57 protein-coding genes (2 of these 57 running past the window's edge) are annotated in these 55546 nt (G+C 72.4%); 38 read left to right on the top strand and 19 right to left on the bottom strand.

Annotation, left to right across the window (positions count from 1 at the left end; all coding sequences use genetic code 11):
* Positions 1-214 carry the 3' portion of a metal-sensitive transcriptional regulator gene (locus tag ABZW30_RS14360; RefSeq protein WP_355671388.1) on the top strand. Its footprint begins 179 nt before the window's first position, so the window shows 214 of its 393 coding nt (coding positions 180-393); its start codon lies off the left edge, out of view; its stop codon occupies positions 212-214.
* Between the two features lie 16 nt (positions 215-230).
* Here the strand turns inward: ABZW30_RS14360 and ABZW30_RS14355 are convergent, their stop codons facing one another.
* The gene (locus ABZW30_RS14355; RefSeq protein ID WP_355671387.1) at positions 231-416 is read right to left on the bottom strand and encodes a hypothetical protein; all 186 of its coding nucleotides are present in this window, start codon (positions 414-416) and stop codon (positions 231-233) included.
* A 374-nt stretch (positions 417-790) separates the two neighbouring features.
* Positions 791-1690, bottom strand: coding sequence for a hypothetical protein (locus tag ABZW30_RS14350; protein ID WP_355671386.1), 900 nt, complete (start codon positions 1688-1690; stop codon positions 791-793).
* 163 nt (positions 1691-1853) lie between these two features.
* Here ABZW30_RS14350 and ABZW30_RS14345 point away from each other — a divergent pair, with 163 nt between their 5' ends.
* A complete protein-coding gene (locus tag ABZW30_RS14345; protein ID WP_355671385.1) occupies positions 1854-2048 on the top strand; it encodes a hypothetical protein in 195 nt (64 codons plus the stop codon).
* Positions 2049-2078: 30 nt separating this feature from the next.
* Here ABZW30_RS14345 and ABZW30_RS14340 read toward each other — a convergent pair whose 3' ends face one another.
* Positions 2079-2798 (bottom strand): phosphatase PAP2 family protein, encoded by a 720-nt coding sequence (locus tag ABZW30_RS14340; RefSeq protein WP_355671384.1) that lies wholly within the window; start codon positions 2796-2798, stop codon positions 2079-2081.
* A 179-nt stretch (positions 2799-2977) separates the two neighbouring features.
* Positions 2978-4138 carry a bifunctional lytic transglycosylase/C40 family peptidase gene (locus tag ABZW30_RS14335; RefSeq protein ID WP_355671409.1) on the bottom strand — a complete coding sequence of 387 codons (1161 nt, stop codon included), beginning with the start codon at positions 4136-4138 and terminating at the stop codon, positions 2978-2980.
* 248 nt (positions 4139-4386) lie between these two features.
* Between ABZW30_RS14335 and ABZW30_RS14330 the strand changes: the two genes are divergently transcribed.
* From ABZW30_RS14330 to ABZW30_RS14305, 6 genes are all read left to right on the top strand, one after another.
* On the top strand, positions 4387-4737 hold the full coding sequence (locus tag ABZW30_RS14330; RefSeq protein ID WP_355671383.1) for a hypothetical protein: 351 nt from the start codon (positions 4387-4389) through the stop codon (positions 4735-4737).
* A 170-nt stretch (positions 4738-4907) separates the two neighbouring features.
* The gene (locus ABZW30_RS14325) at positions 4908-5723 is read left to right on the top strand and encodes a hypothetical protein (protein WP_355671382.1); all 816 of its coding nucleotides are present in this window, start codon (positions 4908-4910) and stop codon (positions 5721-5723) included.
* 76 nt (positions 5724-5799) lie between these two features.
* The gene (locus ABZW30_RS14320) at positions 5800-7005 is read left to right on the top strand and encodes a hypothetical protein (protein ID WP_355671408.1); all 1206 of its coding nucleotides are present in this window, start codon (positions 5800-5802) and stop codon (positions 7003-7005) included.
* Between the two features lie 7 nt (positions 7006-7012).
* Complete coding sequence (locus ABZW30_RS14315; protein ID WP_355671381.1) at positions 7013-8587, top strand: SCO6880 family protein; 1575 nt, start codon at positions 7013-7015, stop codon at positions 8585-8587.
* Between the two features lie 79 nt (positions 8588-8666).
* Positions 8667-10016, top strand: a complete 1350-nt coding sequence (locus ABZW30_RS14310; RefSeq protein ID WP_355671380.1) for an ATP-binding protein — start codon at positions 8667-8669, stop codon at positions 10014-10016.
* A gap of 205 nt (positions 10017-10221) precedes the next feature.
* Positions 10222-12021 carry a bifunctional metallophosphatase/5'-nucleotidase gene (locus ABZW30_RS14305; RefSeq protein ID WP_355671379.1) on the top strand — a complete coding sequence of 600 codons (1800 nt, stop codon included), beginning with the start codon at positions 10222-10224 and terminating at the stop codon, positions 12019-12021.
* Positions 12022-12084: 63 nt separating this feature from the next.
* Here the strand turns inward: ABZW30_RS14305 and ABZW30_RS14300 are convergent, their stop codons facing one another.
* The 5 genes from ABZW30_RS14300 to ABZW30_RS14280 all read right to left on the bottom strand — a co-directional run bounded on the left by ABZW30_RS14300 (position 12085) and on the right by ABZW30_RS14280 (position 17747).
* Positions 12085-13566, bottom strand: coding sequence for a HAMP domain-containing sensor histidine kinase (locus ABZW30_RS14300; RefSeq protein ID WP_355671378.1), 1482 nt, complete (start codon positions 13564-13566; stop codon positions 12085-12087).
* A 64-nt stretch (positions 13567-13630) separates the two neighbouring features.
* Positions 13631-14401, bottom strand: a complete 771-nt coding sequence (locus ABZW30_RS14295; RefSeq protein WP_355671377.1) for a response regulator transcription factor — start codon at positions 14399-14401, stop codon at positions 13631-13633.
* Between the two features lie 88 nt (positions 14402-14489).
* Positions 14490-15659: a trypsin-like peptidase domain-containing protein gene (locus tag ABZW30_RS14290; RefSeq protein ID WP_355671376.1), complete on the bottom strand. Its 1170-nt coding sequence runs from the start codon at positions 15657-15659 to the stop codon at positions 14490-14492.
* Between the two features lie 115 nt (positions 15660-15774).
* On the bottom strand, positions 15775-16833 hold the full coding sequence (locus ABZW30_RS14285) for a LacI family DNA-binding transcriptional regulator (RefSeq protein ID WP_355671375.1): 1059 nt from the start codon (positions 16831-16833) through the stop codon (positions 15775-15777).
* Positions 16834-17015: 182 nt separating this feature from the next.
* Positions 17016-17747 carry a response regulator transcription factor gene (locus ABZW30_RS14280; protein ID WP_355671374.1) on the bottom strand — a complete coding sequence of 244 codons (732 nt, stop codon included), beginning with the start codon at positions 17745-17747 and terminating at the stop codon, positions 17016-17018.
* A 719-nt stretch (positions 17748-18466) separates the two neighbouring features.
* Here ABZW30_RS14280 and ABZW30_RS14275 point away from each other — a divergent pair.
* From ABZW30_RS14275 to ABZW30_RS14245, 7 genes are all read left to right on the top strand, one after another.
* Complete coding sequence (locus ABZW30_RS14275; RefSeq protein ID WP_355671373.1) at positions 18467-18760, top strand: MoaD/ThiS family protein; 294 nt, start codon at positions 18467-18469, stop codon at positions 18758-18760.
* Positions 18761-18765: 5 nt separating this feature from the next.
* Entirely contained in the window at positions 18766-20034 is a 1269-nt protein-coding gene (locus ABZW30_RS14270; protein ID WP_355671372.1) for a hypothetical protein, read from the top strand.
* 147 nt (positions 20035-20181) lie between these two features.
* Positions 20182-20904 carry a DUF2993 domain-containing protein gene (locus ABZW30_RS14265; protein ID WP_355671371.1) on the top strand — a complete coding sequence of 241 codons (723 nt, stop codon included), beginning with the start codon at positions 20182-20184 and terminating at the stop codon, positions 20902-20904.
* A 235-nt stretch (positions 20905-21139) separates the two neighbouring features.
* A complete protein-coding gene (locus ABZW30_RS14260) occupies positions 21140-21220 on the top strand; it encodes an Ms5788A family Cys-rich leader peptide (RefSeq protein ID WP_350517234.1) in 81 nt (26 codons plus the stop codon).
* Positions 21221-21453: 233 nt separating this feature from the next.
* Positions 21454-22290 (top strand): sulfurtransferase, encoded by an 837-nt coding sequence (locus ABZW30_RS14255; RefSeq protein ID WP_355671370.1) that lies wholly within the window; start codon positions 21454-21456, stop codon positions 22288-22290.
* A 39-nt stretch (positions 22291-22329) separates the two neighbouring features.
* The gene (locus ABZW30_RS14250; protein WP_030059605.1) at positions 22330-22620 is read left to right on the top strand and encodes a DUF1416 domain-containing protein; all 291 of its coding nucleotides are present in this window, start codon (positions 22330-22332) and stop codon (positions 22618-22620) included.
* Between the two features lie 63 nt (positions 22621-22683).
* Entirely contained in the window at positions 22684-22974 is a 291-nt protein-coding gene (locus tag ABZW30_RS14245; RefSeq protein ID WP_355671369.1) for a DUF3099 domain-containing protein, read from the top strand.
* 19 nt (positions 22975-22993) lie between these two features.
* Here ABZW30_RS14245 and ABZW30_RS14240 read toward each other — a convergent pair whose 3' ends face one another.
* Positions 22994-23356: a DsrE family protein gene (locus tag ABZW30_RS14240; RefSeq protein WP_355671368.1), complete on the bottom strand. Its 363-nt coding sequence runs from the start codon at positions 23354-23356 to the stop codon at positions 22994-22996.
* A gap of 350 nt (positions 23357-23706) precedes the next feature.
* Here ABZW30_RS14240 and ABZW30_RS14235 point away from each other — a divergent pair, with 350 nt between their 5' ends.
* From ABZW30_RS14235 to ABZW30_RS14225, 3 genes are all read left to right on the top strand, one after another.
* A complete protein-coding gene (locus tag ABZW30_RS14235) occupies positions 23707-24309 on the top strand; it encodes an FABP family protein (RefSeq protein ID WP_355671367.1) in 603 nt (200 codons plus the stop codon).
* A 112-nt stretch (positions 24310-24421) separates the two neighbouring features.
* Positions 24422-24886, top strand: coding sequence for a Fur family transcriptional regulator (locus ABZW30_RS14230; protein WP_355671366.1), 465 nt, complete (start codon positions 24422-24424; stop codon positions 24884-24886).
* Positions 24887-24905: 19 nt separating this feature from the next.
* A complete protein-coding gene (locus ABZW30_RS14225) occupies positions 24906-25868 on the top strand; it encodes a folate-binding protein (protein ID WP_355671407.1) in 963 nt (320 codons plus the stop codon).
* Between the two features lie 9 nt (positions 25869-25877).
* Here the strand turns inward: ABZW30_RS14225 and ABZW30_RS14220 are convergent, their stop codons facing one another.
* A complete protein-coding gene (locus tag ABZW30_RS14220) occupies positions 25878-26444 on the bottom strand; it encodes a D-aminoacyl-tRNA deacylase (protein WP_355671365.1) in 567 nt (188 codons plus the stop codon).
* Positions 26445-26918: 474 nt separating this feature from the next.
* On the opposite strand from ABZW30_RS14220, the gene ABZW30_RS14215 reads away from it, so the two are divergent.
* The 3 genes from ABZW30_RS14215 to ABZW30_RS14205 all read left to right on the top strand — a co-directional run bounded on the left by ABZW30_RS14215 (position 26919) and on the right by ABZW30_RS14205 (position 28875).
* Complete coding sequence (locus tag ABZW30_RS14215) at positions 26919-27536, top strand: ABC transporter substrate-binding protein (protein WP_355671364.1); 618 nt, start codon at positions 26919-26921, stop codon at positions 27534-27536.
* Positions 27537-27608: 72 nt separating this feature from the next.
* Positions 27609-28568: an asparaginase gene (locus ABZW30_RS14210; protein WP_355671363.1), complete on the top strand. Its 960-nt coding sequence runs from the start codon at positions 27609-27611 to the stop codon at positions 28566-28568.
* Between the two features lie 97 nt (positions 28569-28665).
* A complete protein-coding gene (locus ABZW30_RS14205) occupies positions 28666-28875 on the top strand; it encodes a dodecin (RefSeq protein ID WP_355671362.1) in 210 nt (69 codons plus the stop codon).
* Positions 28876-29083: 208 nt separating this feature from the next.
* On the opposite strand, the gene ABZW30_RS14200 is transcribed toward ABZW30_RS14205, so the two are convergent.
* The gene (locus ABZW30_RS14200; RefSeq protein WP_030059594.1) at positions 29084-29575 is read right to left on the bottom strand and encodes an inorganic diphosphatase; all 492 of its coding nucleotides are present in this window, start codon (positions 29573-29575) and stop codon (positions 29084-29086) included.
* 76 nt (positions 29576-29651) lie between these two features.
* Between ABZW30_RS14200 and dacB the strand changes: the two genes are divergently transcribed.
* From dacB to folE, 6 genes are all read left to right on the top strand, one after another.
* Positions 29652-31271: a D-alanyl-D-alanine carboxypeptidase/D-alanyl-D-alanine-endopeptidase gene (gene dacB, locus ABZW30_RS14195; RefSeq protein WP_355671361.1), complete on the top strand. Its 1620-nt coding sequence runs from the start codon at positions 29652-29654 to the stop codon at positions 31269-31271.
* A gap of 254 nt (positions 31272-31525) precedes the next feature.
* Positions 31526-32710, top strand: coding sequence for a zinc-dependent metalloprotease (locus ABZW30_RS14190; protein ID WP_355671360.1), 1185 nt, complete (start codon positions 31526-31528; stop codon positions 32708-32710).
* A gap of 293 nt (positions 32711-33003) precedes the next feature.
* Positions 33004-34131, top strand: coding sequence for a tRNA lysidine(34) synthetase TilS (gene tilS / locus ABZW30_RS14185; protein ID WP_355671406.1), 1128 nt, complete (start codon positions 33004-33006; stop codon positions 34129-34131).
* Between the two features lie 70 nt (positions 34132-34201).
* Entirely contained in the window at positions 34202-34756 is a 555-nt protein-coding gene (gene hpt, locus ABZW30_RS14180; RefSeq protein WP_030059589.1) for a hypoxanthine phosphoribosyltransferase, read from the top strand.
* A gap of 227 nt (positions 34757-34983) precedes the next feature.
* Positions 34984-37038 (top strand): ATP-dependent zinc metalloprotease FtsH, encoded by a 2055-nt coding sequence (ftsH, locus tag ABZW30_RS14175; protein ID WP_355671359.1) that lies wholly within the window; start codon positions 34984-34986, stop codon positions 37036-37038.
* 106 nt (positions 37039-37144) lie between these two features.
* Positions 37145-37750, top strand: coding sequence for a GTP cyclohydrolase I FolE (folE, locus tag ABZW30_RS14170; RefSeq protein WP_329883966.1), 606 nt, complete (start codon positions 37145-37147; stop codon positions 37748-37750).
* Positions 37751-37783: 33 nt separating this feature from the next.
* On the opposite strand, the gene ABZW30_RS14165 is transcribed toward folE, so the two are convergent.
* The gene (locus ABZW30_RS14165) at positions 37784-38572 is read right to left on the bottom strand and encodes a ferritin-like domain-containing protein (RefSeq protein WP_355671358.1); all 789 of its coding nucleotides are present in this window, start codon (positions 38570-38572) and stop codon (positions 37784-37786) included.
* Between the two features lie 127 nt (positions 38573-38699).
* Entirely contained in the window at positions 38700-39854 is a 1155-nt protein-coding gene (locus tag ABZW30_RS14160) for an alpha/beta hydrolase-fold protein (protein WP_355671357.1), read from the bottom strand.
* 388 nt (positions 39855-40242) lie between these two features.
* On the opposite strand from ABZW30_RS14160, the gene ABZW30_RS14155 reads away from it, so the two are divergent.
* From ABZW30_RS14155 to ABZW30_RS14125, 7 genes are all read left to right on the top strand, one after another.
* Positions 40243-42084 carry a phosphatidylglycerol lysyltransferase domain-containing protein gene (locus tag ABZW30_RS14155; protein WP_355671356.1) on the top strand — a complete coding sequence of 614 codons (1842 nt, stop codon included), beginning with the start codon at positions 40243-40245 and terminating at the stop codon, positions 42082-42084.
* A 173-nt stretch (positions 42085-42257) separates the two neighbouring features.
* On the top strand, positions 42258-43130 hold the full coding sequence (folP, locus tag ABZW30_RS14150; protein ID WP_355671355.1) for a dihydropteroate synthase: 873 nt from the start codon (positions 42258-42260) through the stop codon (positions 43128-43130).
* Positions 43131-43158: 28 nt separating this feature from the next.
* Positions 43159-43638, top strand: a complete 480-nt coding sequence (locus tag ABZW30_RS14145; RefSeq protein ID WP_355671354.1) for a nuclear transport factor 2 family protein — start codon at positions 43159-43161, stop codon at positions 43636-43638.
* 247 nt (positions 43639-43885) lie between these two features.
* Positions 43886-44245, top strand: coding sequence for a dihydroneopterin aldolase (gene folB, locus ABZW30_RS14140; RefSeq protein ID WP_218204599.1), 360 nt, complete (start codon positions 43886-43888; stop codon positions 44243-44245).
* Positions 44246-44288: 43 nt separating this feature from the next.
* Positions 44289-44888 carry a 2-amino-4-hydroxy-6-hydroxymethyldihydropteridine diphosphokinase gene (gene folK, locus ABZW30_RS14135; RefSeq protein WP_355671353.1) on the top strand — a complete coding sequence of 200 codons (600 nt, stop codon included), beginning with the start codon at positions 44289-44291 and terminating at the stop codon, positions 44886-44888.
* Positions 44889-45063: 175 nt separating this feature from the next.
* Complete coding sequence (locus ABZW30_RS14130) at positions 45064-45552, top strand: DUF3180 domain-containing protein (RefSeq protein ID WP_355671352.1); 489 nt, start codon at positions 45064-45066, stop codon at positions 45550-45552.
* Between the two features lie 177 nt (positions 45553-45729).
* On the top strand, positions 45730-46920 hold the full coding sequence (locus tag ABZW30_RS14125) for a hypothetical protein (RefSeq protein WP_355671351.1): 1191 nt from the start codon (positions 45730-45732) through the stop codon (positions 46918-46920).
* Between the two features lie 97 nt (positions 46921-47017).
* Here ABZW30_RS14125 and ABZW30_RS14120 read toward each other — a convergent pair whose 3' ends face one another.
* Both ABZW30_RS14120 and ABZW30_RS14115 read right to left on the bottom strand, forming a co-directional pair.
* A complete protein-coding gene (locus ABZW30_RS14120; RefSeq protein WP_355671350.1) occupies positions 47018-47593 on the bottom strand; it encodes a TerD family protein in 576 nt (191 codons plus the stop codon).
* A 150-nt stretch (positions 47594-47743) separates the two neighbouring features.
* Positions 47744-48232 carry a hypothetical protein gene (locus ABZW30_RS14115; protein WP_355671349.1) on the bottom strand — a complete coding sequence of 163 codons (489 nt, stop codon included), beginning with the start codon at positions 48230-48232 and terminating at the stop codon, positions 47744-47746.
* Positions 48233-48340: 108 nt separating this feature from the next.
* On the opposite strand from ABZW30_RS14115, the gene arfB reads away from it, so the two are divergent.
* A complete protein-coding gene (gene arfB / locus ABZW30_RS14110; protein WP_355671348.1) occupies positions 48341-48772 on the top strand; it encodes an alternative ribosome rescue aminoacyl-tRNA hydrolase ArfB in 432 nt (143 codons plus the stop codon).
* Positions 48773-48823: 51 nt separating this feature from the next.
* On the opposite strand, the gene ABZW30_RS14105 is transcribed toward arfB, so the two are convergent.
* Positions 48824-49351 (bottom strand): flavin reductase family protein, encoded by a 528-nt coding sequence (locus ABZW30_RS14105; RefSeq protein WP_355671347.1) that lies wholly within the window; start codon positions 49349-49351, stop codon positions 48824-48826.
* 368 nt (positions 49352-49719) lie between these two features.
* Between ABZW30_RS14105 and ABZW30_RS14100 the strand changes: the two genes are divergently transcribed.
* Together ABZW30_RS14100 and ABZW30_RS14095 are read left to right on the top strand one after the other, a co-directional pair.
* The gene (locus ABZW30_RS14100) at positions 49720-51513 is read left to right on the top strand and encodes a diguanylate cyclase (RefSeq protein WP_355671346.1); all 1794 of its coding nucleotides are present in this window, start codon (positions 49720-49722) and stop codon (positions 51511-51513) included.
* Between the two features lie 200 nt (positions 51514-51713).
* Positions 51714-52718: a hypothetical protein gene (locus tag ABZW30_RS14095; RefSeq protein WP_355671345.1), complete on the top strand. Its 1005-nt coding sequence runs from the start codon at positions 51714-51716 to the stop codon at positions 52716-52718.
* A 91-nt stretch (positions 52719-52809) separates the two neighbouring features.
* On the opposite strand, the gene nagA is transcribed toward ABZW30_RS14095, so the two are convergent.
* Positions 52810-53991 (bottom strand): N-acetylglucosamine-6-phosphate deacetylase, encoded by a 1182-nt coding sequence (gene nagA, locus ABZW30_RS14090; RefSeq protein WP_355671344.1) that lies wholly within the window; start codon positions 53989-53991, stop codon positions 52810-52812.
* Positions 53988-54935: an ROK family protein gene (locus ABZW30_RS14085; protein WP_355671343.1), complete on the bottom strand. Its 948-nt coding sequence runs from the start codon at positions 54933-54935 to the stop codon at positions 53988-53990. Before ABZW30_RS14085 ends, nagA begins: the two co-directional genes overlap by 4 nt.
* 336 nt (positions 54936-55271) lie before the next feature.
* Between ABZW30_RS14085 and ABZW30_RS14080 the strand changes: the two genes are divergently transcribed.
* Positions 55272-55546: the 5' end (the start) of an extracellular solute-binding protein gene (locus ABZW30_RS14080; RefSeq protein WP_355671342.1), read on the top strand. Its footprint extends 964 nt past the window's final position; only the first 275 of its 1239 coding nucleotides appear in the window; its start codon is at positions 55272-55274; its stop codon lies beyond the right edge, outside the window.

Genomic DNA, 55546 nt, shown 5'->3' with positions numbered 1-55546 from the left:
CGGCCTCCAGCGCATGGTCGACGAGGACGTCTACTGCATCGACGTGCTCACCCAGGTCTCGGCCAGTACCAAGGCCCTGCAGTCCTTCGCGCTCTCGCTGTTGGAGGAGCACCTGCGGCACTGCGTCGCCGCGGCCGCCGAGCAGGGCGGCGTCGAGCTGGACGCCAAGGTCGCGGAGGCCTCGGCCGCGATCGGTCGACTGCTGCGCAGCTGAGCCCCCGGGCCGTCCGCTAGTCGCCCTCCCGCTGACCCTGGCCCGGGTCCACCCGGTCCAGCAGCACCTCGTCGATCCGCTCGGTCGGCAGTCGGTCACCGCTGCTGGCCGTCGCGGCGATCATCAGCTCGCCGGCCAGCTCGATCTCGTCGAGGGCCGCGTCGTCGTGGCCGCCGCTGCGGTCGCCCGTGGACGACACCACCTGCACCACCCCTTCAGTGCCTCGCCAGCCCGGGCGGCAGCCACCCGACCTCCAGCCTAGGCACTCCGGGGCCCGTCCACATGGCACGGACGGGCCATCTCGGCGCCGCCGAAACGGGTGGCCGTCGCTCCCCGGACGGTCACCCGCTCCGGCGGCGCCCCGTCTCGCCCCGGCGCCGGAGCACTGCCCCGACGGACCCAGGGCGTGTCTGACGATTCCCGCCGGGCGCGCGACGTCGGGGCACGCACCTCGCCGCGTTGTCGTCGGTCGCCGGCGGCGCCCAGCCTTCGGCCGGGAGGTGCCCCCGTCCTCCGCCTTGCGATGCCCGTACCCCAACGCCGCACGCCGATCCGACGCGAATTGTCGGAAACACCCTATTTCGGGCTCTCCGAGGGCTTCATCTGGTAGATGTCCGAGGTCGACGGCTCGGCCGCCTCGACCGGCTTGCCGAAGTCCGACAGCGAGGTCGTCGAGGTCACCTTCACCTGGTCCTTGGCCTCCTTCGACCCGGCGACCCCGGCGAAGGTGAACACCTCGACCACCTTGTGCAGCCGGCCCTGGTCGTCCAGCCAGGCGTCGTACGGGACCTCCTTCACGGTGAAGGTCTGACCGCCCGTCCGCAGGCCGTCCCCGCCCCGACCGCCGGTCGCGTCGGCCGCCTTGGCCAGGTCCAGGGTGCCGCGGTAGTGGTGCAGCGAGGCGCCGCCGACGGTCTCGGTGCCGACCAGGTCGGCCTTCTGAACCCCGCGCAGCGCCCCCGCCGCCGAGGCCGGGTCGGTGGCGCCGCTGCTGACCAGGTTGCCGTCCGGCAGCTGGCGCACGTCCAGCTTGACCCACTTGCCCGCGGGCACCTTCGCGCCGCTGTTCTGCAGGTAGACGGTGCCCGGCAGGACCACCTCGACGATTTTCCCGGTGGTCGCCGCCCCCGGCGGCACCTGGACCTCCAGCCGGCCGATCCGTTTCACGTAGTCGTAGCCTCCGGTCCCGGTGAAGGATGCCTTCTTCTCCGCGGACTCGGTGACCAACTCCGTGGCGGTGTGCGCGGCGCCGGTGCGGCCGGTGATGTCGGCGGCGTTGCGCACCGCCGTCAGCGGGTCGCCGGCCAGCTGGTCCGGGACGCCCGCCCCCCGGTCGGAGGAGCCGCCGCCGGAGTGGCCCGAACACCCGGCGGCTCCCACGGCCAGGACGGCGGCGAGCAGGGCGGCCCAGGCCGCCGAGCGCGGGTGCGGCCCCGGACGGCGCGCCGGCCGCCCGGTTCGCTGCTGGTCGGTCATCTTCATCCTCGCGACAACCCCCTCGGGCCCGACTGCCCTGCCGGGACACCACCGGGTGGGCAGAGCTCTTTCCGGGCAAACGAGTTGAGCGGCGAACGGTTACGGGGTCCGGAAAACCGGGGGGCGTCGCGCGCGGGGCATCCGGGGCGTTACGGTGAACGACGTGCGCAGTGAGCTGCCGGTGGCCCCCGGCACCACCCGGATGCCCGAGCACCGTGTCGCGATCAGCGAACGCGGTTCCTTCGCCTTCGCGACCTGCAGCTGCGGCTGGTACTCCGCGGCCCGCCGCTCGCGCGACCTGGCCCGCCGTGAGGGAGCCGGGCACCTCGCCGAGTACGGCGCCGGCGAGTCGGACTAGACCTCTCCCCGGAACCGATTCCTGCGGCCCTCAGGCCGCCAGGTCGGACTCCGGCGGCTGCTCCTCGGAACGCACCGCCCCACGCCCGCGCCGACGGCCGCGCGGGGCCGCGCCGCGGGCCGTGCCGCCGCGCTCCGGCGCCCGGATCAGCGGGGCGACGGCCGTCCGGCTCAGCGCGTGGCAGAACGGGACCAGCACCGCCATCGCGATCGGTGCCAGCAGCAGCACCACGGCGACGGCCAGCGCGAAGCCGCCGATCACGTCGGTCGGGTAGTGGACGCCCATGAACATCCGGCAGAAGCCCTGCAGCAGGGCCAGGCCCCCGGCGATCCAGCCCAGCTTCCGGTTCACCAGGAACAGCGCCACCGCGACGGCCATCGTCATGGTCGAGTGGTCGCTGACGAAGGAGTGGGTGCCGGCCTTGCCGTCCACCAGCACCAGCAGCCCGGGGTGGTCGACGAAGGGCCGCGGCCGGTCCACGATCGCGGCGATCGGCAGGTTGGCCAACTCGGCGACGGCGGTCGAGAGCGGCACCCAGAGCAGCCCGGCGATCGCCACCGGCGCGTCCGGACGGCGTCTCGCCTGCAGCCAGGCCACCAGCCCGAGCATGGCGAGGCCGATCAGGATGCCGTACTCGCCCACCCAGGAGACCAGGTGGTCGAGCCACCGCGGGGAACTCTTGGCCAGGCCGTTGACGGCGTACAGCAGGCCGAGGTCGGGGTTGGTCGTGTCGGCAAGCGGCGTCGACACGCCGCACCTCCTTCTGGTCCGCAGCACCTGTTCGTTCCGGCCGGGGCCCGCCCGGCGCGGAAAGCTGACGAGGGGCCACCGGACCCAACGTCATCGCCGGGGCACAGCGTTCCACGGAAACGCGCGGTTATGGAAACTTGACTCAGCGTCCACAGGGCGCACACAGGTCGACGGCCGGCTCAGCCGCCCCCGACCGGGAGGCCGGGCCCGGTCGGAGCGGGCGGGGCGGCCACGGCGGGACGGGCGGGGGAGGGCTGGCCCGTGGCGTCCGCCGGGGCGGCCGTGGGCGCGGCGGGGGCCGTGCTGCCAGGGCGGCTCGGGGCGTTGACCGCGCCGTTGTCGTTGCGGGTCGGCAGCGCCTGGGCACCGTCCGAGGTGACCCGGGTCGCGCCGATGTACTCCCGGGTGTCGATCTTGTCGTAGCGGATCACCGCCCCGGTGTGCGGCGCGTTGATCATGTAGCCGCCGCCCACGTAGATCCCGACGTGGTGGATGCTGCGCGGATCGCTCAGGTCCGTCGCGAAGAACACCAGGTCCCCCGGTCGCAGCTGATCGCGCGACGGGTGCGGGCCGGCGTACCACTGGTCGTTGGCCACTCGGGGCAGGTTGATGCCCACGGTCTCGTATGCGGCCTTGCTGAGCCCGGAACAGTCGAACCGCCCGTTCTGCGAGGGCAGGCCGTCACCGCCCCACAGGTACGGCGTACCGAGCTTGGTCTGCGCGAAGTAGATCGCGGCGGCCGACTGCGCGGACACCTCCAGCGGGGCGGTCGGCGCGGTGAAACTGCGCGCCATCGCCTGGATGTTCCGCACGTAGCCCTGGGTCTCCTTGTACGGCGGGATGCCCCTGTTCTTCGTCACCGCGTACGGGCCGGCGTTGTAGGCGGCCAGCATGTTGGCCTGCGGGTCGCCCGGTACGCCGGCGACGTCCTTGGCGAGCGCACAGTCGTAGACCGCCGCCGAGGCGATCGCGTCGTACGGGTTCCAGACGTCCTTCTTGCCGTCCCCGTCACCGTCCGTGGCGTACATCGGCCAGGTGTCCGGCATGAACTGCGCCATTCCCTGCGCCCCGACGCCGGATTGGGCCTTCGGGTCGAAACCGCTTTCCTGGTACAGCTGCGCCGCGAGCATCGGCGGGGAGATCTCCGGGCAGAGCGATCCCCACTTCTGGATCGCGTCCTGGTAAGCGGCCGGAACGGTTCCCGGAGAGAGGGTGGAACGATTCGCCGACTGCTGCGGCGTCCCACTTGCCGCATACGTCCCCATCGTCACCAGGCCGATGAACCCGAACGCGACAACTCCCGCGGCGACGGCGGCCGTACCGGCCCTCCGGAGTACCATCAGCACCATCCCGACGAATCGTCAGTCGAAGTGTCCCGGAAGGCGTTGCTCACCGCAATCATCAGAGATACAAGGAGTGAGCGCTATCCTTCGTACGGTGGACATCCTCGCGTACGTGTCCGATGCCTCACGACCAATCCGCGAGAAGTAGCCAAGTCGACATCAGATCCGGCCAAGAATAGGTTCCGACCCTTCGCGCGGGCGGGGTCCGGGCCCTTGAATTTGCCTGATCGGGCGGTGAGATGGAAATGAACCTGAGCAGCGTGCACACCTATGCGGTCGGCCACCTGGCCGATGACCCACCCAAGAAGCCGAACATCGACACCATCATCGGCGGAATCGCCCCGGACTGGGGGCCGTTCGCGAGCCTCGGCTCGGAGGCCCGGGTGATGGTCGAGGTCATCATGGCCGTCGCCATCCTCGTCTGCCTCGGCCTCGCGGTCTGGGGTGCCGCCAAACAGCGGATCGGTGCGACCGCGATGCGCGACAGCTTCGGCGCCGAACAGGGCAAGGGGCTGATCATTGCCGGGCTGACCGGCGTGTTCATCATTGGATCACTCGGCACTCTGTTCACCATTGTCTACGGCATGGCGATCTGACGATCGGACAGCAGTGACCCGGCCCGCCTGAGGACAGGTCCCCGCCCGTACCTTCCCAGTGGCCGACCCGCCCAGGAGTCCACCCCCCCGTTCCCACCCTCCGTCCGCGCCCGCCCCCGGGCGGAGGGCCCCCGGAGCCGCCCGCGGCTCCCCGCACCAGGAGGGCCGCCGTGCCGTTGTCCGACGACCAGCCGCACACCCGTACGCGGCTGCCGATCGGCGAACAGCCCTCCTCCCCGCCGACCCTCGGTCAGTCGCGCCCGCTGCGCGCACTGCTGACCGTTCTCGTGGTCGTCACCCTGCTCGTGGTCGCCATCTCCATCGCCAACCGCGGCAGACCCGACCCCGGCAGCGGCGGCAGCTCCGCCGACCGCGCCGCCCCCAGCGCCTCCTCGGGCGCCGGCCCGGCCGCCAGCGGCGACCAGCCCGTCGGCACCACAGCCAACGGCATCGCGTCCGGCTTCCCGCACACCGAGCAGGGCGCCCAGTCCGCCGCCACCAACTACGCGGTGGCGATCGGCTCCGCGGACATGTTCCGCGCCGACAGCCGCCACACCATCGTCGCGACCATCGCCGACCCGGGCGCGGTGGGCGCGCTGCAGGGACGGCTGGACCAGGGCTTCGGCGGCGACACCGCCGCCCGCTACGGCCTCGACGCCCAGGGCCGGGCCCCCAAGGGCCTCACCTTCGTCAGCCGCACCGTCCCGGTCGGCACCAAGTCGACGGGTTACAACGACGGGGACGCCAAGGTCGAGGTGTGGTGCACCGGCCTCACCGGCCTCGCCGGCGAACGTTCCGTCCAGCCGGTGACCGCGAACTGGTTCACCCTCACGCTCTCGCTCCACTGGGCGGGCAGCGACTGGAAGCTCACCGACTTCACCAGCAGGCAGGGCCCCGCGCCGATGCCGGGGGACCAGCAGGCCGCCACCGCCGAGGAGATCACCGGCGCCGTCCAGCAGTTCGGGGGGTTCCGCTATGCCCGTTGACCAGACCTCACGCCGGTCCACCGCACGCCGCGCAGGCACTGTGGCCGGTGTGTTGGCCACGCTTCAGGTGGCGGCGATGCTGGCGGCCCAGCGGGTGTTCGCCGAGCCGTCGCCGACGCCGACACCCACCGGTACGGCGAACCCCAACTGCCCTGACCTGCCGATCTCGGGGAACGGTATCCTCTGCGTCGACAAGCCCGGCGGCGGCTCGCTGCCCGGCGGCGGCACCGTCAACAACGTGACCGATCCGCTCGGCTCGCTCGCCAAGGGTTGTGCCCAGGCGGCGGCGTGGGTGGTGCGGAAGCTGTCGGGGGCGATCGACGGGACGACGCAGGTGGACTTCACCAATGCGTCGTTCCTGCAGCAGTACGCCGTGGTGTTCGCGGTGTCGACGGTGATCACGCTGGTGCTGTGGCTGCTGGCGGTGACCAAGCGGGCGGTGCGCGGGGCACCGTTGACGACGGCGATCTCGGAGGCGATCGGCTTCCTGTGGCTGACCGTGGTGGCCTCCGCGTTCACGCCGCTGATCCTGTACACCGTGGTGAGCGTGACGGACGGGCTGACCAAGGCGATCGCGGTCGGCACGAAGTCGGACACCGGGACGTACCTGGGCGGGTTCGCCGACACCCTGGAGAAGGGGGACGTCGGCGGCGGCCCGCTGATCCTGGTGATCGTGTCGCTGGTCGCGGTGCTGGCGGCGGCGGTGCTCTGGATCGAGCTGGTGATCCGGGCGGCCATGCTGTACGTGGGCGCGCTGCTGGGGACGGCGGTGTACGCGGGGCTGGTGGACCGGCAGCTGTGGAAGCACGTGCGCCGGTGGGCGGGGATGATGCTGGCGGTGGATCTGGCGAAGCCGATCATCGTGATCATCCTGGGTCTGGCGGGTGCGGTGGCGACCGGCGCCGGGGCCAACGACGACTTCTCCCGGGTGCTGTCCGGGCTGGCGATCCTGTTCCTGTCGATCTTCGCGAGCGCCGCGGTGTACCGCTTCGTCCCGACCTTCGGCGACGAGATGCTGAACATGCGTCGGGCCCGGGCCAGTGCCGTGCAGGCCGGCTCGGCGATGATCAACGGCACCGCGAACCTGATGAAGCAGGGCATCACCACCCACGGCGACCGCGGTCCGCAGGCGGCCGGCGCGGGTGGCGGCGGTGCGGGCGGCGGTTCGGTCGCGCCGGGCATCGCCGCGCACGCCGGCCGGACGCCGACGCCACCCGCGCAGGCCGGGCCGCCGCAGGCTCCGGTTCCGATCCGCGACAGCAATCCAGCGAAGGGAGGGTGACGGGTAAGTGAGCAGCGAACCGCTCGGCCAGTACGGTGCCCAGTACGCCCAGCCGTACGTGCACCAGCGCCGCACCTACCTGATCGGCAAGGCCCGCCCGAACGCGCCGATCGGCCGGAACCGGGAGTCCGGCGAGATCCTGCTGATCATCTTCGGGGCGTTCCTCGGCATGCTCTGGGGTCTGCTGATGCCGATCCTGGGGCTGCGGATCGCCGGTCTGATCGGCCTGCCCACGCTGGCCATCGCGGCGGTCTACGTGCCGTACCGCAAGCGGACGTTCTACAAGTGGGTGGAGATCAACCGCACCTACCGCCGGACGGTCCGCAGCGGGCGCGCGGTGTGGCGGTCGGACGCGATGGACGCGGGCACCCGGATGGACGGCCGTGAGGTGGAGATCGGCCCGCCGCCCGGAGTGGGGCGGCTGCGCTGGCTGACCGCGCCGTTCGGGCCGGACGAGGTCGGGGTGCTGATGCACCTGGAGCGGCGGACGGTGACGGCCGCGATCGAGATCGAGGGCCCGGGTGTGGGCCTGCGCGACTCGGAGGACCAGGAGGCGCTGGTCGACCGCTTCGGCACGCTGCTGAAGCACGTCGCCAACGGCGACGGCTTCGTGACCCGGCTGCAGATCCTGGCCCGCACCCTGCCGGCCGACCCTGACGCGCACGCCAAGGACGTCGAGCGGCGCGGCGACCACGACGCCCCGCGCTGGCTGAAGGAGTCGTACGACCAGCTGCAGTCGATGGTGTCGACCTCCTCGGAGCAGCACCGGGCGTACCTGGTGGCCTGCATGCACTACACCCGTGACCTGGCCGCCGAGGCGCACGCGATGGGACGCACCGCCACCGGCGGGCGGGCCCGGGACGACGACGGGCTGGCGGCCGTGATGGCCCGCGAGCTGACCGACATCTGCGCCCGGCTGGCCGAGGCGGACATCCGGGTGCGCCAGCCGCTGGGCCAGGCCCGGCTCTCCTCGCTGCTGCACTCGATGTACGACCCGGACCACCCGATCGACCACATCCAGGCGATGTCCCGGCGCAACGCCTGGCCGGCCGAGCTGGACGCGACCCACCCGCAGTACCTGAGCGCGAAGACCCGCGAGTCGGCGACCCGGGAGCCGTGGTGCCACGCCACCGCGTGGATCAAGGAGTGGCCGCTCACCCCGGTGGGCGTCAACTTCCTGGCGCCGCTGCTGGTGCACACCCCGGATGTGATCCGCACGGTCGCGGTGACGATGGACCTGGAGCCCACCGACGTCGCGATCGAGCGGATGCTGACCGAGAAGACCAACGACGAGGCGGAGGCCAGCCGCGCGGCCAAGATGAACCGCACGGTCGACCCGCGCGACCTGGCCCACACCGGCCGGGTGGACCAGCGCGGTGACGACCTGGCCTCCGGCGCGGCCGGGGTGAACCTGGTCGGCTACATCACGGTCTCCTCGCGCAACCCGGACGCGCTGGCCCGCGACAAGCGGACCATCCGGGCCTCGGCCGGCAAGAGCTACCTCAAGCTGGAGTGGTGCGACCGCGAGCACCACCGGGCCTTCGTCAACACCCTGCCGTTCGCCACCGGCATCCGCCGCTGACCGCCACGCTCGTCCACCCACTGCGCCGTTCCACCCACCGCGCTCGTCCACCCCTACCGCTGGCACCAGGAGGCCGCCCATGGCGCTCGGCAACCTCACCGACGCGTTCACCAGCCTGATGTTCGGCAAGGTGGAGACCACCCGGCTGCCGGTGCGCACCTCCACCGGCCAGGCGCAGGCCGTCTACCTGCCCACGGCCGCACCGGGGTTGGGTGATTCGGGCGTGATCATCGGGCGTGAGGTGTACAGCGGCAAGGGGTACGTGTACGACCCCTTCCAGCTGTACGGGCAGCAGCTGCCGGCCCCGCACTGGCTGGTGCTGGGCGAGTCCGGCAACGGCAAGTCGGCGCTGGAGAAGACGTACGTGCTGCGGCAGTTGAGGTTCCGCGACCGCCAGGTCGTGGTGCTCGACGCGCAGGGTGAGGACGGCGTCGGCGAGTGGAACCTGATCGCCAACGCGCTGGGCATAAAGCCGATCCGGCTGGACCCGATGGCGGCCCGGGACGGCGGGGTGAAGCTCAACCCGCTGGACCCGGCGATCACCCAGACCGGTCAGCTGTCGCTGCTGCGCACCATCGTCGAGGTGGCGATGGGGCGCGGCCTGGAGGAGCGGGCCGGGTTCGCGCTGAAGGCCGCGCACGCCCATGTGGCGGCCTCGGTGAAGGATCGTCAGCCGGTGCTGGACGACATCATCGACACCCTGCGCAACCCCGACCTGTCCTCGGTGGAGTCGCTGGGCGTGGCGGTGGACGAGGTGCAGTCCTGGGGCCTGGACGTGGCGCTGGTGCTGGACCGGCTGGTCGACGGCGACCTGCGCGGCATGTTCGACGGGCCGACCACCGAGGGCATCGACCTGGACGCGCCGCTGATCGTCTTCGACCTCTCGCACATCGACCGCAACTCGATCGCGATGCCGATCCTGATGGCGATCGTCGGGGTGTGGCTGGAGCACACCTGGATCCGGCCGGACCGGAAGAAGCGCATCTTCCTGGTCGAGGAGGCCTGGCACATCATCAACAGCCCGTTCGTGGCCCAACTGTTCCAGCGGCTGCTGAAGTTCGGCCGACGGCTCGGGCTCTCCTTCGTCGCGGTGGTGCACCACCTGTCGGACGTGGTGGACGGCGCGGCGGCCAGGGAGGCCTCGGCGATCCTGAAGATGGCCTCCACCCGGACGATCTACATGCAGAAGGCCGAGGAGGCGCGGGCCACCGGCCGGGTGCTGGGCCTGCCGCGCTGGGCGGTGGAGATCATCCCGACCCTGTCGCCGGGCATCGCGGTCTGGGACGTCAACGGCAACGTCCAGGTGGTCAAACACATCATCACCGAGACCGAGCGGCCGCTGGTGTACACCGACCGCGCGATGACCGAGGACGCGGTGGCCGAACGGGTGCGGGCCGAACGGCAGTTGGCGGCCGAGCCGGGGGTCTGACCGGCGGTCGGGCCGGGAGTCGGGGCGGTTCCTCCGTAGTCCGCGCACCGCTCGGACGACGACGGTTCGTCAGTAGGTAATCCTCTTGTGACGTCCGACGCCCTGACAGCTACGCGCGTTGAGCCTAGGCTGCACACGCACAACACATGCCCGAACGCCCGGTGCTGTCCGCCGCCGGTGCTCCTCCGAGGTGCAGGGGACCTTCATGCTCACCGTCAGATCACGACGGACGGCGCTCGCCGTCGTCGCCGCCGCAGGTCTGTTCGGCACGGTCGCCGTGCCGACGGCCGCCCAGGCCGCCGACGCCAACGCCAAGCGTCACAAGACCGTCAACCTCCAGCTGCTGGCGATCAACGACTTCCACGGCAACCTGGAGCCCCCGGCCGGGTCCTCCGGCACGATCAAGGAGACCGACCCGGCCACCGGTCAGGTCGTCTCGACCCCGGCCGGCGGCATCGAGTACCTGGCCACCGAGCTGCGCCAGGCCCGGATCCCGGCCGACGACTCGATCACCGTCGCGGCCGGCGACATCGTCGGGGCCAGCCCGCTGACCTCGGCGCTGTTCCACGACGAGCCGACCATCGAGGCGATGGACAAGCTCGGCCTGGACGTCACCTCGGTGGGCAACCACGAGTTCGACCAGGGCGCGGCCGAGCTGCTGCGCAAGCAGGAGGGCGGCTGCCACCCGACCGACGGCTGCTACGAGCCCGGTCGCACCTTCAAGGGCGCCAACTTCAACTACCTGTCGGCCAACGTCACCGACGAGCAGACCGGCAAGCCGCTGCTGCCCCCGTACTGGGTGACCAAGTCGCAGGGCGTGAAGATCGGCTTCATCGGTGTCACCCTGGAGGGCACGCCGAACATCGTGACCGCCGAGGGCGTCAAGGGCCTGAAGTTCGCCGACGAGGTCACCACGATCAACAAGTACGCCGCGGAGCTGAAGTCCAAGGGCGTCAACTCGATCGTCGCGCTGATCCACGAGGGCGGCTACCCGGCCAGCAGCGTCTACAACTACGACTGCGGCCCGGCCGGCCAGGGCGTCTCCGGGCCGATCGTCGACATCGCCAAGAAGATCGACCCGTCGGTCGGCGCGATCATCACCGGCCACACCCACAACTCGTACGCCTGCACCATCCCCGACCCCAACGGCGTGCCGCGCTCGGTGACCAGTGCCGCCTCCTTCGGCCGGCTGTTCACCGAGATCGACATGAAGCTGGACAAGACCACCGGCGAGATCGTGCGCCCCTCGGTCAAGGCCGAGAACCACGTGGTGCGCCGCACGGTCGAGAAGGCTCCGGACATGACGGAGCTGATCAGCCACTACGCCAAGCTGGCCGCCCCGATCGCCAACCGGCCGATCGGTTACATCTCCTCGGACATCAACGGCCGCGGCAGCGGCGACCTGGAGAAGCCGCTCGGCGACCTGATCGCCGACGCGCAGCTGGAGGGGCTCGCCCCGGCCGCCAAGGGCGGGGCCCAGGTCGCCTTCATGAACCCCGGCGGCATCCGCTCCGACCTGGTCTACAAGGCCTCGGGCAGTGAGGGCGACGGCGTGGTGACCTACGGCGAGGCGTTCACCGTCCAGCCGTTCACCAACATGATGCAGGTCAAGACGCTGACCGGCGCCCAGCTCGTCCAGCTGCTCCAGCAGCAGGTGAGCGGCCTCAACGACGCCGCACCGAAGGTCCTCCAGGCCTCCTCGAACCTGCACTACACCCTGGACATGCGCAAGACCGGCGCGGACCGGGTCGTCGTCGACTCGATCCGGCTGAACGGCGCGCCGGTCGACCCGGCCGGCAAGTACCGGGTCGCGGCCAACGAGTTCCTGGCCGGCGGCGGCGACGGCTTCCCGGCCTTCGCGGCCGGCACCGACAAGCTCGTCGGCGTCTCCGACCTGGACGTCTTCACGGCCTACCTGGCGGGCCACAGCTCGGCGGCCTCGCCGCTGAAGCCGCCGGCGCAGGACCGGATCAAGGTCCTCGGCCCGGGCAGCGACATCGACTGACTGTGAGCCGATCCTGAGGGACGGGCGGGGCGCTGTCGGGGCGCCCCGCCCGTCCTGTTTCCGCTATTCGGGCGCCGGCCCGCCGGGCAGCCGCACGGTGGCCAGCGCGCCGGGGCCGCCGTCCCCGGCCGGGCCCAGGGTGACCTCGCCGCCCGCCTCCCGGACGCTCTGCGCGACGATCGACAACCCGAGGCCGGAGCCCGGCAGTTGGCGTGAGGAGGGGGAGCGCCAGAACCGGTCGAAGACGTACTGCAACTCGTCCGGCGGGATGCCGGGGCCGTGGTCGCGGACGGTCAACACGCCCTGCTGGAGCCCTACTTCGATGGTGCCGCCGGGCGGGCTGTACTTGACCGCGTTGTCCAGCAGGTTGATCACGGCCCGCTCCAGCCCGGCCGCGTCGCCGTGCACGTACCAGGGCTCGGCGCTCGTCTCGAAGACCAGCCCCGGCCCGCGCAGCTTGGCCCGTTCGAGGGCCCGCCCGGCGATCTCGTGCAGTGCGACGACGGTCAGGTTCGGGCCGGTCTTGGGCGAGTCGGGGCGGGAGAGCTGGAGCAGGTCGCCGATCAGGACGGTGAGTTCCTGCATCTGCGCCTTCATGTTGCCGAGCAGCTTGGTCTTGGTCGCCGGGGGCAGCGGGCGACCGGTGTCGTTGCTGCGGATCAGCAGGTCCACGTTGGTGCGCAGCGAGGTGAGCGGGGTCCGGAGCTCGTGGCCCGCGTCGGCGATCAGCCGGGTCTGCCGCTCACGGGAGTTGGCGAGGGCGGTGCTCATCGAGTTGAAGGAGGTGGACAGGCGGGCGATCTCGTCGTCCCCGTGCACGGGGATGGTGGTGCCGACCTCCTCGGTCCGGGCGATGTGCTCGACGGCGTCGGTGAGTTGGTCGACGGGCTTGAGGGAGGAGTGGGCCACCAGACGCCCGGCGACGGCGGCCAGGAGGATGCCGCCGAGGGAGACGGCGCCGAGGAGGATGGCGAGGCCCTGGAGGGAGTCCTCAATGGGCTGGGTGGGGGTGGCGACCATCACGACGACAGGTGTCGTGAAGTTGTGGCTGGCGGTCAGCCGAATCATCGCGGGTTCACCGTTGGTGTATCGCCCGTTCCGGATGGTCGACTGTCCGGGCTTGAGTCGGAGGGCGGCGAGGTCGTCCGGCTTGGTCACGATCGCCTTGGTCGCCCCTGGGGGCAGGCAGGTTCCTGCGGCCGAGAGGAACTGGGTGTCCCGGGGGACGGCCCCGCTGATCTCCGGCATGCTGCCGCCGCGCTGGTGCTCCAGCGCGTCCTCCGGGGTGGGGTAGCAGCTGAGGCTACGTACGCCGCCCGCGGCCGGGGGCGCGGACGCCAGATCCGTCCGCACCTGGCCGTACAACTGCTTCTCCACGATGAACCAGCACGCCAGCGCCGACATCGCGATCGCGACCGCCACCGCGGCCGCGCTGAGGAAGGTGAGGCGGCCGCGCAGCGAGCGTGAGCGGAGCCAGTGGACGACGCGCTTGCGGCGGCCGGGCGCGCGGGGCGGAGCCAGCGGCGGAGGCGGGACAGTGCTCATGCGCCCGCCTCGCTTCGCTCGGCAGGGGCATGCGCCCATGCGCCCCTTTTGAAGGCTCGCTCGCTCACGCGCTCGCGCCGGCGGCCGGGCGCAGGGCGTAGCCGACGCCTCGTACGGTCTGGATGAGGCGCGGCATGCCGCCCTGCTCGGTCTTGCGACGCAGGTACATCACGTACACGTCCAGGGAGTTGGAGGAGGGCTCGAAGTCGAAGCCCCAGACCGCCTTGAGGATCTGTTCGCGGGTGAGGACCTGGCGGGGGTGGGAGAGGAACATCTCGAGCAGCATGAACTCGGTGCGGGTGAGTTCGACCGGCTTGCCGGCGCGGGTGACCTCACGGGTGGCGGTGTTCATCCGCAGGTCGGCGAAGGCGAGCACCTCGCTCTCGTCCTCGGCGGCGGCGCGGGCGGCGGCCTCGGCGGCGAGGGCGTTGCGGCGCAGCAGGGCGCGGACGCGGGCGAGCAGTTCGTCGAGTTCGAAGGGCTTGGCGAGGTAGTCGTCGGCGCCGACGTCGAGGCCGGTGACGCGGTCGCCGACGGCGTCGCGGGCGGTGAGCATCAGCACCGGGACGGCGTCGCCGCGGGAACGCATCCGGCGGACGGCGGTGAGGCCGTCCATCCGGGGCATCATGATGTCCAGCAGGACGAGGTCGGGCTTGTCGCGCTCGACGGACTCCAGTGCCTCGTAGCCGTCGGTGGCGGTGGTGACCTCGTAGCCCTCGAAGGCGAGGCTGCTCTCCAGGGCGTCCCGGAGGGCGGGTTCGTCGTCGACCACGAGGAGCCGGGCGGAGGGGTGGGCGGCCTCGGCGGGGGTGCGGTCGTCGGCGGACGGGGTCATGGGCTGGTGCCCTTTCTCGTCGGGTGGAGGGCCTGCTGGGAGCAATTGTCCGTCGTGCGGACTCTTACCGGTTCTTACGGATTGTGGCTCACAGGTTCTGGCCGGCTTCGAGCTTCGGCAGGACCTGCTTGATGTCGTTGATCGGGATGGCGAAGCCGAGACCGATGCTGCCGGCCGTGCTGCTGCCGCCGCCGGCGGTGGAGTTGGCGCCGTTGGGGGCGTACATGGCCGAGTTGATGGCGATGACCTGGCCGTTGGCGTTGATCAGCGGGCCGCCGGAGTTGCCGGGGTTGAGGGCGGCGTCGGTCTGGAAGGCCTTGTAGGTGGTGGTGTCGCCGCTGTTCTGCTGCTGCGGGAGGGTGCCGCGCAGGCCGGGCAGGTTGGGGAAGCCGAAGCCGCCGTTGCCGCTGGTGCTGCCCTCGTCGAGCTGGACGGTGACGTCGCGGTTCTCGGCGCTGATGATGCCGGAGGTGACGGTGCCGGTGAGGCCGTCGGGGTTGCCGATGGCGACGACGGGGTCGCCGACGGCCATGGCGGAGGAGTCGCCGAGGACGGCGGGGGTGAGGTTCTTGGCGCCGGTGGCGGTGATCACGGCGGCGTCGAGCTTCTTGTCGGTGCCGGTGACGGTGGCGGGGGCGGTGGAGCCGTTTTTGAAGGTGACGGTGATCCGTCCGCCGTCGGCCGCGGTGTCGATCACGTGGAAGTTGGTGAGGATCTGGCCGCCGGTGTTCAGGAGGACGCCGGTGCCGGTGGCGGTGCCGTTGCCGTTCTTGACGGTGATCTGGACGACGCTGGGCGAGACGGCGGCGGCGATGGCGGGCACGTTGGCGCTGCCGTCGGAGCGGGCGGAGACCGGGCTGGCGATGGCGCCGACGTGGTTGCCGGAGGACTGCCGGTCGGCGGCGATGACCCCGCCGGTGACCCCGCCGATGACGGCGGCGATCGCGGCGACGGCGGTCACCAGGGCGAGGCGTCCGCGCAGCAGGCCGCGCCGGGCCCGGCTGCCGTGGCCGGGGCCTTCAGGGCCTTCGGGACCCGCGGGGTGGCCGAGGACGGTGGTCGGCTCGGGCGGGATGGGCGGCGGAGGGGGCGGTCCGTCGAAGCTTCCGCCGGAGTGGTCCTCGCGGTAGGTGTACCCGGCGCGCGGGTCGGTGTCGCCGGTGCCCGCGGTGCCGCCGCCGAGCACGGTGCCCTCGATCACGCGGGGTCGGTACGGGTCGTCGTGGTGCTCGCCGGGGTGCTGCTGCTGTTCGCTCATGCCGACCAAGCTCCGCCCGGTGGATGAGGACCGGATGAGAAGCGGCTCAGAAGGATCCGAGAAGCCCGTTGGCTTCTCATAAACCCTGGTCAGGCCGCCTGCGGAACGGAATCGGCTATTCCGCCGCGGCCCGGCCGGGCGCGGCCCCGTCGCAGCCGCAGGAACGGCGGATGACCAGGCGGGCCGGGAACTTGCGGACCCGCTCGGTGTCCGAGCCGGGCACCATCAGCGAGTCGTCCAGCACCAGTTCGACGGCGGCCCGGGCCATCGCGTCGCGGTCGGAGGCGACGGTGGTCAGCGGCGGGTCGGCGAGCGCGGCCTCGGGCACGTCGTCGAAGCCCGCCACCGCGAGGTCCTCGGGGACGCGCAGGCCGACCTCACGGGCGGCCCGCAGCACACCGATGGCCTGGTCGTCGGTGGAGCAGAAGATCGCCCGGGGCCGGTCCGGCGAGCTCAGCAGACCGAGCGCGACGTCGTACGCGCCGTAGCGGTGGAAGGGCGCGTCGATCAGGTACGGCTCGGTGGGGATGCCGTGGGCGTCCATGGCGCGCTGCCAGCCCTCGACGTGGTCGATGACCGGGTCGCCGGGGGCGGGGGACTCGACCGGGCCGCCGAAGCAGGCCACGTACGGGTGCCCGTGCTCCTCCAGCAGGTGGCGGACGACGGCCTCGGCGCCGCCCACGTCGTCGGTGACCACCGCGACGTCGTCGATCGCCTCGGGTCGGCGGTGCAGCAGCACCACCTTGGCGCCCTCCATCGCGGCGAACTCCTCGGCGGCGCGCTGCGAGGGGCCCTGGCTGACCAGGATCAGGCCGGAGACCCGCATGCCGAGGAAGGCGCGGACGTAGTGGACCTCGCGGTCGTCCACGTAGTCGGAGTTGCCGATCAGCACGAGCTTGCCGCGCTCGGAGGCGGCCCGTTCCACGGCATGCGCCATCTCGGCGAAGAAGGGCTGGCGGGCGTCCGGGACGACCATGCCGATCAGGTTGGTGCGGCGGGAGGCCATCGCCTGGGCGACGCTGTTCGGCCGGTAGCCGAGCTGCTCGATCGCCGCGAGGACCTTCTCCCGGGTCGCGGGCGCGACCGGGCGCGGCCCGTTGTTGATCACGTAGCTGACGACCGCGGTCGAGGTCCCAGCCAGTCGGGCTACATCGTCGCGCGTCACCTTGGCCACGGATGGAGTCTACGCGTGTGGCCTCCGGGACGGCAGTGGGACCTGTCGCCGCCCCGGGGCGCACCGGGCGCAATCCGGACGAGCCGGGCGGGGGACGGCCCGCCCGGCGACCGGGTACAGGGCGTGTCTTGTGGGGCTTGTCGGATCCGGCAAAGATCCACAAGACACGTCCCCAGGCCCCCCTAGGCCTCCAGTGGTGCGGAGGGGCGCTGGGCGAGCTCGGGCCGCTCGCCCTTCTCGGACTTCTCCGGGACGACGAAGCGGTAGCCGACGTTGCGCACGGTGCCGATCAGCTGCTCGTTCTCGACGCCGAGCTTGGCGCGCAGCCGCCGGACGTGGACGTCCACCGTCCGGGTGCCGCCGAAGTAGTCGTAGCCCCAGACCTCCTGCAGCAGCTGTGCCCGGGTGAAGACCCGGCCGGGGTGCTGGGCGAGGTACTTGAGCAGCTCGAACTCCTTGAAGGTGAGGTCGAGCGCCCGGCCCTTGAGCTTGGCGGAGTAGGTGGCCTCGTCGACCGAGAGGTCGCCGTTGCGGATCTCCATCGGGCTGTCGTCGACGGCCACCTGGAGTCGGCCGAGCGCCAGCCGCAGCCGGGCCTCGACCTCGGCGGGGCCGGCGGTGTCCAGCAGGACGTCGTCGATGCCCCACTCGGCGGTTACAGCGGCCAGGCCGCCCTCGGTGACCACCAGGATCAGCGGGCAGCCGATGCCGGTGGAGCGCAGCAGCTGGCAGAGGCTGCGGATCTGCGGCAGGTCACGTCGCCCGTCGACCAGGATGACGTCCGCGCTGGGGGTGTCCACCAGGGCCGATCCCTCGGCGGGGGCCACCCGGACGTTGTGCAGCAGCAGGCCGAGCGCCGGCAGCACCTCTGCTGACGGCTGCAGCGCGTTGGTGAGGAGGAGGAGAGAACTCATACCCGGTGGTCCCCTTTCCGGGTCGTCGCGGTCGCATGACGGCTGCCGCCACAGCCGGATGGCGCACGATCGTGAAAGCGTCGCGCGCAGCGCGTCCCGGCAGGGGCGGCGGTGGGCGACGGGAGGGTGAGGGGGAAGGGCGCCCAGGGCGTACGGGGGGACCAGGAGGCGCGACGGCGCTCGCGCCGGGGGGCCCGCAACCCCTGGCGCACCGTTTCTGCCCTGCTCATCCCGCGAACCCTCCGGTCTGGTCCGGTACCGGGTGGCGGCCCGGCGCCGGGTGAACGACACCCCGCCGACCCGGCACGTCCTTGTGCCGCGAGAAGCGGGGCGGTTCCTGCGGCGCGCCGGGGGTGGGCCGACGAATCGCAAGAATGTCCGTACTGGCGTCCTGAAAGCACAAAAGGACCCGGGGGCGACTCTGCCCGGATCCCTCTTGGTGGTCGAGGATAGCCGACCCGCTCCCGCGCCGGGAGTGCGCGAATCCGGCGGTTCGCCCAATCCGGGCGTGCGCCGGGTGAGTCTGGACACAGCTTCGAGCGCCGCCGCACACCCGTCCGGCCAGGGCGATTGCCGGTCGCGACGGCGGACACGCCATCATGGGACGCACATCGGCGGCGCTGCGCGGGTCCATCGTTCGGGTGGTCGGGCGGCGGCCCCGATGGCGAGCCGGACCGGGTCACCGGGGCCGGGCGAGGACGAACGGAAGGGGTGGCCCGATGGGCGCGACCACCGAGCCCGCGAGCGGCGCCCGGGTGCGCGGGACGATCCGCTACTGGGCGGCGGCGAAGTCCGAGGCCGGGCTGGCCGAGGAGCCGTACGAGGCGCAGACCCTGGCGGAGGCGCTGGCGGCGGCCAAGGAACGGCACGCGGCCCGGCCGAAGCTCGTCCAGCTGCTCGGGCACTGCTCGTACCTGGTCGACGGCGCCCAGGTGGGCGGCCGGGACCATGCGACCGTCGCCCTGACCGAGGGCGGGACGGTCGAGGTCCTCCCGCCGTTCGCGGGAGGCTGAGCGGCGTGACGGACATGAACAACCCGAACCACGGCGGTGGCTACGGCAACTGGCCGCAGCAGCCCCAGCAGCCCTATCCGCACCAGCAGCCGCACCCGCAGCAGCACCCGTACGGCTATCCGGTGGACGACGAGGCGGCGACCACGCTGCTGCCGCCGGTGCCCCCGCTGGACGACGCGGCCGCGACCACCCTGCTGCCGCCCGTCCCGCCGCTGGACGACGCGGCGGCCACCACACTGCTGCCGCCGGTCACGGTCTCCGGCGCGATGCCGGTCGCCCCGCCGCAGCACTTCGGACAGCCCCCGGCGCAGCCGCAGCAGCCGCCGTCCCGGGCCCGGCACCGGGCCCCGACGCCGCAGCCCGCTCCGCACCAGGCTGCGCCCATGCCGCCCGCTGCGCCCGTGCCGCCCACCGGGCCCGGCTTCGACCCGCCGACCATGACGCTCAAGCGCCCGACCGCCCCGGTGCCCGGCCAGGTGACCGGCGCCCCCGGCGCCCAGCCGTACGCGGCCGTCCCGGCGCAGCCGCAGCCGGTGACGCCGCCGCCCGCCGCCCCACGCGGTCGGACCGGTTCGCCGATCATCGACCCGGGCCTGCAGCCCGCCCTGATCACCGCCGGCGCGGCCGCGTTGCTGGCCGGCGGCGCCGCGCTGGGGCAGGTGGCGCTGGCCCTGGTGGTCGCGCTGCTGCAGCTGCTGACGGCGGCCGGCTGGTTCCGGCTGAACGGCATGTGGCCGGCCCGTCAGGGCATCCTGCTCGCCGCGCTGGCCGGGTTCACCGCCGACGTGGCCGTGCTGCTGGCGGACTCCCGCGGCGGCGTGGCGGCCGTGGTGGGCACCCTGGGCGGGTTCTTCCTGCTGGTCCTGGTGCTGCAGACGTTCCGTCCCTCGGACCCCAAGGAGCGGTTCTACGCGCTGACCGTGCTCGGCTCGGCCACCGTGGTGACGGCGCTGTGCACCATGCTGCTGCTGGCCGACTGGGTGCCGGCCGGGGTGGGCGCGGTCGCGCTGGCCACCCTGCTGGCGGCGGCGCCGCTGCCCGGCCCGAAGCAGCTGGGCCCGGTGCTGGGCCTGGTCGCGGCGGTGCTGCTGGGCTTCCTGGTGGGTGCGCCGATGGCCCTGGGGTCGCTGGCCGGGCTGGGGGCGCTGGTCGGCCGCCGGGTCGCGGCGTACGACTTCCCGTCCCGCTTCGTGCACATGACGGCGGGCGTGGCGCTGCCGCTGGCGGTGTCCGCGCCGCTGATCTGGATCGCCACCGACCTGCTGGCCGGCTGAGCCGGGGTACGTCACACCGCCCCGGAACCACGTTCCGGGGCGGGACGTCGTACGGTCGTGCGGGAGCGGTCGCATCAGGGCGGCCGCCATGGAACAGCGACATTCCACAGCGGACGACGACAGCGACCGGCGACGACGGGGGACACGATGCGCGGATGGCTGAAGGCGACGATCGGCCTGGTGGTGCTCTCCGGGCTGCTGGTGGGCGCTGACCGGATCGCGGTCGGAGTGGCCGAGGACGAGGCCGCCGACCGGATGGTGAAGAGCGGCCAGATGAGTCAGCGGCCGGACGTGACGATCGAGGGCTTCCCGTTCCTGACCCAGGTGCTCTCGCGGCGGCTGGACGACGTCCGGATCTCCTCGGACGGCCTGACCGTCCAGAACAACGGCCACCAGGTGGCGCTGCACTCCTTCAAGGCCAAGCTCTCCGGCGTCTCGGTGGGCGACGACCTGGACAGCGCCACCGTGGGCAACGGCACCGGCAGCGGCGTGATCTCTTACCAGGACCTCGCTCAGCTGCTGCCGCCGGCCTCCGAGCTGCTGGGCGGTGCCCCGATGCCGGTCGGCGGGAACTCCCGGCTGAGCCTGTCGTACGGCGGGCCGGGCAAGATCAAGGCCTCGCTGGGGCCGGTGTCGGTCGGTGAGGCGACCGTGCACAACCAGGGCAACACCATCACGGTGGACGGCCTCAAGCTGAGCTCGCTGGCGGAGATGTTCGCCGGGCTCTCCAACCGGAAGATCCAGCCGGCCGGCTTCACCCTCGACTCGATGCCGGCCGGGCTGAAGCTGGCCGAGCAGGACGGTGCGACGCCGCTGCCGGAGGGCCTCCAGCTGTCCTTCGAGGGCAAGGGCGTCAAGCTCTTGGGCTAGGGCGTGCCCCTTGGATCCGTGCCGGGTCCGCGACGCCTTCGTTCCGCTCCGCGAGACGCGCTGTCCAGCGTGGACCGCGGAGCGGTGTCGTTTCCGCCCGTTGTGGGCCGCCGCCGGGGCCCTCCCCGGTGCACGCCCGGCCCGGTCGAGGTCAAATCCCACCATCCGGTCGTTTCGATCTCGCTATTCGATACGCTGATGACAGCGGGCCGTCGGTGTCCCTAGCATCGTCGGCATGAAGCGACAGACGGATCTCACGAAGCGGCGGGCGGTCGACCTGTGCCGCGTGGCCGCCTGTCTGTGTCGAATGCGCTGAGTCGGCGTCCTGGCAGGGCAGTTGACGCCCGCCGCCGATCTCTCCGGCGACCTCGCCCGGCCGCTCCGGTCGGCGGTTGCCGCCGCACCTCGCAGTTCCCCGCCCGGCCGTCCCGGTTCACCTCCTCCGTCCCATCATTCGGACAGGATTTCGGGCCGCATCCGCCCGGGCGCCCCTGCAGCCCCTCCTGAGCAGCACCTTCCGCCAACCGCCCTCGGATGGAGAACATCACCATGAGCCGCAGCGACGTCCTGGTCGACGCCGACTGGGTCCAGGCCCGCCTGGACGACCCGAAGGTCGTCATCGTCGAGGTCGACGAGGACACCTCCGCGTACGACAAGAACCACATCCGCAACGCCGTCCGGATCGACTGGAAGAAGGACCTCCAGGACCCGGTCCGCCGCGACTTCATCGACCAGGCCGGCTTCGAGGCGCTGCTCGGCGCCAAGGGCATCGCCAACGACGACACCGTCGTGCTCTACGGCGGCAACAACAACTGGTTCGCCTCGTACGCCTACTGGTACTTCAAGCTGTACGGCCACGGCGATGTCCGCCTGCTGGACGGCGGCCGCAAGAAGTGGGAGCTGGACTCCCGCGACCTGGTCTCCGAGGTCCCGGCCCGCCCGGCCACCGAGTACACGGCGCAGGCCGCCGACTCCTCGATCCGCGCCTTCCGTGACGACGTGATCGCCGCCATCGGCAACCTCAACCTGGTCGACGTCCGCTCGCCCGACGAGTTCTCCGGCAAGCTGCTCGCCCCGGCCCACCTCCCGCAGGAGCAGTCGCAGCGCCCCGGCCACGTGCCGAGCGCCCGCAACATTCCGTGGGCGAAGAACGCCAACGACGACGGCACCTTCAAGAGCGACGAGGAGCTCAAGGCCCTGTACGAGGCCGAGGGCATCGACCTGGCGAAGGACACCATCGCCTACTGCCGGATCGGCGAGCGCTCCGCGCTCACCTGGTTCGTCCTGCACGAGCTGCTCGACCAGGCGAACGTGAAGAACTACGACGGTTCGTGGACCGAGTACGGCAGCCTGGTCGGCGTGCCGATCGAGCTCGGCAGCAACTGAGCCCCCGGCTCGACCGGTAAGTCAGAAGGGAAGACAGACATGTGCGGTGCGAAGGCCGGCGGCCCGGACCTGGCAGGAGTTGACGTGGCGAACGAGACGATCATCCAGGGTTCGGTGACCCGCGACGGTGAGCCGGTCAACGGCTACGTCCGGCTGCTGGACGAGGGCGGCGAGTTCACGGCCGAGGTGCCCACCTCGGCGACCGGCCAGTTCCGGTTCTTCGCCCGCCCGGGCAAGTGGACCCTGCGGGCACTGGTCCCGGGCCAGACCGTGGACCGTCAGGTGGTGGCCTCCCAGGGCACCGCCGTCGAGGTCGCGATCGCGGTCTGACCGAGTCGGACGATCACACCGAGGGCCCTGCCGCGGCAGGGCCCTCGGCCGTACCGTGGAGACGTGCAGGCAAGGCGTCGGCGGCGCTTCTACTACGCCATGATGGGCGTGTGCCTGGGCCTGTTCGTCATGGCCTGGGGCGTGGTGCGGTTCTTCTCGGTGGGTGCCGCGGTCGCCCTGTGCGTGGTCGCGATGGTCATCCCGCCCGCCGCCGCGGTGTTCGCCAACAAGCGGGACCCGGACGACGACTGGTGGAACGATCCGCGCTGGGACGATCCGAAGTGGGACGATCCCGGTCACGACCGGGACCGCCCCGACCACGAGCCGCGCGACTCCTCGGGAGGACGGCCCTAGCGGCCTGAGGCCATGGGCGTCAGTACACGAGCGCCTGGACGCCGTCCGACATGATCTCGCTGACGAAGACCTGCGCGCCCGCGATCCGGACGCCCTCGACGGTGTCCTTCTGCTCGATCCCGCGCCGGGCCGCGCACTGGGTGCACAGCGTCACCGAGCCGGCCGCCAGGATCGACTCCAGCAGGTCCGGCAGCGGCGCCGCGTGCGGCAGCTCGAACTCCGCCGCCTTCTCCGGCAGGGCGAACCAGGAGGACTCCCCGGTCAGCCAGAGCGAGACCTCGATCCCGCTGGCGACGGCGACGGCCGCCACCGTGAACGCCTGCGAGCACCGCTCCGGCGCGTCCGCCCCGGCGGTGACCTTGATGACGAGCTTCTTCGACATGGCGCCACCTTAGAGGGCCCGCCACCCCCGTCTGTCGTCATCTCGGAATCCCTTGGGGAAACCTTGGGCGGCGCCGGGGCGCGCGGGCGCGAACCGCGACGTGGCGGGGCTCACCGCGACCCGTCGGAGCCCGGCGGATAGAGTGAGCGCCAGCAAAATCCACCACACTGTCGCCGCCTGGGAGCCCCCCGTGTCCGGTCTGGAAATGTTCTTCGACGGTCTGCTGGCCTTCATGGCCGTGCTGATCACCTGGTTCGCCATCTTCTCGGTGATGAAGCTGTACCAGGGCCAGCGCTGAGCCTGCCGTACGGTTGAGGCAGACCGCACCGACCACGACAGCGACCAGGAACATGATCGAGATCCCCTCTGACCTCCACAAGGACGTCGTCCCGCTCGCCTTCCTCCTCGGCACCTGGGAGGGCGCGGGCGTCTACGCCCCTCTGCCTAATGAGGGGGGCCCGGGCACGGAGAAGTGCAACTTCGGCCAGGAGATCGTGATCCGTCACGACGGCCGGCCCTTCCTGGAGTTCCGCTCCCGCACCTGGGTGCTGAACGAGGAGGGCGAGAAGGTCCGTCCGCTGGAGAACGAGCACGCCTTCTGGCGCATCACCAGCAACACCGACGGCACCACCGGCGCCCGCGGGATCGAGATCTCCTCCGTCCGTGACGACGGCACGGTCGAGATCTGGTACGGCGAGCTGGCCGACGGCAAGCCGCAGGTCGACGTCTCCACCGACGCGGTGGCCCGGATCGAGGGCTCCCCGGAGTACTCCGGCGGCAAGCGGCTGTACGGCTTCGTCAACGGCGAGCTGCTCTGGGTCGGCGAGAAGGCCGCCCCGAACGTGCCGCTGCGCCCGTACATGTCCGCGCAGCTGAAGAAGGTGCTCAGCCCGGCCCAGCTGATCAAGGACATCAACGACCTGCCGGACGACGGCATCGCCTTCTTCAAGTAGGCACAGTTCAAGTACGCACAGCTCAAGTGAAGTCCGTGCACGAGGTAGGGACCGGCCCGCAGCCGGTCCCTACACTTGCATCAGGACCCCCGACCTTGACAGGGACAGCACCGTGGCGGACACCGGCACCACCGACTGGCAGCTCTCCGGCGACTGGAAGGCCGACCTGCGCGAGCGCGGCTACCGGCTGACCCCGCAGCGGCAGCTCGTGCTGGAGGCCGTCGACGTCCTCGACCACGCCACCCCCGACGACATCCTCTGCCACGTCCGCAAGACCGCCAGCGGCGTCAACATCTCCACCGTCTACCGGACCCTGGAGCTGCTGGAGGAGCTGGGCCTGGTCTCGCACGCCCACCTCGGCCACGGCGCCCCGACCTACCATCTGGCCGGCCGCCACCACCACCTGCACCTGGTCTGCCGGGACTGCGGGAAGGTCGCCGAGACCGGCACCGAGATCGCCCAGCCGCTGATCGACCGGCTGCGCGAGCAGCACGGCTTCGACACCGACCTCAAGCATTTCGCCATCTTCGGCCGCTGCGCCGACTGCACCGCCGAGCACGCGGACGGCCGGTCGTAAGCTGGCCGGTATGACCGGTGTGAAGAGCCCGCTGCTTGCCCTGCCCGGAGCCGTCCCCGCCGAGGGGGCCGACGAGGGCGTCGCCGCCCACTACGGCGACATCTTCCGCGAGCAACGGAACCTGTCCGAGGGCAGCGGCTTCGTGGACCTCTCGCACCGCGGCGTGGTCACCGTCACCGGCGACGACCGCCTCTCCTGGCTGCACCTGCTGCTCACCCAGCACGTCAGCGAGCTGCGGCCGCAGCTCGCCACCGAGGCGCTGGTGCTCTCCCCGCACGGGCACGTCGAGCACGCGCTCTACCTGGTCGACGACGGCACCACCACGTGGGCGCACGTCGAGCCGGGCACCCAGGGCGCGCTGGTCGCCTACCTGGAGAGCATGAAGTTCTTCTACCGGGTGGAGGTCGCCGACGCCACCGCCGACTACGCCGTGGTCCACCTGCCGGCCGGCTCCACCGCCTCGGTGGAGGGCGCTGCCGCCGTGCGCGAACTGCCGTACGGGCGCGACCTGTTCGTTCCGCGCGCCGAGCTGGAGAAGCTCGCCGCCGGGTACGGCCCGGCGGCCGGGGTCTGGGCGTACGAGGCGCTGCGGATCGAGGGCCACCGGCCCCGGCTGGGCTTCGAGACCGACCACCGGACCATCCCGCACGAGGTGGACTGGCTGCGCACCGCCGTCCACCTGCAGAAGGGCTGCTACCGCGGCCAGGAGACCGTCGCCCGGGTGCACAACCTGGGCCGTCCGCCGCGCCGGCTGGTCTTCCTGCACCTGGACGGCACCGAGGAGACCCTGCCCCCGCACGGCACCGAGGTGCGGCTGGCCTCCGACCCGGACGGGCGGGCGCTGGGCTTCGTGACCTCCTCGGCCCGGCACCACGAGCTGGGGCCGATCGCGCTGGCGATCGTCAAGCGGAACGTCCCGGTGGACGCGGTGCTGCTGGCCGGGACGGTGCCGGGCACCCAGGACGTGGTCGTCCCGCAGTAGCTCCGGGGCTCAGACCTCGACGAGGACGGTGAACGGGCCGTCGTTCACCAGCGCCACCTGCATGTCGGCGCCGAACCGGCCCGTCTCCACCTTGGCGCCCAGCGCGCGCAGTTGGGCGACCACCTCGTCCACCAGCGGCTCGGCGACCGGCCCGGGGGCGGCGGCGGTCCAGGTGGGGCGGCGGCCCTTGCGGGCGTCGCCGTAGAGAGTGAACTGGCTGATCACCAGCAGCGGGCCGCCGATGTCCGAGCAACTCCGCTCCACGCCCTCGCGGAGACTTCCCTGCTCGCCGTCGGCCGCTCCGGGGCCGATTCCGACGGTCGTCGCTCCGGCGCTCCCTCCTCCGTCGGTCGCCTGTCGCTCCTCGCTCTCGGCGTCGGCGCGGCCTTCGGCGCGGGGGGAAGGCGGCAGGATCCGCAGGGTCCAGAGCTTGCGGGCCAGTTGGGCCGCCTTCGCCGGGGTGTCCTCGTGGGTGACGCCGACCAGGACGCACAGCCCCGGCCCCTCGATCGCGCCGACGGTCTCTCCGGCCACGGTCACCCGGGCCTCGGTCACTCGCTGCACCACTGCTCGCATGCGGCCATTGTGCCGGAGCGCCGCACCGCCCCCGTAGCGCCTCAGGGTGCGCATCAGGGGGCGCGCACAATGTGGCGCACGCCGTGCGGCGCGCGCCTGCGCAGGGTCGGGCGCCGCTCTTCCTGCGGAAAGGGCCGGTCGTATCAGCCACCCCCGTTCGCCAGGGGGCCGTTCGGGTGCACGGGCGGTGCGCGCGCGCCGGGTGGGGTGGCACGCTGGGGGACCGTACGAAGGGCCCGGCGTGCCTGAAGGTCCGCCGCACCGGGCCGGGGTTCGGCCGGGCGGTCGAGCCGGTAGGTCAGGCGTTCTGGCCGGGTCGCCCCGGCGGGTGGTTCCGGCCGGGGAGCGGAACCCTTCGGGGCCCCCGGGCGTGCCAACGGACGGGACGCGCGAGCCCGTCGGGGGACGGGCCGGGCCGGCGGCAGGGACGGGGTGCCGCGAGCGGGCGGGATCGGACGACGGCAGGTGGGTTGGATGATGGACGCGAGCAGCGCGGCACGGAACCACTCCGGGCGGGTGGCGCAGGCTCCCGGGGACCCCTCCTGGGCGGCCGGCCCGGACGGCGAGCCCGATCTGGAGCGGCTGGGCCTGGAGCAGCTGCGGGTGCTGCGCCGGGAGACCTTGGAGCAGGAGGCCGACCTGTCCTACCTGCGGCGGCTGCTGCACGGGCGGATGGACATCCTGCGCGCCGAGCTGGACCGACGCCCCGGCTGCGGCCCCGCCCGTACCGCCCTGGCGGCCGGCGAGGGGCTCGGTGGCGACCTGCTGGACCGGCTGCCGGCCATCCTGACCGACGCGCCCTCCAGCGTCCGGCGCTCGGCCCGGCACGTCACCCTGGGCCCGCCGCGCACCCAGGAGTCCCAGCTGGAGGCGGACGCCCTGATGGGCGACGTCCAGCTCGCCGACCTCGCTGCGCACCCGGCCGAGGACCTGGTGGCCGCCCTGGAGCGGCTGCGCGCGCACGAGCGCGAGGTCTCCGGGCGGCGCCAGCGGCTGCTGCGGACGGCCGACGGTTGCAATGCCGAGATCACCCGCAGGTACCGTGATGGGGAAGCACGGGTCGACGACCTGCTCTCGGAGAGGCCGCTCTGACCGGGTGAGTCGTCGCGGGTGGGCGGGGCCCGGCTTCCTCCCGGCCCACCCTTGCCCCCGGAAGGCTCCCCGATGTCCCAGTCCGCCACTCCGCCCGTGCTCGCCGAGGTCATACGTTCGGGCTTCACCGAGGGCCGTCACCACGGCTCCCTGGTCCTGCTCGCCGCCGACGGCTCGGTGGAGTTCGCGCTGGGCGACCCCGACGCGCCGGTCTTCCCCCGTTCGACGGCCAAGCCGTTCCAGGCGGTGGCCACCCTGCGGGCCGGGCTGGCGATCGAGGGCGAGCTGCTGGCGCTGGCGGCCTCCAGCCACTCTGCGGAATCGTTTCACCTCAACGGGGTTCGGGCCATCCTCGGCTCCGCCGGACTCGACGAGTCGGCCCTGCGCACCCCGGCGGACCTGCCGCTGGACGAGACCGAGGCGGAGCTGCTGCTCGGCGCCGGCGGCCGGCGCGCCCCGATCCTGATGGACTGCTCCGGCAAGCACGCCGGCTGGCTGGCCGCCTGCGTCGCCAACGGCTGGGACACCGAGAGCTACCTCGACCCGGCCCACCCGATCCAGCTGCTGGCCGGCGAGGCCCTGGAGGAGGGCACCGGCGAGGTCCCCGTGCACGCCGGGGTGGACGGCTGCGGCGCCCCGCTGCTGGCCGTCACGCTGACCGGCCTGGCCCGCGGCTACCGCGGCCTGGTGCTGGCCGCCGAGGGCACCGCGCAGCGCCGGGTGGCCGACGCGATGCGCGCCCACCCCGAGTACGTGGCCGGCACCCGCCGGGCCGACACCTGGCTGATGCGGGCCGTTCCGGGCGCGCTGTCCAAGATGGGTGCCGAGGCCGTCCAGGTGGTCGCGCTGCCGGACGGACGGGCGCTCGCCTTCAAGATCGACGACGGCGGCGAGCGGGCCCGCGGCCCGGTGCTGGCCGCCGCGCTGCGCCGGCTCGGGGTGACCGGTGCGGCGGACACCGTCGAGCGGATCGGCGCGGCCCCGCTGCTCGGCGGCGGCGTTCCGGTCGGGGAGGTCCGGGCGGCGTTCTGACGGCCGGGGACCGCCCGCCGGAGGCGGTCGGGGTGCGGGCCGGGCGGGGGCGGTGCACGGTGGACCGGGGGCCGTCGCACAGCTGAGGGAGTCCGCCATGACCGACCATGTGTACCGGGTGACCGAGATCGTCGGGTCCTCGACCGAGAGCGTCGACGCGGCCATCCGCAACGGGGTGGAACGGGCCGCCCGGACCCTGCGCAACCTCGACTGGTTCGAGGTCTCGCAGGTCCGGGGCCACCTGGAGGACGGCCGGATCAAGCACTACCAGGTGTGCATGAAGGTCGGCTTCCGGCTGGAGGACTGAGCCGCCACCGGAAGGGCCGGACCCGGGACACGCCAGACCCGGGACACGCCAGACCCGGGACGCGTCAGGCCCAGGACACTCCAGACCCGGGACGCGTCAGGCCGGGACACGACAGAGGCCGGGGCCGCGGACGAATCCGCGGGCCCCGGCCCCAGGCTGTCCCGACCTACCTCGAACTGTCCTGGTCGAGTGGGATCGGAACGACGGTTCAGTGACCGCCCTGCTCCGCCAGGCGCTTGATCGAAGCGGTGACCTCGGCCTCGGCCTCGGCGCGGCCGACCCAGTTGGCACCCTCGACGGACTTGCCCGGCTCCAGGTCCTTGTAGACCTCGAAGAAGTGCTGGATCTCCAGGCGGTCGAACTCCGACACGTGGTGGATGTCCCGCAGGTGCTCCCAGCGCGGGTCGGTCGCCGGGACACAGAGCAGCTTGTCGTCGCCGCCGGCCTCGTCGGTCATGTGGAACATGCCGATGGCGCGGCACTTGATCAGGCAGCCCGGGAAGGTCGGCTCGTCCAGGATGACCAGGGCGTCCAGCGGGTCGCCGTCCTCGCCGAGCGTGCCCTCGACGTAGCCGTAGTCGGCCGGGTAGCGGGTCGAGGTGAAGAGCATCCGGTCGAGCCGCAGACGGCCGGTCTCGTGGTCGACCTCGTACTTGTTACGAGAGCCCTTCGGGATTTCGATAAGGACGTCGAACTCCAACGGTTCCTCCAAGGTAGGGACTGACAGAATCCAAGTGTCTCCTACGGGAGTGAGTGCTCAGGAAAGGGGCCGGTCGGTGGGAGCTGGGGTGGGGGCGGCGCGCCGCCGCAGGGGGACGGCCGCGGGACTGTTCGGGGCGGCCCTGTTGGTCGCCGGAACGATCCTGACCGCAGGCGGTGCGTATGCGCAGCCGTTGCCGACCCCCGGCGGGCACAGCGCGGGGCAGGGCGAGGACGACGACAACCAGGGCGACCAGGGCGGCGAGCAGGGCGACCAGGGCGGCAGGAAGGGCGACCACGGGAAGGGCACGCCCCGTACGGGCGAGAGCCCGAGCGCCGGCCCCACCCGTCGGGCCGAGCCGCCCGCCGGCTCCACGCCGGGCGGCAGCGGTTCGCCGGTCGCGCGCCCGGTGCCCGCGACGGGCGCCGTCCTGGCCACCGCCGCGAGCGGCCCGGAGGCCGCCGTCCCCACCGCGCAGGGCCTGCAGCAGGCGCTCGCCCCCGCCCTCGCGGACAAGAACCTCGGCACCGTGACCATAGCCGTCGCGGACGCCGCCGGCGGCCAACTCCTCTACGGCTCCGGGGAGAACACCCCGGCCACCCCCGCCTCCACCACCAAGCTGGCCACCTCGGTCGCGGCCCTGTCCCTCATCCCCGGCGACACCCGGCTGACCACCCGGGTGGTCCGCGGCGCCGACCCGGACGCCATCACCCTGGTCGGCGGCGGGGACCCGACGCTCACCGCGCTGCCCGCCGACCAGGTGCAGATCGGCGGCCGGCCCGCCGACGCCGACACCGCCCCGGCCTCGTTGGAGGACCTCGCCCGGCAGACCGCCACCGCGCTCAAGGCAGCCGGTACCACCACGGTCAAACTGGACTACGACCTGTCCATGTACGCGGGCAACCCGCAGCACAAGACGAACCCCGACAACCACAACATCGCCCTGGTCGTCCCGCTGATGGTGGACGAGGCCAAGGTCGACCCCAAGAGCCGGGAGGAGGCCCCGGACCGGGTCGCCGACCCGGCCGACGCGGCCGCCGAGGCCTTCGCCAAGCTGCTCGCCGCCCAGGGCGTCACCGTCGAGGGCAGGGCCAAGCCGGCCGCCGCCCCGGCCGCCGCCGACGCCCCGGTCCTCGGCAAGGTCGACTCGCCGACCGTGGCCCGGCTGGTCGAGCGCGCGCTGACCACCTCCGACAACCAGCTCGCCGAGGCGATCGCCCGTCAGGTCGCCCTGGCCGCCCACCAGCCGGCCAGCTTCGATGGTGCGGCGACCGCCGTCACCCAGGAGCTCGCCAAGCTCGGCGTGCCGATGACCGGCGTGGTCCTCGACGACGGCAGCGGCCTGCACACCGGCAACGCGATCCCGCCCGCCGTACTGGTCCAGCTCCTCGCCCTGGCCGCCTCCGAGCAGCACCCCGCCCTGCGCCCGGTCCTCACCGGCCTCCCGGTCGCCGGTTTCACCGGCACCCTCGACAAGCGCTACGGCTCCGGCTCCGGCGCCGCCGACGCGGCCGGCCTGATCCGCGCCAAGACCGGCACCCTCAGCGGCGTCAACACCCTCGCCGGCACCGTCGTCGACGCCGACGGCCGCCTCCTCGCCTTCGCCGTCATGACCCGCACCTCCGCCCCCGCCGACACCGCCCGCGCCGCCATGGACCGCATCGCGGCCCACCTCACCACCTGCGGCTGCCACTGATCGGCGTCGACCACCCCGGGCCGCCGCCGTCACCTCGACGGCGGCGGTGTCCAACGCCGGGGATCCACGGTGCCGGTGGCCGGGTCCGGGTGGGTGCGGGGACGGGCGGGGTGGGTGGAGGCCGGGCGTTCCCGGCCGCCGGTCGTGCCCGTGAACCGACGCCTCCGGCCGACGGCGGCGGGCCCGGGCCGGGCGGTGCGGGTGTTGGGGACAGGCGGCTGCCGTTGGTGGTGGGGAGCACGTACGGTGAGGGCATGACGAGCGCGAGTGGCGGGGCTGACATGGTCGACTGGAATCTCGCGGTCGCAACCGCGACCAGGCTGGTGCGGCCGGGGCCGGAGGTGAGCCGGGCGGAGGCGGCGGCGGTGGTCGCCGAGCTGCGTCGGCACGCCCTGGAGGCGGAGGAGCACGTACGGGCGTTCACCGGGATGCGGTCGAGCAGTCTGACCGCGGCCGCCGCGACCCCCGTACTGGTGGTGGACCGTCCGGGGTGGGTGCGGGCGAACGTGGCGGGCTTCCGGACGGTGGTCCAGCCGCTGGTGGAGAAGCTGCAGGCGCGGCGGGCGAACAGTGCGAGCGCCGGTGTGCTCGGCGCGGTGGGGGAGAAGGCGACCGGGATCGAGGTCGGGGCGCTGCTGGCGTTCCTGGCGACCAAGGTGCTGGGCCAGTACGAGACCTTCGCCCCGGCCGAGCCCTCGCTGGAGGCGCCGGACAGCCCGGCGGCGCTGTTCGACAAGCCGCGGCTGGGCCCGGAGGGCCCCGGGCCCGGCCGGCTGCTGCTGGTGGCGCCGAACATCGTGCACGTCGAGCGCGAGCTGGACGTCGACCCGTCCGACTTCCGGCTCTGGGTCTGCCTGCACGAGGAGACGCACCGCACGCAGTTCACCGCGGTGCCGTGGCTGCGCGACCACATCCAGTCCGAGGTGCAGTCCTTCCTGGCCGAGACGGACGTCGACCCGGGCGCGCTGCTGGACCGGCTGCGGGACGCGGCGGGTTCGTTGGGCGGCGCCCTGCCGGGGGCGGGTGGCCGGGAGGGTCGGGAGAGCGCCTCCTCGGCGAACCTGCTGGAGATCGTCCAATCGCCCGCGCAGCGGGAGATCCTGGGGCGGCTGACGGCGGTGATGTCGCTGCTGGAGGGCCACGCGGACGTGGTGATGGACGGTGTCGGCCCGGCCGTGGTGCCGACCGTCGCGGAGATCCGGGAGAAGTTCCAGCAACGTCGCGACCGCGGGGCGAACCGACTGGACCTGATGCTGCGCCGGCTGCTCGGCATGGACGCCAAGCTGCGCCAGTACCAGGACGGGGCGGTGTTCGTCCGTGCGGTGGTGGAGCAGGTGGGCATGGAGGGGTTCAACCGGGTGTGGACCTCCCCGAACACCCTGCCGACCAAGGACGAGATCCACGACCCGGCCGCGTGGGTCGCCCGGGTCGCCCGCTGAGCGACCCGGGAAGCCCGAAAGCCCCGGGAACCGCGACAAGCCGGGACCGCCGCCGGTCGGCGGCGGTCAAACCCGCTCGTACGAGTGGTCCAATCGGGCAAATGGCGGGTGAAGATACGTTTCTCCATTCACCCGAACGTGGGACGGTGGTCGTACTGGTGGCGCGGGTGGCGTAGCGGGTCGCTCCTTTCTGCCACCATCTGTGAGCGCCCGGTAACACGGCGCTATGGAGGTGCGCGGTCCCCGCCGTGCCCACCGCAGTCCTGTCCCCCTCCGCCGAGGAGTCGTCCGCCGTGGGCCCTCACCCCGCCGTCGCCGCGATACGCCTGGCCGTTCGCCGCACGCTCACCGACCTCGCCGCCGAGGCCGGTACCACCTTCACCGCGCCCGTGCGCGAACCCCGCGAGCGCCCGGCCGGGGCGCCGCTGGTGGGTGCCGCCGTCGGCACCACCCTGATCGGCAACGCCGCGCGCCATCCTTCCGGGCTGCCCCGCACCCCGGCCGCACCCGGCTCGCCGCTGGTCCTGGTCGCGGTCAGCGGCGGCGCGGACTCGATGGCGCTGGCCATCGCCGCCGCCTTCGAGGCCCCCAAGATCGGCCTGCGGGTCGGCGCCGTCACGGTCGACCACGGCCTGCAGGACGGTTCGGCCGACCGCGCCGCCCAGGTCGCCGAGCGGCTGCGCTCGCTGGGCCTGGACCCGGTCGAGGCGATCCCGGTGCAGGTCGGCCGCACCGGCGGCCCCGAGGCCGCCGCCCGGGACGCCCGCTACGCCGCCCTGGACGAGGCCGCCGAGCGCCACGGCGCGATCGCGGTGCTGCTCGGTCACACCCGGGACGACCAGGCCGAGACCGTCCTGCTGGGCCTGGCCCGCGGTTCGGGTGCCCGCTCGCTGGCCGGGATGCCGGCCCAGAAGGGCCGCTACCGCCGTCCGCTGCTGGAGCTGGACCGGGCGGCCACCCGGCAGGCCTGTTCCGCCCAGGCGATCCCGGTCTGGGACGACCCGCACAACTGTGATCCCGCCTACACCCGCTCCCGGGTCCGCCACGAGGTGCTGCCGGTGCTGGAGAAGCATTTGGGCGGCGGAGTGGTGGAGGCGCTGGCCCGTACCGCCCGGCTGTTTCGCGACGACGCCGACGCCCTCGACCAGTGGGCCGCTTTGGCCGAGCGTGACCTCCGTGCGGGCGAAGGCGCCCTGGACGCCGTGAAACTGGCCGAACTGCCGCCCGCCGTGCGGCGCCGGGTGCTGCGCCGGGCCGCGCTGCGCGCGGGCTGTCCGGCCGGGGATCTGTTCGCGCGGCACCTGGAGGCGGTGGACCTGCTGGTCACCGGATGGCGCGGTCAGGGGCCGCTGCACCTACCCGGGGGCGTCGAGGCCACCCGCAGGTGTGGCACGCTGGTCTTTCGGCGGCAGGGCGACTGAGGGCGAGGCATGTCCCGGGGGAGCCGGCCGCCGGCCACACAGACCCCGAACGTTTGAGGACGTATCCCCGGTGGACCAGAACGACATGGGCGCTGACCTCGCGAAGGTGCTCATCAGCAAGGACGAGATCGACGCCAAGCTCCTTGAGCTGGCCGAGCGGATCGACCGGGACTACGCAGGCAAGGACCTGCTGATCGTCGGTGTCCTCAAGGGTGCCGTGATGGTCATGGCCGACCTCGCCCGGGCCCTGCACTCGCAGGTCACCATGGACTGGATGGCGGTCTCCTCGTACGGCATGGGCACCAAGTCCTCGGGCGTGGTGCGCATCCTGAAGGACCTGGACACCGACATCGCCGGCCGTGACGTCCTGATCGTCGAGGACATCATCGACTCCGGTCTGACGCTGTCCTGGCTGCTGGGCAACCTGGGTTCGCGCGGCCCGGCCTCGCTCGAGGTCTGCACCCTGCTGCGCAAGCCGGACGCCGCCAAGGTCGAGATCGACGTGAAGTACGTCGGCTTCGACATCCCGAACGAGTTCGTGGTCGGCTACGGGCTGGACTACGCGGAGAAGCTGCGTAACCTCCCCTTCATCGGCACCCTCGCCCCGCACGTCTACGGCGGCTGAGGGCCCCGTTCGGGCTACGGGCGGGAACAGTAGGTTGTTCCCGCCCGTTGCACCGGGGGGACAAAGAACCACAGCCGTGCCGCTACGCTCCCGCCATGGGCGGGTCCGACTGCGGTACGGTCCAATAAACCGCTCTTCATATGAGCACCGACCGGATGCGCCGCGGCCCTACAGCCTCCCGGCGCCGTTGAGTGGCAGGAGGGACGGGGCGGCAACGCCCCGCATGGATGGACGTCAAGCGATACTTCCGTGCGCCGATCATGTGGATCGTGCTGGCCGTCCTCGCCGTCATCGTACTGATGCAGGTCGTTTCGGACTCGAACGGCTACAAGACGGTGGACACCGGTCAGGTGGTCGCGGCGATCGACGCGCACAATGTCAAGTCCGCGCAGATCACCACCGGTGACTCGAACACGATCAAGATCCAGCTGAAGGACGGCGCCACGCTGTCCCCCGCCGGTACGGGCAAGGCCCCGTCCGGCAGCAAGTTCCAGGCCTCGTACATCGGCGACCAGGGTGTTGCGATCGCCGACAAGCTGCAGGCCCAGATCAACGACAAGGACCGGAACACACTCGCCGAGGGCTACACCGTCAGCCCGGAGAAGCAGAGCACCTTCGTCAGCCTGCTGCTGTCGATGCTGCCGATCGTGATCATCGTCCTGGTCTTCCTGTTCCTGATGAACCAGATGCAGGGCGGCGGCTCGCGCGTCATGCAGTTCGGCAAGTCGAAGGCCAAGCTGCTCACCAAGGACACCCCGAAGACCACCTTCGCCGACGTCGCCGGCGCGGACGAGGCGGTCGAGGAGCTCCACGAGATCAAGGAGTTCCTGCAGGAGCCGGCCAAGTTCCAGGCCGTCGGCGCCAAGATCCCCAAGGGCGTGCTGCTCTACGGCCCGCCCGGTACCGGTAAGACCCTGCTGGCGCGTGCCGTCGCGGGTGAGGCCGGGGTGCCGTTCTACTCCATCTCCGGCTCGGACTTCGTCGAGATGTTCGTCGGTGTCGGCGCCAGCCGCGTCCGCGACCTGTTCGAGCAGGCCAAGGCGAACGCCCCGGCGATCGTCTTCGTCGACGAGATCGACGCCGTCGGCCGGCACCGCGGTGCGGGCCTCGGCGGCGGCCACGACGAGCGCGAGCAGACCCTCAACCAGCTGCTCGTCGAGATGGACGGCTTCGACGTCAAGGGCGGCGTGATCCTGATCGCGGCGACCAACCGTCCGGACATCCTGGACCCGGCACTGCTGCGCCCGGGCCGCTTCGACCGCCAGATCGCGGTGGAGCGCCCCGACCTCCAGGGCCGTCTGGACATCCTCAAGGTGCACCAGAAGGGCAAGCCGATCGCGCCCGACGTCGACCTGTCGGCCGTCGCCAAGCGCACCCCCGGCTTCACCGGCGCCGACCTCTCGAACGTGCTCAACGAGGCCGCGCTGCTGACCGCCCGCTCGGACAAGAAGCTGATCGACAACGGCATCCTGGACGAGGCGATCGACCGCGTCGTGGCGGGTCCGCAGAAGCGCACGCGGATCATGTCCGACAAGGAGAAGAAGATCACCGCGTACCACGAGGGCGGTCACGCCCTGGTCGCGGCGGCCTGCCAGTACAGCGACCCGGTGCACAAGATCACCATCCTGTCCCGCGGTCGGGCCCTCGGCTACACCATGGTGCTGCCGGACGAGGACAAGTACTCCACCACCCGCAACGAGATGCTCGACCAGCTGGCCTACATGCTGGGCGGGCGCGCGGCGGAGGAGTTGGTCTTCCACGACCCGACCACCGGCGCCTCGAACGACATCGAGAAGGCCACCGCCACCGCGCGGGCCATGGTCACCCAGTACGGCATGACCGAGCGCCTCGGTGCGATCAAGTTCGGCACCGACAACTCGGAGCCGTTCCTGGGCCGCGAGATGGGGCACCAGCGCGACTACTCGGAAGAGGTCGCCGCGCTGGTCGACGAAGAGGTCAAGAAGCTCATCGAGAGCGCGCACAACGAGGCCTGGGAGATCCTGGTCGAGAACCGCGACGTGCTCGACAACCTGGTTCTGGAGCTCCTGGAGAAGGAGACCCTGAACAAGGAGCAGATCGCCGAGATCTTCGCCCCCGTGGTCAAGCGCCCGGCCCGGCCGGCCTGGACGGGTTCCACCCGTCGCACGCCGTCCACCCGGCCGCCGGTGCAGTCGCCGAAGGAGCTGGCGCTCACCAACGGCGCCGCCGCCACCGACGCTGCTCCGGTCGACATCGTGAAGCTCCCGCCGCTGCCGGCCGCCGAGCCGCCGACCGAGAGCTGAGCAGGGCACCCGCTGGAATGGATGCCGCGTCACCAGGGTTTGTACCCTGGAGGCGCGGCATCCGTGCTGTTCAGCCAGAGTCTTCCCACAACTAAGCGAGGCCCGCATGATCGACCCGGTGACGCTCGACGGTCCGCCCGCCGTCGGAACCTTCGACCAGAAGCGGGCCGAGAACGCCATCCGCGAGCTGCTCCTCGCCGTGGGGGAGGACCCGGACCGTGAGGGCCTGCTGGAGACCCCGGCCCGGGTCGCGCGGGCCTACAAGGAGATATTCGCGGGCCTGTGGCAGGAGCCGGAGGAGGTCCTGACCACCACCTTCGACCTCGGCCACGACGAGATGGTGCTGGTCAAGGACATCGAGCTGACCTCGGTCTGCGAGCACCACCTGGTGCCGTTCCGCGGTGTGGCGCACGTCGGGTACATCCCGTCCACCAGCGGCAAGATCACCGGCCTGTCCAAGCTGGCCCGGCTGGTCGACGTCTACGCCCGCCGCCCCCAGGTGCAGGAGCGGCTGACCAGCCAGGTGGCCGACGCGCTGATGCGGATCCTGGAGCCGCGCGGGGCGATCGTCGTGGTCGAGTGCGAGCACATGTGCATGTCGATGCGCGGCATCCGCAAGCCCGGCGCCAAGACCATCACCTCCTGCGTGCGCGGCCAGTTGCGCGACCCGGCCACCCGCGCCGAGGCGATGAGCCTCATCATCGGTCGATAGGGGCATCGGCCGCTGAGGCGGCGGGAGAGCGGCTCAGAGCACCTCGTGCTCCGCGTGCGGCGGAGCCGGGGTGCCCAGCGCGTTGCGGCGCTCGGGCATCCGCAGCGTGACCATCCGGCGCCAGCCGAAGGCGCGGTCGTACAGGTACAGCACGTGCACCCCTAGGGTGACCGCGGCGAGCTGCCAGCGCGGCCAGCGCAGGATCCGTGCCATCCGGGTGGTGACCGCCAGCCCGACGTCCCGGTGGGTGCGGATCTCGCCGCGGGCGCTGGTCTCCAGGGCGTGCCGGATGTACGGGCCGTGGCCCTCGGCCGTCAGCCGTAGCAGCTCCTCGTGGCAGTACGCGAGGTGGTCGTCCTCGTCGGCCGAGATCATCCGCATCGCCCGCCCGAGTTCCGGGTCGTCGCCGTACACCTTCACCAGCCGGCGCATCTGCTCGGCGGCGCGCTGCTCGGTGACCCGGCTGTGCGCGAGGTAGGTGATGATCTCGCGGTCGGTCAGCGGGACGTCGCTGTTCAGCCGCTCGTGGGCGAGGCCGATGCCCTGGCGCTCCAGCAGCATGCAGTAGGCGGCCTCGTCCGGGACGGGCACCTTGGGCAGGCCGCGCTTGTTCAGCAGCTGGGTGAAGATCCGGCCGTGCTTGCGTTCGTCCGCGCCGTGCCGGGCGACCTTCGGGGCGAGGACCGGGTCCCGGGTGAGGGCGGTGATCCGCTCGTTCTCCCAGCCGCCCTGGTCCTCGCCGCCGGCCGCGATGCTGCAGAACAGCTGGTACGCCTGGTCGTTCCGGTAGATCTCGTTGAAGAGCGAGCGGGTGCTCAGCACGGCGCCTCCTGCGCGGATCCGGGGCGACGCCCGCCGGGGTGTCGGACGGGCGGTCGCGATACGTTCCCCCGAGCCGTCGGCCGGCCGGGCCGACCGGCGGGTAGTCACTCACACGCGCTAGCCCCGGCTACCCGAGGTGGGTGCCCAGCCATTCGAGCGAGGCGGGCAGCTCCCGGGTCCAGCTGTCGAAGTTGTGCCCGCCGTCGTCCAGGTAGAGCGACTCGACCTTGAACTGCGGGTTGGCCGTCGCGACCTGGGTGGCCTGGTCGACGAACTGGACGGTCTGCGGGTAGTCCGGTTCCTTGCGGGTGGAGACCACCAGCAGGTTGAGCGGCGGGGCCGGGAGGTTCTGCAGCCGCCAGCCGAGGTCGTGCTGCTGCGCGAGCGACCTGTCGCCGTTGAAGAGGTCGCCACCGGTGTACTGGTCCTGGCGCACCGAGAAGTCGCCGTGCAGGCCGACCGCGCTGCCGTAGACGTTCGGGAAGCGCATCGACAGCCGCATCGAGCAGCTGCCGCCGGTGGAGTAGCCGAACAGGCCCCAGGAGCCCGCCGAGCGGCCGAGCCGGTAGGTGCTGTGCAGCGCCTCGGGCAGGTCCTTGACGAACCAGGTCTCGGTGCGCGGTCCGCCGGGGACGTCCACGCACTCGGTGTCCCGGGACGGGACGACCGACGGACGGGCCATCACCAGGACGGTCGGCGGCATCTTGCCGGAGCGCTGCAGTTCGACCGCCGTCTGCACCAGCGGCAGCTCCTTCAGCAGGTTCAGGGTGGTGCCCGGGTAGCCGGCCAGGGCCACCACGACCGGGAAGCGGACCAGGGCGAACTTCGGGTCGAAGTACTCGGGCGGCAGGTAGACGAACATCTGGTCGGACAGACCGGTCTCCCTGCCGTTGACCCGCATCGACTCGATCTTGCCGACCTCCTCGGGCGTGCCCTTCGGCAGGTTGCCGACGCTCTCCAGGCCGCCCTCGTCGGTCGGCTGGACCAGCTGGTCGGAGACCGGGATGCCGCCCCTGTGGTTCTCGTTGCTGGTCAGCGCGAGCTTGGCGCCGCCGGGGTTGAGCAGGTCGCCCCAGGAGGTGTAGAAGCCGAAGGAGTTGTTCACCGACAGCGCCAGGACCGCCAGGGTCGACACTTGAACCACTGTCAGCAGGCCGATCCGGCCGAGCACCGGCAGCGGGCGTTGCCGGGCCAGCCGGGGCCAGATCCACAGGGTGGTGACGAGAGCCGCAGCGCCGAGTGCGAGCAGCGAGTTCACCAGCGCGTCGCTGGTCAGTTCCATACCGTCGGCCTTCCGGTGGGACACTGTCGGTGCAGGCTTCATCGTCTGGTGGTCCGTCAGGCCGGACCACCGCTGCTAGGCCGACCGGGCGCCCGGTCGGTTCAGGAGGCCGGGGGAGGCCGGGGGGAGACCGGGGGCAACCGGCGCCCTAGAATGCGGCGTCCACCGTACGTAACGCGTACCGGACGGTCCTGCCCCGCCATGCGGCGGCGGGCCCTCGGCTCCCACCCCCGGCTCAACCGCAGCGCGCCCACGGCACCGGTTTTACCTACCGTTTCCGGATCCTTGGTATGCGCATGGCCTGATGAAGGAATAGGCATGAAGGTCCATCACACGTGCTCCCCCGGAGTGACCGGACACCGCCCCGCAGCCTCTACCCTGAGCTTCCATGAGCGTTCCCGTGTCCGTTGAGCCGAGCCCCGAGCAGCCGCCGCACCGTCGGCGTGGTCTGCAGACGCTGCGCAACCAGGCGGCCGCCGTCCCGAGGGCCTGGCTCCCCGGCGCGGTCGGCTACGCCTGTCTGCTGATCGGGCTGGTGGACATCGCCAGCGCGGTGTTCCCCAAGCTCCGGCACACCAGGATGCACACCTTCGCCGGGCAGCTGCCGGGCGGCACCACCAGCCTCGCCGCGGTCGGCACGCTGATGGTCGGCATCCTGCTGGTCCCGCTGGCGCACGCGCTGCGCCGGCGCAAGCGGCGGGCCTGGCGCGCGGTCTGCGTGCTGCTGCCGGTCAGCGCCTCGCTGCACCTCGTGCGCTGGCACCAGATCGGCCCGGCGGTCGTCTCGCTGGCGGTCCTCGCCGTGATGCTGGTGCACCGGCGCGAGTTCTACGCCAAGGCCGACCCGCGCACCCGCTGGGGCGCGCTGGTCAACCTGGTCGTCATGGGCACCCTCAGCGTGCTGCTCGGCCTGCTGATCGTGAGCACCCGCACCAAGTACGAGGTCGGCCACCCCGCCCTCGTGGAGCGGCTGCAGCACGTCGGGTACGGGCTGTTCGGTTTCGAGGGCCCGATCCGCTACACCAACGTGCGGATGTCCGACCTGGTCGCCTACCTGCTCGGCGGGCTCGGCCTGCTGACCGCCTTCACCACCGCCTACCTGGCGCTGCGCCCGGGCAAGCCGAAGCCGGAGCTCACCGCCGAGGACGAGGACAAGGTCCGCGAGCTGCTCAAGCGGCACGGTGAGCGCGACTCGCTGGGCTACTTCGCGCTGCGCCGCGACAAGAGCGTGCTGTTCTCGCCCACCGGCAAGGCCGCGATCTCCTACCGGGTGGTCTCCGGCGTGATGCTGGCCTCCGGCGACCCGGTCGGCGACGTCGAGGCCTGGCCGGGCGCGATCAAGGTGTTCATGGCCGAGGCCCGCGAGCACGCCTGGGTGCCGGCCGTGATGGGTTGCAGCGAGGTCGGCGGCGAGGTCTGGACCCGTGAGGCGGGCCTGGACGCGCTGGAGCTGGGCGACGAGGCGATCGTCGACACCTCGGCCTTCTCGCTCTCCGGCCGCGCCATGCGCAACGTCCGCCAGATGGTCAAGCGGATCGAGCGCAACGGCTACTCCTGCAAGGTGCGCCGGGTCTCCGAGCTCACCGTGGAGGAGAAGTACCGGATCGCCGACGCCGCCGCCCGCTGGCGCGGCACCGACACCGAGCGCGGCTTCTCGATGGCCCTGGGCCGCTTCGGCGACCCGCTGGACGACGACTGCGTGGTGGTCACCGCCCACAAGGAGCCCGAGGAGGGCGAGAGCGGCGACGACCTGAAGGCCGTGCTGCACTTCGTCCCCTGGGGTCCGGACGGCATCTCGCTGGAGCTGATGCGCCGCGACCGCGCCGCCGACCCGGGCCTGAACGAGCTGCTGATCGTCGCCGCCCTGCAGGCCGTGCCCGCCCTGGGCGTCCGCCGGGTGTCGCTCAACTTCGCGATGTTCCGCTCGGCCCTGGCCCGCGGCGAGCGGATCGGCGCAGGCCCGGTGCTGCGCGCCTGGCGTGGACTGCTGGTCTTCCTGTCCCGCTGGTTCCAGATCGAGTCGCTGTACAAGTTCAACGCCAAGTTCCAGCCCGAGTGGGAGCCGCGCTTCCTGGTCTTCCCGAACACCCGGGACCTGCCGCGGATCGGCTTCGCCGCGATGCAGGCGGAGGCCTTCATCACCCTGGGCATGCCTCGCTTCGGCCGCAAGCGCCAGCGCGAGGGCCTGATGCCGGTCCCGTCCACCAGGGAGGTCGGCGAGGCCGCCTGAGGCACCTCGACACCGTCCGGGGCCCCCGCCGAGAACGCTCGGCGGGGGCCCCGTTCGATAATGGAGGGTATGAGCGAGCGCAGCATGGGGGTACCCCCGGCCGGAGGCCGGGGGGGAATCATCGAAAGGCGCGCGTGGGCGAATGCCCTCGCCGAGCGGAGCGGGGCGGGCGCATGAGCAACTCGCCGTCCTTCTCGCTGCCGGCCGGGCTGCCGCGGCTCGACCGCTGCTCCGTGATGGGCGTGGTCAACGTCACGCCCGACTCCTTCTCGGACGGCGGGCTCTGGTTCGACCCCGCCAGGGCGATCGCGCACGGGCTGGCCCTGCGCGCCCGCGGCGCGGACCTGGTGGACGTCGGTGGCGAGTCCACCCGCCCGGGCTCGCAGCGGGTGCCCGAGGAGGAGGAGCTGCGCCGGGTGCTGCCGGTGGTGCGCGAGCTGGCCGCCGCCGGGGTGGTGGTGTCCGTCGACACCATGCGGGCCTCCGTCGCGGAGCGGGCCGTCGAGGCCGGCGCCGCGATCGTCAACGACGTCTCCGGCGGGCTCGCCGACCCGGCGATGGCCCGGGTGGTCGCCGAGACCGGCGCGCCCTTCGTGGTGATGCACTGGCGCGGGCAGTCCGCCGACATGGACAGGCTGGCCCTCTACGACGACGTCGTGACGGACGTGGTCGCCGAGCTGACCGACCGGATGGACGCCCTGCTGGCCGCCGGGGTCAAGGAGGACCAGTTGATCCTCGATCCGGGGCTCGGCTTCGCCAAGACCGCCGAGCACAACTGGGCGCTGCTCGGCCGACTGGACGCGCTCACCGCGCTCGGCCGTCCCGTGCTCGTGGCCGCTTCGCGCAAGCGGTTCCTGGGTACGCTGCTCGCCGACCCGGAAACCGGGGAACTGCGCCCGGCCCGCGAGCGGGACGCCGCGACCGCCGCGGTCTCGGTGCTGTCGGCCCAGGCCGGAGCCTGGGCGGTACGGGTGCACGACGTGTCCGGTACGGCGGACGCCGTCCGCGTGGTCGCGGCCTGGCAGCGCGCGGCGCGGCTGGGGTGAGGGAGGGTCTGTGACAGGTGACGGCAGGTTGAGCGGCGGTACGGCGGGAAAGGCCCACGAGGTGGACCTGGAGGCGGTGCTCGCGGCGAACCGGGGGTTCTACGAGGCGCTGGAGCGGGGGGACGTCGAGGCGGTCGAGGACGCCTGGCTGGGCCCCGAGTACGCCGACGACAAGGGCGGCGTGGTGTGCGTGCACCCCGGCTGGCCGGTGCTGCGCGGGCGGGCGCAGGTGACCCGCTCGTACATGCTGATCATGATGAACACGGAGTACATCCAGTTCTTCCTGACCGATGTCGAGGCCGAGGTCCACGGTGATGTGGCCCTTGTCACGTGCACCGAGAACATCCTCTCCGGCGGTGAGGCGGAGGAGGAGGGGGAACTCGGGCCGCTGGTCGGCGGAAAGGTCGTCTCCAGCAATCTGTTCCGTCGTACCCCGGCCGGGTGGAAGCTCTGGTCGCACCATGGTTCACCCGTCCTGACCAGCGGGGACGAGGACGACGAGGACTGATTTCGGCGGTCGTGGAAAATCGGCGCCGGACCGTCGCCAGGGAATTTCCGAGTGGTCACCGAACGTTCACGTCAATCGCCGATTCGGTGCGCGTGGAGACGGTTCGTGCCGGGTAGGACGGTCAGGCGTTGTCCGCGCTCGCGGGTAGATTCGAAACGGAGTGGCGGGCGTGCTGCCCGCCTTCGCCCTGCCCGTCCATGCCTTTCTCCGGGCGGGGCCCGTCCGACTGGGAGCAGTGATTCGTTTGCTGGACCGCGTCACCCTGCGGGGGCTGCGAGCCCGGGGCCACCACGGCGTCTTCGAGCGCGAGCGCATCGAGGGCCAGACCTTCGTGGTCGATCTCGTGCTGTACCTGGACACCCGCCCCGCCGCGTCCGGAGACGACCTCACCCGCACGGCGCACTACGGCATCGTGGCCGAGGAGGTCACCGCGATCATCGCCGGGGAACCGGTCGACCTGATCGAGACCCTGGCCCAGCGCATTGCCGACCAGTGCCTGAAGCACGACGCGGTCGAGGAGGTCGAGGTCACCGTGCACAAGCCGGACGCCCCGATCACCGTGCCGTTCGACGACGTGACCGTGACCATCCACCGGGGCCGCGCATGACCCCCACCGCGCGCCTGGTTTCCGATGCAGAGGGATTTCTTCGATGAACAGCAGTGACCCGATCACCGAGCCGAACGCGTTCGACCTGGAGAGCCGGGTGGACTCCGCCGACACCACGCTGCGCAGCCAGCGCTGTGCGGTGGTCGCGCTCGGCAGCAACCTGGGCAACCGGCTGGACACCCTGCAGGGTGCCGTGGACGCGCTCGCCGACACCCCCGGGCTGAAGATCAAGGCCGTCTCCGCGGTCTACGAGACCGAGGCCGTCGGCGGCCCGGAGGAACAGCCCAACTACTACAACGCGGTCGTCGTGCTGCGCACCTCGCTGCCCCCGCAGGACCTGCTGGAGCGCGGCAACGCGATCGAGGACGCCTTCGGGCGGGTCCGGGAGGTCCGGTGGGGTCCGCGCACCCTGGACGTCGACATCCTGGCCTACGAGGGCGTGGTCAGTGACGACCCGCAGCTGGTGCTGCCGCACCCGCGCTCGCACGAGCGGGCCTTCGTGCTCGCCCCCTGGCTGGACGCCCAGCCCGAGGCCGAGGTGCCCGGGCACGGCCAGGTCGCCGCACTGCTGGAGGCGCTCGGCGGTCCGGACGCGCAGGGCGTGAAGCGGCGCGACGACATCCGGCTGACGCTGCCGGAGTAGCACCGAGAGAGCCGGCCCGGCGCCCGGCCGGCCGGGCGCCGGGGAACTCGGCCAGGGGGCCCGGCCGTACGAGTAGATGTCCGCCCGGCCGGGCCCGGTACGGTGGCCTGGCGCCGCCGCGCCGGGCCACCGGGCGGCCGGCCGGCTCTGGTACCCCGGGAAGGACCTCCTCCGAGTGAAGCTGCTTCGCCTCCGCCTGTTGATCGGCATCACCGCCGCGACGACGGCGCTGTCCTGGGCCGGCTCCAAGCTGTGGGCCTCCCTGGACACGCTGCCGGCCGTGCCGGCCGCGGCGCCGGTGGTGCTGGCGGCGGTGGCGGTGATCCTGCTGGCGACCGCGCTCTCGCTGCGGTCCCGGCTGAAGGCGGTGCGCGAGCGGCAGCCCGGCGCGAAGCGGGTCGACCCGCTGCTGGCGGCCCGGGCGGTGGTGCTGGGGCAGGCCAGCGCGCTGGTCTCCTCGGTGGTCACCGGGATCTACGCCGGGGCCGGGATCTACCTGCTCGGCGAGCTGGACGTGTCGGCCCGCAAGGACCAGGCCGTGACCGCCGGGCTCGCGGTGCTGGCCGGGGCCGCGGTGATCGCCGCGGCGCTCTGGGTCCAGCACGTGTGCAAGCTGCCGGAGAACCACGACGACCCGAGCGGGCCGGCGGCCTCGCACCGCTGAGACCTCTGCGGGTCGGCGGCGGGTCATCGGGTCGCCACCGCCGGGGCATCGCTGAGCAGGCCGTTTTTCGTGATCTTGAGTGAAAAGCCGGGCACGTGCGGTAAAAACGGCACACTGTCAAGGGCGGAAGGGGACCCTGGGCTGACACGGCCCCAATTCGCACGCTAGTTTCTTGGCATGTCTCGCGGACGCCATCGTCATTCCTCCGTCCTCAGCCGGGTCTTTCCCCCCACCGCTGCCGGCGTACTGCTGGTCGCCGCACTCGCCGCTCTGCTTTTCAGTCAGGACACCATCCTGGTGCGCTCGGTGGGCATCGCGGCGCTGATCGCGGTGCTCGGCTTCGCACTGTTGCTGCGTCAGCGGGACAAGGCGGCCCGGGCGGCCGCCGAGGTGTCCGCCGCGCAGCGGATGCGGGCCGAGGAACGCTTCGAGGAGCAGCTGGCCGAGGCCGAGTACGCCGCCGAGGTCGCCGAGGAGCGGGCCACCCGCTTCGGACGGCGGCTGACGGCGGAGAAGTCGCGGCTGGCCAAGGCCGAGACCGAGATCGCCCGGCTGCTGCGGGAGCGGGCCGTGACGGTGGCCGAGCAGGCGCTCAAGGAGGCCGAGGCGGCCCAGCGGGCGCTCGCCGCGAGCCGTCCGAAGCACCCGGCCAGCCCGGCCGCGTTCGTCCGCGCTGCGTCCGTGCTGCGGCTGCTGCAGCGCCGGGCATCGGAGCAGGAGGCGCGGCGGGCCCGTACGGCGGGCGCGGAGGTCGCGCTGCGGGCGCCCGCGACGGAGTCGCGGATCGTCCCGGCGGCCCCGGCCGCGCCGGCACCCAAGCCGGTGTCCGTGCCCGCCCCGGTCGCGCCCTCGGTGCCCACCCCGGCGCGGGCGCCGGGCGCCCAGGCGCCGGCGCAGCCCACGGCGGTGCAGCCCACTCCGCTGCGCCCGGCGCTGACCGCGACGGTCGGTCAGCTCGGCGGGACGCCGAGCGCTCCGGCCGCGGCGCCGGCTCCGGTGGAGCGGCAGCGGATTCGCCCGGCGCAGTCCGGGCAGGCGCGCGGGCAGGGCTTCAGCTTCTTCGGCCGCAACGCGGGTTCGGCGGTACGGGCGGCCGCTCCGGCGCCGGCGGTGGGCAGCATCGCCGAGCTGGGGGACCGGACCGACCTGGCGGACGTGGTGGGTGACGAGGCGGTCGCCGCGAAGGCCAAGGCCGAGGCGACGGAGTCGGCCGCACCGAAGGGCGCGCAGCCGTCGCAGCCGGTGCACGCGGCCCGGCCGGAGCGGTCGGGCGACGAGCCGGGGCAGGGCGAGCCGACCGTGGTGGACCTGACGCCGGAGGACGAGACCGAGCTGATCGAGCTGCCGCAGCTGCGCGCGTCGCGCTGAGCGGCCTGGACGGAAAGCCCGCGGCGCGGGAAGTCGGACGGACCGACTTCCCGCGCCGCGGGCTTCTGGTGGCGGGTCGGATCTGCGACGGGGGGCGTCAGATCTGGACGCCGAAGTCCTGGGCGATGCCGGCCAGGCCGGAGGCGTAGCCCTGGCCGACCGCGCGGAACTTCCACTCGCCGTTGTTGCGGTAGAGCTCGCCGAAGATCATCGCGGTCTCGGTGGCGGCGTCCTCGGAGAGGTCGTAGCGGGCGATCTCGGCGCCGCCGGCGGCGTTTACTACGCGGATGTAGGCGTTGCGGACCTGGCCGAAGTTCTGGCCGCGGGCGACACCGTCGTAGATGGTGACCGGGAAGGTGATCTTGACGGCCTCGGCGGGCAGGCCGGCCAGGTTGACGTTGATCGACTCGTCGTCGCCCGCGCCCTCGCCGGTGCGGTTGTCACCGGTGTGCACGACGGTGGCGTCCGGCGTGCTGGTGTTGTTGAAGAACACGAAGTGCGCATTGGACAGCACCTTGCCGTCCGCGTTCAGGACGATCGCGCTGGCGTCGAGGTCGAATTCGGCGCCGGTCGTGGTGCGGACGTCCCAGCCCAGGCCGACGCTCACCGCGGACAGGCCGGGGGCCTCCTTGGTCAGCGAGACGTTGCCACCCTTGGAGAGGCTCACTGGCATGGCGATTGCAGTCCCTTCGTTCGCTTTTCCCGGGACAACGCGATACTCCGGTGGCTTGGTTCCGCGGAGTCCGTGAATTCTTTGCCCGGCGTCAAACCCGGGCAAAGGGCAGGCAATGCACTGGTCGGGCGCGGGAGCGCGGAACCGGTCTCAGACCCGGGGGAACCGGCCCTGGAGCGTCCAGATGTTCGGGTTGTCGGCCAGGTCGGGGTGCATGTCGAACAGGTCGGCGAGGGTGTCCTGGAGGAAGTCCCGGGCCTCGCGGCGCAGCTCGCTGTGGCGCACCACGGCGGGCGGTTCGTCCCGCAGCCAGGTGGCGGTGACCTCGACCCAGTTGAAGCGGCGGGCGAAGCGCAGCAGCTCGGTGTTCTGGGTGAAGTCGAGGTCGGCGGTCTGCACCCGGGCGGCCCGGGAGCCGTCCGGGTCGCGGTCGAGCTGCTCGACGATGTCGCACAGCGCCCAGGCGAAGTCCAGCACCGGCACCCAGCCCCAGCGGGTGGAGAGTTCGGCGCCCTCGGCGTCCAGGTAGACGTCGCCGCAGAACAGGTCGTACCGCAGGGAGCGCACGGAGGCGGTGCGGTAGTCGGTCTGCGGGGGGTCGGGGAAGCGGTTGGAGAGGGAGTAGCCGAGCTCGATCACACAGGCCATTGTCGGGGCTCGGGGCGCGGGCCGGTAACCGGGTGCCGTCCGCGGGGGGCGTGCGGATAACCGGGTGACCCGGCGCGCCGGGCGCGGGATGATGGGCGCATGCCCGAGCCCATCCGCGTACGGGGGTCGGTGGTCGTCCCCGACACCGAGCTCGTCTGGCGCTTCTCGCGTTCCTCCGGCCCCGGTGGCCAGCACGTCAACACCTCCGACTCCAAGGTCGAGCTGCGCTTCGACCTGGCCGCCTCGAAGGCGCTGCCCGAGGTGTGGCGCCGGCGTGCCGTGGAGCGGCTGGCGAACCGGCTGGTGGACGGCCGGGTGCTGGTGGTCCAGGCCTCCGAGTACCGCTCGCAGTGGCGCAACCGGGAGGCGGCCGCGGCCCGCTTGGCGGCGCTGCTGACCGAGGCGTGCGCTCCGCCGCCGAAGGCCCGGCGGGCGACCAGGCCGAGCCGGGGGATGGTCGAGCGGCGGCTGTCCAACAAGCGGCAGCGATCCGAGCTGAAGCAGGGGCGGCGCGCCCCGCGGCAGGACTAGGGCCTGGCTGTCGGGTTTCGACGGACCCGGCAGGGATCCGGGAGGCGGGCCCTAGCCCAGGGCGCGGTAGCCGCCGCGGAAGTAGAGCAGCGGGCGGCCGCCGGGGTTGGGGACCGCGGCCTCCAGGACGCGGCCGACCAGCAGGGTGTGGTCGCCCACGGGTATCCGCTGCTCGGTGCGGCACTCGACGGTGGCCAGCGCGTCCTCGATCAGCGGGGCGCCGGTCTGCGGGCCGCAGTGGTGCGGGGTGTCGGCGAACAGCAGCCGGTCGCTGAGCCGGCCCTTCATGGCGAAGCGGGAGCCGATCGTCTTCTGCCCGTCGGTCAGCACCGAGACCGCCCAGGTGTCGACCCGGGAGAGCACCTCGTCCATCCGGGAGTCCTCACGGACCGAGATCAGCACCAGCGGCGGCTCCAGCGACACCGAGAGGAAGGACGTGGCGGTCATGCCGATGTCCTCTCCGTCCTCCGGGTCGTGGACGGTTACCAGGCTCACACCGGCGGCGAGCTGGGAGAGTGCTGCCCGGAACTCGTCGGGCGTGGCGTGGGGGGCAGCTTCCGGCTGCGGGGACGGGTGCACGTACCGCACGGTAGCTGGCGGCCGCGGGAAACGGCATCGGACCGTGGTCGTAGGACCATCGCCGCGGTCGCGGGCCGGTTCCGGCGCGGACTCACCCTCAGGAGTGAAGCCGGGGGACCGGCGGGTGCAGCGGGCTTCAGCGCGTGGTCAATGCGGTCGACCACGAGAAATGCTCCGATAGCGCTTTATGTCCCGCTATGGGGCGGATGAACTGATTACGGGCGCATTAGTGTCGTGTGATTTAAGTCACAAGTGGTGGCCTATTGCTGACCGAGCGTGCCGAACGCTGTGCTCCCTGTGATTCAGTTCTTCTGGCAATCGGACGATAACCAATCAAGAACTATCCGAAGCAGCCGGGGAGCCCCCGCATGGAAGCCGAGTCGGAGCCGTACGTCCGTCTCGCGACCCTCCGCACCTTGCACCGGGTCGTGGCGGACCTCAACGCTGCCCGCAGCCTGGCGGGCACGCTGCAGGCCGTCGTCGAGGGCGCGGTGCACGGACTCGGCTTCGACGCCGCCGCGGTCAGCCTGGTCCGGCCGGACGGCGACCTCGTGGTGGCGGCCGTATGGGAGCTGGAGGAGAGCCCGATGGGCGGGCCCTCGGTGCTGCTCGGCCAGGTCGGTTCCCGGGAGTCCTGGGACCGGCTGCTCGGCGTCAGCGACCACTGGGGCACCCTGCGCTTCCTGCCGTACGACCGCGGCTGGGCCGTCGCCAGCGACATCCCGCGCTGGATCGGGGACGGCGCGCTGCCCGTCTACGCCAACGACTGGCACCCCGCCGACGGGCTGCTCGCCCCGATGTACAGCGCCGGGGGCGACCTGCTCGGCGTCCTCTCGGTGGACCGCCCGCGCAGTGGCAAACGGCCCGGCGCGTGGACCCGCGAGGCGCTGGAGATGTTCTCGCTGCAGGCCTCCATCGCGATCGGCAACGCCCGGCTGCGGGCCGAGATGCAGCGCGCGCTGGCCCGGCTGGAGAAGGAGCAACAGGCGCTGCGGGCCAGCGAGGAGAGCTTCCGGCAGGCCTTCGAGTACGCACCCAGCGGGATGGCCATCACCGAGCTGCACGGCGCCGGGCGCGGCCAGCTGACCAGGGTCAACGACGCGCTCTGCCGGCTGCTCGGTCGCCCCCGCGCGGTGCTGCGCCAGCAGAGCTTCGCGGACCTGGTCCACCCCGAGGACCGGGCGCTGTTGGAACGCACCAGCGCCGAGAGCGGCCGGGCGGAACTGCGGCTGTCCCGGCGGGACGGCGGCTACCAGTGGGTCTGCCTGCGCAACTCGATCGTGGCGGACGCGGCCGAGGGCCCGAGTTTCCTGCTCACCCACGTCGAGGACATCGAGGACCGCAAGCGCCACGAACTCCAACTCGCCCACCGGGCCAGCCACGACGCGCTCACCGGCCTGCCCAACGGCGCCGAGCTCAAAGCCCGGCTGGGCCGCCGGCTCTGCCCCGAGTCGCAGCCGGTCGGCGCCGGCCTCAACTCCGGCGAGGCGGCCTACCCGGCGTCGTACGGCTACCCGGCCGACTCGTACAGCGCGCACGCGGCGTACGACGGCCTGGAGGGGGTGGGCCCGTACGCCGGGCCGGTCCACGGCTACGGACCGGCCGAGGGCGGCGGCCTGCTGCCCGGCCTGGCCCCGGGTTACGGGGAGCACGTGCACGCGGTGGTCCCGGCCGAGTACGGGCCGACCGGCGACGCCTGGTCCGTGCCGTTCCGCTCCGGCCCGGCGGCCCCGGCGGACAAGGGGCTCGCGGTGCTCTTCTGCGATCTGGACGGCTTCAAGTCGATCAACGACCGGTTCGGGCACAACGCGGGCGACGCGGTGCTGGTCGAGGTGGCCCGGCGGCTGAGCGGGGCGGTCCGGGACGGCGACACGGTGGCCCGGCTGGGCGGCGACGAGTTCGTGGTGCTGGCCGACGGGATCGGCCGCGAGGAGGCCAAGGACCTCGCCCACCGGCTGCGTAACGCGATCATCCCGCCGATGCGGATCGACGGCCGGGCGATGCGGGTGGGGGTGAGTCTCGGGATCGGCTGGGCCGGCTGCGGGATGAGCATCGAGGAGGTGCTGCACACCGCGGACGAACGGATGTACGACGAGAAGCGCGCCCGGGGCGGCGCCGTGCGCGGGGCGCGCGGGGAGCGCTCGCACCGGCGGGCGGGCTGACCGGCCCCTCCGCGCTTCGATCGGTTGTTTGCCGAGGTCGGTCGGGTGCCGAGCGTTCTGCGCCGCACAGGTTACCCATGAGTTGTCAAGGGCTCTTTTCCCGCTGTCACGAACGGCAGGTAGGGTGCCCGGTACGACAGCGTCCATGATCTGCGCCGCCCGCAGCCGGCGGCGCGCACCGGATGGGGGAGCAGACCACCGTGACGACCGCCGGCGACAACGGAGTGCCCGAGGGCCAGGGGGGCGGTGCCCCGCAGGACGACGACCCGTTCGGCTACCTCTACCGTCCGGCCGACGGCTCCAGCGGACAGTCGGCCGAGCCGCAGCAGGGGGTTCCCCGGACGTCGTACAGCCGGCCGATGGAGGTCGGGCGCGCGCAGTACGGCCAGCACTACCAGCAAGGGGGGGCGCCGCGTGCGCAGCAGCAGCCGTACGGCCAGCCCGGCCCGTACGGTCAGCAGCCGGTGCCGCAGCAGCAGGCTCCGTACGGCCAGCCCGGCATGCCGCCGCAGCAGGCCGAGTGCGGCGTGCCCACCCAGCAGACCCGCTACGCCGAGCACTCCCGGCCGCAGCCCGGGGAGGACCGGCCGAGCAGCGGCCGGAGCAAGGGTGCGGTGATCGGCGCGGTCGCCGTGGTCGCGGCGATCGCGATCGGGGCCGGGATCGCGCTCTCCACCGGTGACCCGGACGGTGACAAGAACGCCAAGGGCGGCACCACGACCACGGCCCCGCCGGCCCCCAGCGCCCCGGCGACCAGCACCACCGCCGGGACGGCCTCGCCCTCGGCGGGCGCCACCGCCACCAACGGGCCGTCGACCGTGGACGCCGGCCAGTTGCAGGGCCAGAACGCGCCGTCCGGCAACAGCGTCAAGGGCGCCAAGTCCGCCGACGGCAGCTACCTGACGCTCCAGCAGGGCGGCACGGTGACCTGGAACGGCCAGGTCGCCGCGGCCGGGACGTACAAGGTGACCGTTCACTACAACAACCCCGGCGGGGACGTGAAGGGTGCGGCGTCGGTCAACGGGAAGGACTGGCCGAGCGGCGTCACGTACAAGAACTACAACGCCGGCAAGGACCCGTCGGCCTCGTGGTTCACCACGTTCATCCTTCCGCAGTTCCAGGCGGGCCAGAACAGCGTCACCTTCATGCCGCCGCCCGGCGCGACGGTGCTGATCGACCAGGTCGCGATCGAGCCGAGCAGCTGAGGCCGCCTCAGGACGCACCGCGGCCGCCCGTCCCCTTCCGGGGGGGGCGGCCGTCGGCGTTGTGCGGCAGGGCTCGCTCGGACCGGTTCGCTCAGGCGGACGTGACGGTGGCGAAGGCCTCGCCGCCGCGCGCCCACCGACCTCGGCGCATCACGGCGACCAGGTCGTAGGTGTCGGAGTCGAGCACGACCAGGTCGGCGAGCTTGCCGGTCTCCAGCGAGCCGATCGAGTCGGAGAGGCCGAGCAGCCGGGCCGGGGTGGCGGAGAGCGACTCGACGGCCTGGTCGAGGGTCAGGCCGTTGACGGTGACCGAGCGCTTGAACGCCACGTCCAGGGTGAGGGTGGAGCCGGCGATCGAGCCGCCCTCGACCAGCCGGGCCACGCCGTCGGTGACCTGGACCTGGAGGGGGCCGAGGGGGTAGAGGCCGTCGCCCATGCCGGCGGCGCCCATGGCGTCGGTGATCAGGGCGACGCGGTGGGCGCCGGCGGTGCGGTAGGCGAGGTCGAGGACGGAGGGGTGGAGGTGTACGCCGTCGTTGATGAGTTCGACGGTGACGCGTTCGTCCCGCAGGAGGGCGACGATGGGGCCGGGGGCGCGGTGGGCGATGCCGGGCATGGCGTTGAACAGGTGGGTGGCGACGGTGGCGCCGGCGTCGACGGCCCGCAGGGTGGTGGTGTAGTCGGAGTTGGTGTGGCCGACGGCGGCGATCACGCCGAGGTCGGCGAGCATGCGTACCGAGTCGAGGCCGCCGGGGAGTTCGGGGGCGAGGGTGACCATGGCGGCGTGGCCGCGGGCGGCGTCGACGAGCTTGCGGACGAGGGCGGGGTCGGGGTCGCGCAGGAGGTCGGGGCGGTGGGCGCCGCAGCGGCCCGGGGAGATGAAGGGGCCCTCGAAGTGGATGCCGGCCAGGACGCCGTCCTCGACGAGTTCGGAGAGGACGTGGGCCTGGCGGGCGAGGTCGTCGATCTCGCCGGTGACGGTGGAGGCCACCGTGGTGGTGGTGCCGTGTCGGAGGTGGGTGCGGGCGGCGAGCAGGGCCTCCTCGGCGATGCCGGAGGCGTAGGAGGCGCCGCCGCCGCCGTGGACGTGCAGGTCGACGAAGCCGGGGACGACGGTGTGGCCGGTCAGGTCGAGGTCGCCGGGTTCGGTCTCGCCGCCGAGGCCGGCGATGCGCTCATCCTCGACGGCGATGCGCTCGCCCTCGACGACGCCGCCGGGCAGGACGAGTCTGGCGCCGGCCAGGGCGGTGCGGTCACGGTCCGCGGTGGTCACGCGGTCACCTCCAAGGAGAGCAGATCCCAGGCGAGCAGGCCCGCGCCCAGGGACGCGGCGGTGTCTTTGAGCATCGCGGGTACGACCTTCGGGGGCATCTGGAAGGTCAGGCGCTCGGTGACCGCCGCGCGCAGCGGAGTGAAGAGCGTGTCGCCGGCCTCGGCCAGCCCGCCGCCGACGATCACCGTGGACGGGTCGAGCAGGCTCTGGGCGAGCACGATGCCGTCGGCCAGGGCGTCGACGGCGCACTGCCAGACCGCGAGCGCGCGATCGTCCCCGGCGTCCACCGCGGCGGCGCAGGATGCCGCGTCGGCGTCGGGGTCACCGCCGGCCTCGGCCCAGGCGCGGGAGACGGCGGCGGCGGAGGCCAGCGTCTCCAGGCAGCCGCGGGCGCCGCAGCCGCACCGGGGGCCGCCGGGGCGGACCACGACGTGGCCGATCTCGCCGCCGTAGCCGTGGGCACCGGCCTCGATCCGGCCGTTGATGCCGATGGCGCCGGCGATGCCGGTGCCCAGGGCGATGAACAGGAAGCGGTCCACGCCCCGGCCGGCACCGAGCCGGCCCTCGGCCAGGCCGCCCGAGCGCACGTCGTGGCCGAGCGCCACCGGCATCGCGGGGCCGCCGGGGGCGGCCAGGCGCTCGCCGAGCAGCTTGCGCAGCGGGAGGTCGCGCCAGCCGAGGTTGGCGGAGAAGACCGCGATCCCGTTCTTCTCGTCGATCGTGCCGGGCACGGCCACGCCGGCCGCGACCGGGGCGAGGCCGAAACGAGCGCGACCCTCGTCCGCCAGGTCGGCGGCGAAGTCGAGGATGGCGGCGACGACGGCGTCGGTACCGTGCTCCCGCCCGGTCGGTCGGCGTGCTTCGAACAGCACGGAGCCGTCCTGGGCGAGCAGCGCGGCCTTCATGCCGGTGCCGCCTACATCGAGTGCGATGACGTGCTTCACGGAGGACAGTTTCCCTTGGGTGGTCGAAGAGGTCTAGTCCAGTTGTCGTATTGGTCTGGTCCATACTGGGTGAGCTTTGTCTCGGGTGCGGGGGTGTACGGGACTTGTGCTGACGGCCTGCGGCCGCTTCGTGTTGCGCATCGTGCAATGAAGCCGGGCACTTCGGTAACTACTCGGCGGGCGGGGTCGAGTGGTGTGGACCATTGGACGACGGGTTTGGCAGTGTTGCGCCTCCCCCTGCCGGATTCCCTCAATCCGGCCGCAGTTCTTCCCCTGAAGGCGGTACCCGCGTTGAACAGGCGCGTCCACGTTTCCACCCGTGTGCTCGGTAGTGCGATGGCCGGAGCGCTGGTGCTCACCGCGGTCAGCGCGTGCGGCGGGCAGGGCAGCGGGCCGGTCACGCTCAAGCTGGTCGCCGCGGACTACGGGGAGAACGCCGAGACCAGCTCCAAGCGCTACTGGGACGAGGTCTCCAAGGCCTTCGAGGCCGCCGACCCGGGCATCAAGGTCCAGGTCGAGGTCGACAGCTGGACCGACATCGGCAAGAAGGTCGACGACATGATCGCGGCCGGGAAGTCGCCCGACCTGCTGCAGAGCGGCGGGTTCGCGGA

The sequence above is a fragment of the Kitasatospora sp. NPDC004669 genome (genome assembly GCF_040609455.1).
Classification (GTDB): domain Bacteria; phylum Actinomycetota; class Actinomycetes; order Streptomycetales; family Streptomycetaceae; genus Kitasatospora.
Note: the sequence above shows the minus strand (reverse complement) of the source record. Positions and strands in the feature narration are given on the sequence as shown.

Excerpts from the sequence above, each read along its gene's own strand:
- folP (WP_355671355.1), top strand. The coding sequence starts at position 42,258 with ATGAGCAACTCGCCGTCCTTCTCGCTGCCGGCCGGGCTGCCGCGGCTC.
- ABZW30_RS14240 (WP_355671368.1), bottom strand. The coding sequence starts at position 23,356 with ATGTCGAAGAAGCTCGTCATCAAGGTCACCGCCGGGGCGGACGCGCCG.
- ABZW30_RS14305 (WP_355671379.1), top strand. The coding sequence starts at position 10,222 with ATGCTCACCGTCAGATCACGACGGACGGCGCTCGCCGTCGTCGCCGCC.
- ABZW30_RS14160 (WP_355671357.1), bottom strand. The coding sequence starts at position 39,854 with ATGGAACTGACCAGCGACGCGCTGGTGAACTCGCTGCTCGCACTCGGC.
- ABZW30_RS14280 (WP_355671374.1), bottom strand. The coding sequence starts at position 17,747 with ATGAGTTCTCTCCTCCTCCTCACCAACGCGCTGCAGCCGTCAGCAGAG.
- ABZW30_RS14155 (WP_355671356.1), top strand. The coding sequence starts at position 40,243 with ATGAGCGTTCCCGTGTCCGTTGAGCCGAGCCCCGAGCAGCCGCCGCAC.
- folE (WP_329883966.1), top strand. The coding sequence starts at position 37,145 with ATGATCGACCCGGTGACGCTCGACGGTCCGCCCGCCGTCGGAACCTTC.
- ABZW30_RS14290 (WP_355671376.1), bottom strand. The coding sequence starts at position 15,659 with ATGAGCGAACAGCAGCAGCACCCCGGCGAGCACCACGACGACCCGTAC.
- ABZW30_RS14275 (WP_355671373.1), top strand. The coding sequence starts at position 18,467 with ATGGGCGCGACCACCGAGCCCGCGAGCGGCGCCCGGGTGCGCGGGACG.
- ABZW30_RS14320 (WP_355671408.1), top strand. The coding sequence starts at position 5,800 with ATGCTGGCGGCCCAGCGGGTGTTCGCCGAGCCGTCGCCGACGCCGACA.
- ABZW30_RS14350 (WP_355671386.1), bottom strand. The coding sequence starts at position 1,690 with ATGACCGACCAGCAGCGAACCGGGCGGCCGGCGCGCCGTCCGGGGCCG.
- ftsH (WP_355671359.1), top strand. The coding sequence starts at position 34,984 with ATGGACGTCAAGCGATACTTCCGTGCGCCGATCATGTGGATCGTGCTG.
- ABZW30_RS14310 (WP_355671380.1), top strand. The coding sequence starts at position 8,667 with ATGGCGCTCGGCAACCTCACCGACGCGTTCACCAGCCTGATGTTCGGC.
- ABZW30_RS14265 (WP_355671371.1), top strand. The coding sequence starts at position 20,182 with ATGCGCGGATGGCTGAAGGCGACGATCGGCCTGGTGGTGCTCTCCGGG.
- ABZW30_RS14125 (WP_355671351.1), top strand. The coding sequence starts at position 45,730 with ATGTCTCGCGGACGCCATCGTCATTCCTCCGTCCTCAGCCGGGTCTTT.
- ABZW30_RS14120 (WP_355671350.1), bottom strand. The coding sequence starts at position 47,593 with ATGCCAGTGAGCCTCTCCAAGGGTGGCAACGTCTCGCTGACCAAGGAG.
- ABZW30_RS14235 (WP_355671367.1), top strand. The coding sequence starts at position 23,707 with ATGATCGAGATCCCCTCTGACCTCCACAAGGACGTCGTCCCGCTCGCC.
- ABZW30_RS14255 (WP_355671370.1), top strand. The coding sequence starts at position 21,454 with ATGAGCCGCAGCGACGTCCTGGTCGACGCCGACTGGGTCCAGGCCCGC.
- ABZW30_RS14210 (WP_355671363.1), top strand. The coding sequence starts at position 27,609 with ATGTCCCAGTCCGCCACTCCGCCCGTGCTCGCCGAGGTCATACGTTCG.
- arfB (WP_355671348.1), top strand. The coding sequence starts at position 48,341 with ATGCCCGAGCCCATCCGCGTACGGGGGTCGGTGGTCGTCCCCGACACC.
- ABZW30_RS14220 (WP_355671365.1), bottom strand. The coding sequence starts at position 26,444 with ATGCGAGCAGTGGTGCAGCGAGTGACCGAGGCCCGGGTGACCGTGGCC.
- ABZW30_RS14330 (WP_355671383.1), top strand. The coding sequence starts at position 4,387 with ATGAACCTGAGCAGCGTGCACACCTATGCGGTCGGCCACCTGGCCGAT.
- ABZW30_RS14300 (WP_355671378.1), bottom strand. The coding sequence starts at position 13,566 with ATGAGCACTGTCCCGCCTCCGCCGCTGGCTCCGCCCCGCGCGCCCGGC.
- ABZW30_RS14295 (WP_355671377.1), bottom strand. The coding sequence starts at position 14,401 with ATGACCCCGTCCGCCGACGACCGCACCCCCGCCGAGGCCGCCCACCCC.
- ABZW30_RS14250 (WP_030059605.1), top strand. The coding sequence starts at position 22,330 with ATGTGCGGTGCGAAGGCCGGCGGCCCGGACCTGGCAGGAGTTGACGTG.
- ABZW30_RS14190 (WP_355671360.1), top strand. The coding sequence starts at position 31,526 with ATGACGAGCGCGAGTGGCGGGGCTGACATGGTCGACTGGAATCTCGCG.
- folK (WP_355671353.1), top strand. The coding sequence starts at position 44,289 with ATGAACAGCAGTGACCCGATCACCGAGCCGAACGCGTTCGACCTGGAG.
- ABZW30_RS14260 (WP_350517234.1), top strand. The coding sequence starts at position 21,140 with ATGAAGCGACAGACGGATCTCACGAAGCGGCGGGCGGTCGACCTGTGC.
- ABZW30_RS14205 (WP_355671362.1), top strand. The coding sequence starts at position 28,666 with ATGACCGACCATGTGTACCGGGTGACCGAGATCGTCGGGTCCTCGACC.
- ABZW30_RS14335 (WP_355671409.1), bottom strand. The coding sequence starts at position 4,138 with ATGGTACTCCGGAGGGCCGGTACGGCCGCCGTCGCCGCGGGAGTTGTC.
- ABZW30_RS14215 (WP_355671364.1), top strand. The coding sequence starts at position 26,919 with ATGATGGACGCGAGCAGCGCGGCACGGAACCACTCCGGGCGGGTGGCG.
- ABZW30_RS14100 (WP_355671346.1), top strand. The coding sequence starts at position 49,720 with ATGGAAGCCGAGTCGGAGCCGTACGTCCGTCTCGCGACCCTCCGCACC.